We start from the raw sequence: 56192 nt of genomic DNA on the forward strand, positions 1-56192 counted from the left end.
GTCTCGACGAAAATGCCGGCGGCGGTGCGGAAGATGCGCTGCCCGGCGTACCACAGGCCGGCCTTGATGCGCTTGCTGGTCACGAGCAGAAACATGGCGAACAGGGCGCCCAGCCCGATGCCGAGCTTCACCGTGTCGAAGACCATATCGACCAGAAACGGGACGATGGCGCCCCAGAAGTACACGCCGGTGCCCACGGCGCCCGCGAGGAAAATCCAGCCGGCAACTTTCTCCGGCTTCTGCCACTTAGCCAGCCCGGCGCTGTGGTCAGTTGAAAGCATTGTGTCCATTTGGTGAAAAGGTGAGTTTGTGAAATGGTGAGTTTGGTGCCGTGATTCAGAAGTGGCGAAAGGGCGAGGAGTTGTTGAACTTCAACTCACCATTTCACCACCTCGCTATTTCACCGGCAGCGTCAGCAGAAAGCTCTGGGCGGCCTGGAAGTGGGCGTGCAGGTCGGCGGCGGCGCTGGCGTTGGCCAGCTCGTAGGAGGCCAGGGCCGTCTGGGCTTTCTGGCGCTCCTCCCCCAGCTGCTGCTGGGTGGTCTGCAGCTCCTGGCCTTTGGCCTCCAGCTGCCGCGTCAGCTCGGCCAAATCGGCCTGCAGCTTCTGCTCCTGGGCCAGCAGCTGCACGATGACGCTGGGGCGGGTGTTGGGAATCTTGATGTCGCCGAGCTTCTCGCGGTGCCGCTCCAGCACCTTGTTGCGGTCCGCTTGCAGCGTGCGCTCAAACTGGTCGGCCGAGGCCAGCAGCTCCGGCACCGAGAGGCCCGTCACGGCCGCGAAGGCGTGGAAGGCCGTCTGGTAGAGCACCGGCCCCGCCAGGCCGCTGGCGGCCATGCTGCGCACCATCTTGCAGTAGGCGGCGAAGTCTTTGCCGTTGCCGGCCAGCAGCCCGTTGATGTGGTCGGTGTGGCGCTGTTCGGGCTGGGTGGCCGCGGGCGCCGTCGGTGGGCCGAAGGCGGGCAGCGGAGCTCCGGCGGCGGGCGCCGACGCTGCCGGGCCGGCAGCCGGGGCCGCCCCCGGCAGCGGCCGGGGCTGGGGTGGCGGGGCGGCGGCGTCAGCCGGACCGTCGCTTTCAACGAAGAAGTCCTTGGCGGCTTTGGCGAGGTTGTCGAAGATGGCCATTGGAAAAGGCGGTTAGGGTAACGTCTTGCGGGACGCGGACCCTAAGCCAATCCAGGTGCCGATGAGCGGCGACCAGACCCGATTAATATTACTTCTACTTGATTATCAGTCGATAAAAGTCAAAACACCTGAATTATGCCGGACTATAAAACAGCAAACCATTCCATAATGGAAGGGTCTGGTTTGTCGAAAAGGAAGGCAAGCGCGGGCTGAACCGGCGGTCGGCGTAGCCAGGCCCGCGCTACAGCCCGAACTCCTGCAGCTTGCGGTAGAGCGTGGTCAGGCCGATACCGAGCTGCCGGGCGGCCTCGGTTTTGTTGCCCTCGGTTTCGGCCAGTACCTGCCGGATGTGCCGGGCTTCGAGGGCGCGCAGGCTGCGGTCGTCGGGGCTGAAGCCGGCCAGGCCGGCGGCCGGGGTACCGCTGGCGTGAAACTCGTCGGGCAGGTAGGCGGGGGCCAGCGGCTGATCGGCCGGGGCCAGGATGGCGGCGCGCTCCAGCACGTTCTTCAGCTCGCGCACGTTGCCGGGCCAGTCGTAGCGCTGCAGCAGGCGCAGCGTGTCCGCGTCGAGGCCGGGCAGGCGCTTGCTCATGCGGGCGGCGAAGTAGCGCAGAAAGTACTCGGCCAGCGGGGCCACGTCCTCGGGCCGGTCTTTCAAGGGCGGGACGGGGATGGTGAAAACGGAGAGGCGGTAGTACAGGTCGGGCCGAAACTGCCCGGCGGCGGCTTCCTGCTTGAGGTTGCGGTTGGTGGCCGCCACCAGCCGCACGTCCACTTTGGTGGGCTTGGTGTCGCCGAGCTTGGTGAAAGTCTGCGTTTCGAGCACCCGCAGAAACTTGGCCTGCACGGCCAGCTCCAGCTCCCCGATTTCGTCGAGGAACAGCGTCCCGCCCGAGGCTTCTTCCAGCAGGCCCTTTTTGTCGCCCAGCGCCCCGGTGAAGGCGCCCTTCCGGTAGCCGAACAGCTCCGATTCCAGCAAATCCTTCGGAAAGGCCGAGCAGTTGACGGCCACGAACGGCTTGCCCTTGCGCGGCGAGGCCTGGTGAATGGACTGGGCAAACAGCTCCTTGCCCGCGCCCGTGGGCCCTTCCAGCAGCACGGTGGCGTCGGTGGCGGCCACCTGCCGGCCCAGCGCCTTGGCCCGTTCCAGCGCCGGCGCGTGGCCGATCATCGACTCGAAGGAGTGCTGCTGGCCTACCTGCCGCTCCAGCTCCTGCACGCGGTAGCGCAGGCGGGCTTTGTCGGCGGCGCGTTCCACCAGCACCGGCAGCTGGTCGTTCGAGTCGCCCTTGGTGAGGTAATCGAAGGCGCCGTCTTTCATGGCCTGCACCCCGTCGATGATGGTGCCGTAGGCCGTCATCAGGATGACTTCGGCCAGCGGGGCCTTCTGCTTCAGGCGCGGCAGCAGCTGCACGCCGTGGGCGTCGGGCAGCTTCACGTCGCAGAGCACCACGAGCACCTGCGGGTGCTGGCCGAGCAGCTCCAGGCCCTCGGCGGCATTCACGGCCTGCAGCACGTGGTAGTCTTCCAGCTCCAGCAGGCGGGCCAGCAGCTGGCGCAGGCGGGGTTCGTCGTCGATGATGAGAATGGTGCCTTGGGGCATGGCGGCGAAGGGTGCGGCGAAAAGTGAGGGAGCGAGCCGCGGCGCAAAGGTGCCAAATTCCGCGGCTCGGCGCGGAGCCGTCGGGCAGCTCACATCATCGGGGCGCACGGCGGCGAATTGCCTGCGGCCTCGGCCGGGCAGTCCGGCAAACTTCAATCAACCCCGGATAAGCGCCACATCATCGTGGCATTGAGCTGTACGTCAGCGCGTAAGACCTTTGTCTTCGTCGCCGGCACGCTTGCCGGGCGGCTCCGCTCCTACCCTTTCTGCGCTATGAAAACCAACTTCCTTTCCTCCCTGCTGGCCCTGTTCGGCGCCGGCCTGCTGCTCGGCCCCGCGGCGGGCTGCCAGCGCCCGGCCTTCAGCGGCCCCACGCCCGCCCCGGCCGCCGACGCCGCCGTGCGCCGGCTGCAGTTCGGCTACGGCAGCCGCTACTCCGGGCACCGCACCACCTACACCCTGCAGGCCGACGGCGTGCTGCTGGCCCAGGCCGGCCTCGGGCTGCGGCCCGGCACGCCGGTAGCCGCGCTGCGGGTGGGCTCTGCCCAGGCCCGCGCCGCCCTGCGCCGCTTCGACGCGCTGCCCGCCGACAGCCTGGGCTTCGAGCAGCCCGGCCAGCACTATTACTTTCTGGAAGGCTACACCGCGGCCGGCCAGAGCGTGCACCTGGCCTGGGGCGCGGCCGATACCAGCGCCCCGCACTGCGCCCGCGTGCTCTACCGGCAGCTCAGCGGGCTGGTGCCGGCCAATCTGTAGCGCCTACTCCTCGACTCGGTCCACATCCGTCAGCTGGCCTTTGTTTTTCATGCTCTGCAAATCCAGCTGCGTGAGCGTGAACGGCTCCTTGCTGAAGTTGCCGGGCCGGTTGAGCTTGCGAATGGGGTGCGCGTCGTCCGTTTCGTAGGCATTAGCCACCACGTCCACCGTGTTGGCCTGCGCCCGCACCACTTTCAGCAGGGAGTAGTTGCGGGTGGAGTCGTCGCGCACGGTGTAGATGTCGCCCACGTGCGGCGCCGCCAGGAAGACGGCGCTGTGCTGCGCTTTGCGGATGGTGAAGATGGCGGCCCAGGCCACCCCCAGGGCCAGCAGCGCCGCCCCCGACCAATGCCACCACGGGGCCCGCGTAGCGGCTTTCCGCACCCGGACGGCCTGTTTCACCGCGTCGGCTTCCGCCGGAATCTTGCCATACTCCCAGCTGGCCTGGCACTGCTGGCACTGCACCACGGCGGGCTTGCGGTAGGGCAGCACCGGAATCCAGTACAGGTGCACGTAGCGGCTGAAAATACTCACGCGCAGCTGGTTGGCCGTGTGGCAGGCTGGGCAGGTCACCCCGGGCAGCGGCTCCGTCCGCACGTGCGAACCGTTGGTACCAAAAAAAATCATTGGCGGAAGAATAAGGCGGCCTCACAACAGCTTGCCGCTTTCAAATGTAGAGCCGCGCCGGCAGTGAGCCGCCGATTGTCCGGCAAAAAACCCGCTGCTTCCCGCACCTCACCTGCCGGCGGCAAGCCGTCGGTCAGCCACAAAAAAAGGCCCCGCAGCAAGCTGCGGGGCCTTTTTCTTATCGTTGAGGCGCGGCCTTAGCTGCGCACCACGCGCAGCTGGCGCTTGAGCCGCTCGATGCGCTGCTTGGCCTCGTCGATGCGGCCCTGGTACTCCTCGCGCAGCTGGCCGGCATTCTTCGAGCGGGCGAAGAAGTCCAGGTTGGTCTGCAGCGTGGCCACGTCGTTTTCCAGCTCGTTGATGTCGCGGCGCAGGTTCTGCTCCTTGCGGTAGAGCAGCTGCTGGGCCTCGGGGTTGGACTTCAAGCGCTGCACCTCCAGCTGGAAGCGCTGCTCGTCGCGCTCGGCGTAGCTCAGGCCCGGAATGGTGTCGATGTACTTGCTCATCAGCTCCAGGAATTTCTCCTCGGCCTGCGCCCCGCTGCCGCCCCGGCGGCCCGGCTGCGGCACCTCGCTCTGGCTCCACTCGGCCACCAGCGCCTGCAGGCCTTCCTGCGTGCCGGGGTTGTCCTCCGACAGCGTGGCAATGTGCGAGGCTACGCCGTCGAGGCGGGCGGCCTGCTCCTGCGACAGCTGCTGCTGGTGATGCTCGCGCTGGCGCGTCTCGGTCTGCTTCCGCTCGAAGAACGAGTCGCAGGCCGTGCGGAAGCGGTGCCAGATCTTGTCCGACTGCTTTTCGGGCACGCGGCCGATGTTCTTCCACTCCTTCTGCACCCGGATGACGACCTCGCGGCCTTCCTCCCAGTTCGGGTTTTCCAGCGCAGCCTCGGCCTGCTCGCACAGCGCGATTTTGGCCTTCAGGTTGCGGTTTTTCTCCTCGTCGAGAGCCTTAAAGAACTGGTTTTTGTGTTGGAAGAAGCCCTTGTAGGAAGCCCAGAACTGCTTGTTCATGGTTTCGGCCTGGCTGCGCGGCACCAGGCCGGCGGCGTCCCACTGCTCCTTCAGCGTCTGCAGCTCGTCGGTTTTGGCCCGCCACTCGTTCACGCGCTCGGTCTTGAAGTCGCCGAAGGGCAGAATCTGGGCCAGCAGCTCCTGCTTGCGCTGCAGGTTGGCGTTTTCCTGGGCCGAGCGGGCGTCCACGAAGGCGCGCTTGCGGTTGTGCACCTGCTCGGAGGCCTGCAGGAAGCGCTGCCACAGCGGCTCGCGCATTTCGTTGGGCACCGGGCCCACGCCCTTCCATTCCTCGTGCAGCTGGCGCAGCTCCGTGAGGGCCTTGTTGATGCTCGGCTGCTGCACCAGGTCCTCGGCGCGCTTGATGAGCGCCTCCTTGGCTTCCTGGTTGCGGCGGCGGTCCAGCTCCTTCATTTCGAAGAAGAGGCCGCGGTTGTTGTAGTAGATGTCGAGCAGGGCGTGGTAGCTGTTCCACAGCTCCTGCGACTGCTGCTGCGGCACCGGGCCGGTGGCTTTCCACTCGGCCTGCAGCGTTTTGATGCGGGCCGACGAATCCTTGGTTTCGGCCGACTCCACCAGTTGGCGCAGCTGCGAGAGGAGGTGCTGCTTGTGCGCCAGGTTTTTGGCGCGCTGCTCGTCTTCCTGGCGGGCGTCGCGCACGCGGGCGTCGCGGTAGTCCTGCATGGCGCGGGTCACCTCGGCGTAGTGCTCGGGGCCGCTGAAGCTGAAGTCCTCGGCGTTGTTGCCGGCTTCGGTGAAGCGCTGGCGGGCCGTGCCGCGCTCCGAGCCCACGCCCTGCTCGTACTGGCGGTGCAGGTCGAGGATCTGGCGGCGGTTCTGGCGCGCGTCGGGGCGGCGCAGCAACTCCAGCAGGTAGGCGCCCTGGGCGGTCGGGTCGAGCTTGGCAAAGTCCGGGGCCGGGGTTTCCGGCACGTAGTCCTCGTCGTCCTCGGGGTGCGGGGCAACATGCTCCGCCGCGTGGGCCGCCTCGGCGGCCGACTCATTATTGGAAGTCGGCAGGGCGGCCAGCGGGGCGGGGGCATCTTCCAGCGCCTCGGCCGAGGCCAGGGGCTGCGCGGGCAAGGTCACGGCGACGGGCTCGGTGGCCGGCGCCGGCGTCACGTCGGGCTGAATGGCCTCCACCGGCGGGTTGGTTTCCGAAGCCTGCGCCACGGCGCCGGGGCCTTCGTTGCCGTAGTGCTGCTCGGCGCGCTGCTGGGCGGCCGAGGGGGCGTCGGCCTGGCTTGCTTCGGCTTGCTGCTGCTCGGCAAAGGCCTTGTTAGCTGCCGATTGACCGTAGTCAGCTGCAGCAGGGCTCGAAGCCGCTTCGGCCGTCGGCGTGCCGGTTTCGGCGGGTACCACCGGCGTCGGCTCGGTGCCGGCCGTGCCGGGCTCGGCCGTCGGGTCGATGGCGGCCGGGGCGCTGTGGTCGGCGTGTTCGGTGATATCCTCGGCGGCTACGGCCGGGCTGGGCGCGGCGGCGGGCTGCGCCGAGGGCGAAGCGGCCGCGTCCACGTCGGGCCGGGCGGCCGCGTGGGGCACCTCGGACGCGGCGCCGGCCGGCGCTTCGGCCGGGGCCGCCGGTTGGGCCGGAGCAGTAGCGGGTTGGGGTTGCGGGTCAGCAGGGGCATCGGCAGCCGGGCCGCCTTGCTGGCGGGACTGCGCAATTTCGGCCAGCCGGCGCTCCAGGATGCTCATGGGATTATCCTGGTTCGACTCGGGGCGGTTGGGGGTTTCGTTCTCCGGTTGCATGGTTCTCTCTCGACAAACCCACCCGGCGAGCCGCAACAGCGGCGGGCCGGGCAGGCTACATAATCAGTTCAGGCGCGGGTCCAGGGGGTAGTTCGACAGCACGCGGTAGCGCCCGCCTTTCTCGCGCAAAATGGCCTGCCAAAAGGCATCGGTGGTCAAAGTAAACACTTTCCCGGCAGCATTCGGGTGGACTATCCAAGTCTTTTCCTGCACTTCGCCGGCCAGCTGGCCCGCCGTCCAGCCCGAATAGCCGACGTAGAGGCGCAAGTTGTTCTCCGTCAATTCGCCGGCGGCGATGAGGCCCAGCAGCGCTTCGAAGTCGCCGCCCCAGTACACGTCGTCGGCCAGGGGTTCGGCGCCGGGCAGGTCGGGGCGCTGATGCAGGTAGTGCAGCGTATCGGGCTGCACGGGGCCGCCCACGTGCAGCGGCAGCGTAGCGGCGGGGTGTTCGTCGCCGCCGGGCAGGCTCATCGCGTCGCCCAGGCGCACGGTGGTCGGCCGGTTGAGCATCAGCCCGAACGTGCCATCTTCCTCGTCGTGGCGGCACAGCAGCACCACCGAGCGCTCGAAGTTCGGGTCGCCCAGAAAAGGCTGCGATATCAGAAGGCTACCGCTGCGCAGGTTGGTGGCCATGACGAAGGCGAAATAAGGGTGAACGATAGGACCACTGACGCCCGCAGGCCGCGCAAAGATGCGCGAAGAATCGGGCCCGGCAAGTTGGCGGGGGCTTTACCCTTACGTTGGGCAAGGCCCCGCAGGTTCCATTCGCGGCGGCCTTCCGCGGCCAACTGCCGCCGGCAGCCGGCCCCCAACGCGCCGGGGCCCGCAAATTGCGCCTACTTTTGCGCCCGAACCTCCGCCGCCCGTCCGATGCAAGACCAACACCTCGCCGACCTGCGCAAAACCTACGCCCAGCACGCGCTGGACGAAGCCGCCGCCGACCCCGATGCCCTGCGCCAGTTTCGCCGCTGGCTCGACGAAGCCCTGCAGGCCCACGCAGACGAACCCACGGCCATGACGCTGAGCACGGTGGCGCCCGACGGGCAGCCCTCGGCCCGCATCGTGCTGCTCAAGGGCCTGCCCGACGAAGCGGGCTTCCTCTTCTTTACCAACTACGACTCGCGCAAGGGCCGGGAGCTGGCCGCCGCCCCCAAGGCCGCGCTGACGTTTTTCTGGCCGGCCCTGGAGCGGCAGGTGCGGGTGGAAGGCACGGTGGAAAAAGCCCCGGAAGCGGTGTCGACGGAGTACTTCCAGAGCCGGCCGCACGGCTCGCAGGTGGGCGCCTGGGCCTCGCCCCAAAGCCAGGTTATCGGCAGCCGCCGGGAGCTGGAACAGCGCGAGCAGGACGTGGAGCAGCGCTTCGCGGGGCAGGACCCGCTGCCGCGCCCCCCGCACTGGGGCGGCTACGTGCTGCGCCCCAGCCGCATCGAGTTCTGGCAGGGCCGCCCCTCCCGCCTGCACGACCGGCTGGAGTACGAACGAACGGACGACGGCTGGCAGCGCCGCCGGCTGGCGCCCTAAGCCTTAATTAATAATGAATAATTGGGTGGTTGGCTTGCCGACACCTGCTTGGTTCTTTCATTATTAATTATTAATTCTTCATTAGAAAATGGCCGAAATTCAACCTGTTCGCGCCTGGCGCTACAATCCGGAGCTGAGCCAGCGCATCGACGACTACGTGTCGCCGTTGTTCGATGTGGTGTCGGCGAAGCAGCGCGAGGCGCTGTACCGCAACCCGCTCAACAGCATCCACCTCTCGGTGCCCCGGCCCGGGCCCGACCCGGCCGGCGAGGCCCTGCGCCGCCTCACGGAGTGGGAGCAGTCGGGGGTGCTGCGGCAGGACGCGCTGCCGGGCATCTACGCTTATTACCAGTATTTCCGGCTGCCGGGCAGCGCGCGCGAGTACGTGCGCAAGGGCTTCATGTGCCACATCCGGGCTTACGACTGGGCCGAAAACGTGGTGCTGCGCCACGAAAACACGCTGCCCGCGGCCGTCAACGACCGGGCCGAGCTGCTGGCGCGCACCCAGTTTCAGACCAGCGCCACCCACGGCCTCTACCGCGACGACGCCCACGAGCTGGAACGTTATCTGGACGAGGCCGTCGAGGACCCGCTGTTTGAAACCGAGGACTACCAGGGCGTGCGCGACGTGCTGGCCGTGATTCAGGACGCCGGGGTGATTCAGCGGTTTCAGCAGCTGCTGGCCGGGCGGCAGGTTATCCTCGCCGACGGGCACCACCGCTACGAAGGCTCCCTGGCCTACCGGCAGGCCCGCATGGCCGCCGACGCGCAGCCCACCGGCGCCGAGCCCTGGCATTACCACCTGATGTACCTCACCAACGCGGCCTCCGACGACTTGCGCATCCTGCCCACGCACCGGCTGCTGCTGGAGCTGCCCGACGGGCTCACGGACGCGGCGTTTCTGGCCCGGCTGGAGCCGTACTTCGTCGTCACGCCCAAGGACGACGCGTTCGACCTGCCCGAAGTCATTGCCGGCAAGCCCTGGGCCTTCGGGCTGTACCTGGGCGGGCAGCCCTACAAGCTGCGCCTGCGCCCCGAGGTGCACCCGCAGCTCGACTGGGACACCACCCCGGAGGTGAAGCAGCTGGATTTGACGGTGCTGCACTACTTCGTGCTGGAGCGCGCTCTGGGCGTAGTGGGCATCGATGCGCAGCGGCAGTGGCCGGGCGTGACCTACGTGCGCAACTTCGCCGAGGGCCTGCAGCGCGTGGACTCGGGCGAAGCCCGCGCCGCGCTCATCACCAACGAGGTGACCATGGACGAGGTGGAGCGCGTGTGCCACTCCGGCGCCGTGATGCCCCCGAAATCGACCTTCTTCTACCCCAAAACCCTCGGCGGCCTGCTCTTCACCAGCATCCGCGACGACGAGCCGGTGGGGCTGCTGTGACCAGCGGTGATTTAGCGACTAAGTGGTTTAGTGAATACCGGCTTCTGCATGTACTGGAGTCGATTCACCTGTCACTTTAGCCGCCAGTCCGGTTCCTGCCCCACCATCACCAAGTCGCTAAATCACTAACTCACTCCTTGCAAATGCGCCTGATTCTCGCCTCCAACTCGCCGCGCCGCCGCCAGCTGCTGACCGACCTTGGGCTCCGCTACGAAGTGCGGCTGCAGGAAGTCGATGAAAGCTACCCGGCCCACCTACAGCGGGCCGCCGTGGCCGAGTACCTGGCCGCCCACAAGGCCAGCGCCTACCGCGCCGGCCTGCAGCCCGACGAAGTGCTGCTCACGGCCGATACCATCGTGTGCCTCGACGAGCAGGTACTCAACAAGCCGGTGGACGACGAGGACGCCGTGCGCATGCTCACCCAGCTGCAGGGCCGCGCCCACGACGTGTATACCGGCGTGTGCCTGCTCACCGGCGGGGGGCGGCAGGTGGTGTTTTCGGACCAGACGCGGGTGCATTTCCGCCCGCTCACGGAGGCCGAAATCCGCTACTACGTGCAGCATTACCGCCCGCTCGACAAAGCCGGGGCCTACGGCGCCCAGGACTGGATCGGGCTGGTGGCCGTGACCCGGCTGGAGGGCTCCTACTTCAACGTGATGGGCCTGCCGGTGCACCGCGTGTGGGAGGAGCTGCAGCGCCTCACCGACGCGCAGCTGCTGCCCGGGGCATGAGCCGGCCCGCCGCCCCGCCCGCACCGGCTTTCTTTGGGGCCCTGGCGGTGCTGCTGGTGCTGGCGGCCGGCCTCGGGCCCGGCCTGATTTTCGGCCTGAGCCGCTACGCCGACGTGGAGCACCTGCGCCACGTGCGCTACCACGACGCGACGTTTCGCTACCTGCCCATTTCGCTCACGCCCGCCGGCTACGCCCAGGCCAAGCTGGCCTGGCTCGGCCTGACGCTGCTGAGCGCGGCCGTGCTGCGCTGGCAATGGCGCCGCCGGGGCCGGCTGTACCGGGAGCTGGCCGCGCTGCACCAGGAATGGCGCGCGGCCCCGCCCCTGCTGGCGCCCTGGCGGCAGCTGCGCCCGGCGGAGCGCCGCACCGCCCGGCTGCTGTTCGGCGCGCTGCTGCTGGTGCGGGCGTACTACGTGCTGCGCTACCCGCTCTACGGCGACGAACTCGTGACGTACCTGAGCTTCGTGCGCGAAGGCGCGCTGGCGGCCATCAGCTTTTACCCCATCCCCAACAACCACGTCGGCTACAGCCTGCTCTGCTGGCTGAGCAGCCTGGTCAGCCCGAATTTCTACTGGGCCACGCGCCTGCCCACCTTGCTCATCAGCGCGGCGGGCACGACCGGGGTAGGCCTGCTGCTGCTGCGCCACACCAGCTTCCGGGTGGCGGCGCTGACGGTATTTCTTTTCGCCTTCTTTCCCTACGCGCTGTTTCAGGCGGTGGTGGGCCGCGGGTATTTTTTGCTGGCCGTAAGCGCGCAGCTGGGCCTGGTGGCGGTGCTCACGCTGCTGCAGCGCCCGGCGCGGCCGCGGCTGGCGTGGGCCCTGCTCGTGGGCAGCAGCGTCGTGGGGCTGTACGCCATGCCCTCGTACCTGCTGGTGTTCGGCAGCCTGCTGGCGGGGCTGGCCACCGGCCTGGCGCTGCAGCAGCGGCCGGCGCCGCTGTGGCCGCTCGGGCTGGCGGGCCTGGTGACGGGCGGCGGGGCCGCGCTGCTCTACGCGCCGGTGCTGCTGGTATCGGGGCCGTGGGCACTGCTGGCCAACGACTACGTGGCGCCCGGTGCCGGCTACGCGGCCGGCCTGACGGCCCTCGGGTTCGTGGCCCGCACCGAGGGGCAACTGCTCGGCACCGGGCCGCTGGGGCTGGCGCTGGCCGGGGGCCTTAGCCTGGCGGGCCTGCTGCTCGGCTACCGGCAGCGGGCGCTGCGGCCCCTGGTGCTGTCGGCGCTGGCCCTGCTGTGGCTGCCCTACCTGCCGCTGCTCGTGCGGGGCGTGTACCCGCCGGCGCGGGTGCTCTCGTACCGGGTGTTCGGCCTGTTTCTGCTGGCGGCACTGCTGCTCGAAACGGCCCTGCGCTGGCCGCCGCTGGCGGTGCTGCGCCGGCGCCCGGCGCTGGCCGTGGCCCTGCCGGTGCTGGCCTGGGCGGGCGTGGCCGTGCTGCTGCTGCTGCGCCGCGCCGACCAGGAAGCGGCCCGCAACGCGCGCGTGGCCCGCACCTACGCCTGGCTGCAGGCCCGCCACGCCCGGCGCGTGCAGGTCGAGGCGCCGCATTACCAGCTGTACCTGCAGTTTTTCAGCCAGACCAGCGGCGGCGCCCTGCGCGTCGATGCCGCGGCCGAGCCGGGGGCGCGCTACCAGTTCTACCTGCTCGACCGGGAGCAGCACCACAAATTTCGGGTGCCGCGGCCGCCCGTCTTCGAGAACGAGGATGTGCGCGTGTACGCGGGGCCGCCGGGCCGGTAGCAGGCGGCCAGATCGGCTACCGGCCGCGGGCGGGCAGGGTCTGGCCGCCCCCGGCCGCCACGACGGGCTGCTCGGCGGCGTACAGCGCGGGCAGAAACTGCTCGAAGTTGCCGACTTCCTCCACGTTGTGGCGCAGCCAGGCGTAGCCCATGCGCGCCGTGAACAGCCGGCGCTGCAGCAGCGGGTTGAGCAGGTACCGGCCCAGGGCGCTTTCGTGGCCCACCTGCATGCGCGACGTGTAGCGCGTGCCTTCCGCGGCGGCTTCAAACCAGTGCTCCAGGCAAAAAACCTCCAGGCCCAGCACGCGGCGCACCAGCCGGATGCCGGTCGAATCGAGCTTGACCACTTCCTCGGTGCTGTCGACCAGGTGCCGCGCGTCGCCGCCGAAGGCCTCCACGATGCGGAAGCGGCTGCCCACGCCGGCCCCGCCATGGGCCGCGGGGCGGGCCAGCGCCCAGTGAATGTGGTCGACGGGATGCCAGACCAGGTAGCGCGGGTACTGCCGTCCCTGGTAGGACATCGGCTCCCCGATGTGGCGAAACCACCACTCCAGCATGGCGGGCGTCACCCCGCGCACCAGCTCGTGCGCAATGGTCAGCTCGAAGGAGCCGTGGCGCAGCCGCCGAAACGTGGTTTGGGCGGAATGGAGGGGTTTCAGCGGGCCGGCCAACGGGCGGGGCGGCAACAGGGACCAGTTCATAGGTAGTGAATTGCAAAAGTGGGCAGCGGCGCCCCGGCTGCTACCGGAGCAGCCGCCTCGGGGCGCGCCGGCTCGGCGTAGGTCCGCAGCAACCGGCTTAGCGCCCGAATGGCCGAGGGCCGCGTGGCTGCCGGGCCTCGCCCACCCTGCACCCGCCAGCCAGCCCCCACCGACCAGCCGGCGGCCAGGGCAGCGGGCAGCACCACCTGACAGGAGGCCGGGGCCACCACGGGGCGCGGGGGCAGTGGATGGGTAGCGGCGAAGGGAAACAGCAGCAGAAAGGCGACCTTGTTCATGGCGGATAGGGCTGGGCAGTGGCACATCGGCGCGCCCATCAGCCGGGGCAGCGACCAGGACAAAGGACCGCCGAAAAGCCACGGGGCACAATCGCATAAATGGGCGTGTAGGCCCCACTAGAGCCACTTTTTGATGTGATGCCGCGCGCCAATCAGGACCCGCCACCCGACCGCCTCCGCCCCGCCCGGGCACCGGCGTTATGTCCATCCGCCTCGACGGCAGTTAATGCGGTCCTGGGCCCTACTTTTATGCCGCCGCCCCGTACTTGGCGGGCGCTGGCGGGCCCGGCCAATACCTGCCGGGCCCTTTTCCCCTCGCCATTCATGCTGCACAGCTTTCTGTTTGCCCCTTTCGCCGATGCTGCCGCCGAAGCGCAGTTCGATGCCCTGCACGCCGCCCTGCAGCCCCCGGCGGCCGGCGACGAGCTGCTGCTGCTGGGCAACCTGCCGCTGGAAGACGCGGGCACCCTCGATGCGGTGCTGGTGCGGCCGGCGGGCATCGTGCTGCTGCAGTTTATCGGGCGCGGCGGAGCGCTGCACATTCCGGCCCTGAACCAGGGCGCGTGGCAGCTGGCCGGACAGCCGCTGACGGGGCAGGCGGGCAGCGCCAACCCGTACGCCCAGTTTCAGCGGCAGCGGCGGGCCCTGGCGGCCTGGCTCACGGCCCAGCCCGCCCTCGGCCCCATCCGCACCGAGGCCATTGCCGGCCTGGCCCTGTTCGCGCAGCCCGTCACCTTCGGCTCCGAAGTGGAGCCGCGCCTGAACGCGCAGTCGGGCACCGATAACTTCCAGCTGCTCAGCAGCCTGCCGCACCTGCCGCGCCGGCTGCAGCGCCTGCACCTGCCGGGCGCGGCCCTGCCCGCCCCGGCTCTGCACCAGTGGCTGCAGCACCTGCAGGCCGAGTCGGGCGGCCCCGACGCCGCCGCCGACGCCAGCGCCGAGGACCAGCCCGCCGAGTTCTGGACGCAGAAAGCCCGGCAGCTCTGGCGCTGGCTGGGGGCCGAAGACATTCCGCCCGACACGGGCTACGCCGGCTATTCGCCCGACCCGGCCGCCGTCAGCGCCGCCGAAAAGCAGCGGCTGGAGCAGCTGCGCCAGCAGGTGCGCACCGAGCTCGACCAGCACACCCAAGCCCTGACGGCCCGCGAGGTGGAGCGCGAAGCCACCATTCGGCAGCTGCAGCAGCAGCTAAGCCAGGCCGCCGCCGCGGCGCCTTCCGCCGCCGAGCTGCAGGCCCGGCTGGCCGCCGAAACGCGCGACAAGGAAGCCATGCACGAGGCCCTGCAGCTGGCCCGCGCCGAGTCGGTGGCCCGCAACCGGGAGCTGGACGCCCGCATTGCCCAGCTGGGCGTGCTCATTCAGCAGCTGCAGACCCGCCCGGCGGCCCCGACAGTTAGCGCCCCGGCACCGGCCCGGCCCGCCCCGTCCCCGGTTCCGGTCCCGGCGCCCGCTGCGCCGTCGGCCGCCACGACGGCCGCCCGGCCCGTGGCCCGGCCCCGGCGCTATTCCACCTGGCAGCTGCAGCCCTGGCGGGCGGTGGCGGTGCTGGTTGTGGTGCTGGGGCTGCTGGGCGCGGGCTGGGGGCTGCGGCAGCTGTACCGCGCGCAAACCAAACCGGCCGCGCCGCGCCGGGAAGCCCAACGGCCCGGCCCCGCACCCACCGCCGACGAGCCCGCCGCCGATGCCGAGCCCACCGACACCGCGCCTTCGCCGCTGGAAGAACGCCTCAACAACCCCGTCATCGACTCCAGCGGCGCCCAGCCCGGACCGGCGGCCACGGATTCGGTGCTGGCGCCCAGCCCGGGCTACCTCGACGCCGACTCCCTGGAAAACGGGGAGTAGCGGGGCGCCAACGGACGCGCAGGCCCCCAACAACAACCGCTGCCGGCCGGCCTTGCGAAGAAGGCCAACCGGCAGCGGTTGTTGGTTACGAATGGCGGCAGTCGCCGCGGGGCCGTGCGCCGGCTCCGCGGCCGGCCGTTAGTACGGCTTGGCCTCGTGGCCCTGGGCCTCGGCCTGCGCCACGGCCCGCTCCTGCCGGCCTTCGTTCTGCTGGTTGCCACCCCGGGCCGGCTGGCCGTTGCGGGCTGCGGCCAGGCCGTCGGCCAGGCGCCGCCCCCAGTCCGGGTCGCAATTGGTGCACAGCTCCACCATTTTGTCGCTCACGCGGTGACTGGCGTCGGCCAGGGCGCCCACCATGTTGTTGATCAGGTCGTCCCGCTCCCAGTCTTCGTGCAGGCGGTACCGTTCGCCGGCCTGCTGGAAGTTGTTCTGCCGGTCGATGGTCTGGCGCATCACCCGGCCGGAGTACTGCGGCATGTGGTCGGGGGCCGTGCGCGGGGCCTCCTTCAGCCCGTTCAGGGAGCTGGGTTCGTAGTTGATGTGGTTGTTCTGGCCCGGCGCCGCATCCACGTGGTAGGCCATCTGCCCGTCGCGCTGGTTGGTGGCCACGTGCTTTTTGGGCGCGTTGATAGGTAGCTGCAGGTAGTTGGTGCCCACGCGGTAACGTTGGGTGTCGGAGTACGAGAAGGTGCGGCCCTGCAGCATCTTGTCGTCCGAGAAGTCCAGCCCGTCGACCAGCACGCCGGTCCCGAAGGCCGACTGCTCCACCTCGGCGAAGTAGTTTTCGGGGTTGCGGTTCAGCGTCATCTTGCCCACCGCCCGCCACGGAAACTGCTCCTGCGGCCAGATCTTGGTGTCGTCGAGCGGGTCGAAGTCCAGCTCCGGGTGCTCGTCATCAGACATGATCTGCACCAGCAGCTCCCACTGCGGGAAGTCGCCGCGGTCAATGGCTTCGAACAGGTCCTGGGTGGCGTGGTTGAAGTTTTTGGCCTGAATGGCCTCGGCTTCCGGGGCCGTCAGGTTTTTGATGCCCTGCAGCGGCTCCCAGTGGTACTTCACCAGCACGGCCTCGCCCTTGTCGTTGACCCACTTGTAGGTGTTCACGCCCGAGCCCTGCATCTGCCGGTAGTTGGCCGGGATGCCCCAGGGCGAAAACAGGAACGAGACCATGTGCATGGCCTCCGGGGTGTTGCAGATAAAGTCGAAAATCCGCTCCCCGCTCTGCCGGTTGGTGACCGGGTCGGGCTTCTGGGAGTGAATCAGATCCGGAAACTTCATGGCGTCCCGGATAAAGAAGACTTTCAGGTTGTTGCCCACCAAATCCCAGTTGCCGTCCTCGGTGTAGAACTTCACCGCGAAGCCGCGCGGGTCGCGCAGGGTTTCGGGCGAGTGGCCGCCGTGGCCCACGGTGCTGAAGCGCACGAACACCGGCGTCTGCTTGCCGGTGGTGTTGAAGAGCTTGGCGCGGGTGTACTTTTCGATGGGTTCGTCGCCCACCTTGCCGTAGGCTTCGAACACGCCGTGGGCGCCGGCGCCGCGGGCGTGCACCACGCGCTCGGGCACCCGTTCCCGGTCGAAGTGGCTGATTTTTTCCAGGAAGGCGTACTGTTCCAGCAGCGCCGGGCCGCGGTTGCCGAGGGTGCGCAGGTTCTGGTTGTTGGTGAGCGGGTGGCCCTGGCGGGTAGTCAGAGTCTGGGCGCCTTCGCCCTCCGCCGTGCGCTGGTCCTGGGAGGTGCCAGCGCCCGTGACGGCCGTGCCGGTGCCGTCGACGGGCGAGTGGCCGTTGCCGTCGGAATGGCCGTTATGGGCGTTGTGCGGAGAATTGGGCTGTTCTGGGGTCATGGGCGTTTGGGTTGAGGTTGTAGATGCTATACCCCCAAGATACCCATTCTGTTTTTCTTTCGGAGAATAATTCTCCGCTAGCAACGGTCTTTCACGGTAAAATAACGCGGCCCCGGCCCGGCGCAAGGCTGCGCCGGGCCGGGGCCGCAATTCCCGGGGCGAAGCCGGGGAGCCTTACAGCCGGGCCCTGGAGGCCACCGCCGCCACGCACAGGCCCATCAGCGCAATCAGCGAAAAGGAGATGCGCAGGCTGGTGGCGCCGGCCACCAGGCCGATAATCGGCGGCCCGATCAGGAAGCCAAGGAACCCGATGGTGGACACCGCCGCCAGCGCCATGCCGGCCGACATAACGGTGGAGCGGCCCGCCGCGCTATACACCAGCGGCACCACCGACGAGGTGCCGAATCCCACCAGCATAAAGCCCAGCAGCGCCGGCCCCAGCGTCGGAAACAGCACCGCAATCAGCAGCCCCACGGCCGTCAGGCAGCCGCTGAGCTGAATGACGGCCCGGGCCCCGAGGCGGGCCGTGAGCCAGTCGGCCCCGAAGCGGCCCAGGGCCATGGTGCTCATAAAGGCCGTGTAGCCGGCGCTAACCCAGGCTTTGTCGGCCTGCACCACTTTCTTGAAGTACACCCCGCTCCAGTCGAACATGGCGCCCTCGCAGATCAGCGCGCAGAAGGCAATGGCCCCGAGGCTGAGCAGGGTGCGGTCGGGCAGCACGAACAGGGGTTGCTCGGCGGTATCCTCACTGACGGAGTGGGGCAGCAGGCCGTTGAAGCTGAGCATGGCCCCGACCAGAATCAGCGCCAGGATGAGCAGGAAGTGGAATTCGGGCAGCACGCTAAACCCGTTCATGGCCGTGCCGATGGCCGCGCCGGTGAAGCCCGCCAGGCTCCACATGCCGTGAAACGAGGCCATGATGGGCTTCGGGTACAGCGCCTCCACCCCCACCGCCTGGGTGTTGATGGAAATGTTCATCAGGTTGCTGGCAAAGCCGAACACGACCAGGCAGGGCACCAGCAGCCACAAGCTGGGCGCCCAGCCCAGGCCCACCAGCGCCGAGCTGTAGATCATGGCGCCGGCCAGGGCCGTGCGGCGGCTGCCGTACTGGTGCACCAGCCAGCCGGTGAGCGGCAAGGAAGGCAGCTGCCCCAGCGGAATAGCCAGCAGCAGCAGGCCCAGGTCGCCCTCGGAGAGGCCCAGGCGCTGCTGAATGGTGGGAATGCGCGAGGCCCAGCTCGCGAAAATGAGTCCTTGAAGAAAAAACCACGCAGCCACCGCCAGGCGGTGGGTACGCGGGGTTACCTGTCCCGGCAAAGCCAACGTAATCATGAGAGTCCCGGCAAAAAGCGTTTAACCATAGCAGCCGACGGGCCGCGTGCTTCTCGGGGTGGGAAGTGGATTAGTGCAGTTCGGCAAAGTTACGGGACGCCGCGAAAAGCGTTGGGGCGCGGAGAAATACAAACGTTTGCGCTCCGCTATTTTTTTCAGGCAAACGGTTGCCGGCCTCGTTTGCGCCCGGGCTGCTTCCTGGCAGCGGGGGCATCAGCCACCGCCCAAAACGCGAACAGGCGCCCCGGGGGGCGCCTGTTCCACCTGCATCCGCCGGGCGGCGGTGGGTGTGGCGGAGGGCCGGCTGCCTCTCCGGGGCCGCTCCGTGCGGAGCAGCGCCCACCCGCGAGTTAACCATTCCTCGGGCCTCGCGGCGGATGCGGGTATGTCATTTGCGGACAGCAGTTCGGCCCGGGGGCCAAAGCGCATATGCAATAAACAACATCTTTGGATAATGTCACAATCACATGAACATGTGAAAAGCAAAACACCCGCGCAGCGCGGTACGCCGGGTGCTTCGCCGCCCGAAATCCGGGCTAGTGCCCGCGCGCCAGCAGCGCAATGCCGCCCACGATGAGCAGCAGCCCCAGCGCCTGCGGCAGCGTCAGCGCCTCGCGCAGCACCACCAGCCCCAGCACGGCCGTCAGCAGCACCGAGCCGCCCACGATTACCGGGGTGCCCACCGAGGAGGGCACGCCCCGGCTGAACACGACGAAAGTCAGGATTTCGCCCAGGCCCACGCCCAGCCCGGCCAGCGCCGCCAGCCATAGGCCCTTGCTCGTGACGGGCAGCGGCTGGCCCTGCAGCTTCAGACGCAGCAGCCACGCGGCCCCCAGCGCGGCGGCCACCAGCTGCAGCACCACCGCGCCCACGGCGGCCGGCACGTGGTCGGCGGCGAGCTTGATGAAGAAGTTGTAGAAGGCCAGCGCCAGGGCCGTGAGCAGGGCCAGTACAAGCCAGGGCATGGTTATTCGTCGTCCAGCTGCAGCCGTTCCAGCAGGTTCTGCTGCAGCGCCTGCCAGGCGGCGTAGTTGTCCGATTCGGCCCATAGTTCCTGCAGCTCCGAGCCCTTGAGCACCGCTTCCACGGCTTCAATGGCCAGCTCCTGCAAATCTTCTTGCCCGTCGGCGTCGAGCTGGGTGGTGGCGGGCAGCAACCCCACCGGTATGTCGGCGGCGGGCTTGCCGATGATGGCCGCTACCAGCTCGGCCGCGGCCAGGGCCTGGCTGGCTTCGTCGGTTTCGAGGTAGCCTTCTTCCTCGGCAGCCGTGGCCAGGGCCTCGTAGAGCACGGCCTCGTTGGGGCTTTTGCGGAAATCCTCGGCGAAGTCAGCCGCCGCGTCGTTGTCAAAGTTGTGGTAGTCCCAGGTGCCCATAGAGAAAAGTGGTCATTTGATTGAAAAGAAGCCGTGCCGGGTTGCTAGCGGCGCGGCGCATTAGCAGTAAGCTGGAGGTAGCTACGGATTCTTTTCGCTGGAGTAGTAACGCCGAGGCGTTCCGTTCTGCTGCGTCCTTGGCTGCACGACCCGCTCGACAGCTCGGTAACTGCCGATGAAGCACAGAACAGCTACTCCAACCGGGAGCATCTTACGCCACACGGCCGGCCCAGCAATGGAGGCGCGAAATACAGCCACCATGACCAGCGTAACGCCTAAGAATAATACCCCGGCTATTGCCGGCGCCAGCCCTGTAACCAGACTGAAGTGCAGCACCGGCAGCAGGAGCAGCCAGGCCACGACGAGTAGCAGGCCGTTGCCGATGTTGACCAAGCCCCGCATTGGCCTACCGAAACTTCTCCTTCAGCAGCTCAATCTCCACGGCCGGCGCAATCTTCTCGTACAGGATGTGGTAGGCGGCCGAGGTGATGGGCATGTTCACCCGCAGGTCCTTGTTGACCTCGTAGATGCTCTTGACGGCGTAGTAGCCCTCGGCCACCATGTTCATCTCCATCTGCGCCGACTTCACCGAATAGCCGCGGCCCACCATGTTGCCGAAGGTGCGGTTGCGCGAAAACTGCGAGTAGGCCGTCACCAGCAGGTCGCCCAGGTAGGCCGAGGCCGACAGGTCGCGGGGCTGGGGGTTGAGGGCGTAGAGGAAGCGGCGGATTTCCTGCACGGCGTTGGCCACCATCACCGCCTGAAAATTGTCGCCGTAGCCCAGGCCGTGCGCGATGCCGCAGGTCAGGGCAATGATGTTCTTCATCACGGCGCAGTACTCGATGCCGTCGAGGTCGGCGGCGGCGTGGGCCTTCACGTAGCGGTTGCGCAGCAGCTGGCTGAAGTCCTCGGCCAGGGCCAGGTCGGGCGAGCCGATGGTCAGGTAGCTCTGCTTTTCCAGGGCCACTTCCTCGGCGTGGCAGGGGCCGGCCACGCAGCCCATCTTCTCCCGGTGCATGCGGAAGCGCTCCGACACGTAGTCCGTCACCAGCTCGTTGCGGCCCGGAATCATGCCCTTGATGGCCGAAATGACGCGCTTGTTCTTCAAGGCGTCGCGGTCGAGCTTGTCCAGGGTTTCCTTCACGAAGGCCGCGGGCACGGCCAGCACCACCCAGTCGGCCTCCTGCACCACTTCCTCCACGTCGGTGGAGGGAAACACGCGCGTCAGGTCGAACTGCACCGAGGAGAGGTAGCGCGGGTTGTGGCGCGTGGTGCGCAGGTGCTGCACGTCGTCCTTGTGGCGCAGCCACCAGCCCACGCGGGCGCCGTTTTCGGAGAGAATTTTGGCTAGTGCGGTGGCCCAGGAGCCGCCGCCAATCATGGCAATTTTTTCCAAGGGGAATGCGGGGAAATGTAGCGCGAACTTGCAGTTCGCGTATCGTTGCTGCCACCAGGAGGCGTAATCGTCCGGTTACATCGTTCAACGACACGCGAACTGCAAGTTCGCGCTACAAGCGTACGGATGGCCGATTTTAGCTAAAAAAAGCGAGAGGCCGGCCCGAACGTTCGTTCGGGCCGGCCTCGACGCGGCGGCGCTCCGGCCGCGGCTTAGTCCTCGTTGTCGCCTTCGCCTTCCTTCAAGGCGGCGCGGTCCAGGGACTTAGCGTCCTTTACCTGCACCACGGCCCCGTCCTTCAGCGTCTTCGAGACGGCCCGGAACGGCCCGCTCACCACTTCGTCGCCGGCCTGCACGCCCGAGAGGATTTCGATGTGGTCGAAGTCGCTGATGCCGGTCTTGACGGGCGTGAGCACGGCCTTGCCGCCGCGCACCACGAACACGACCTCCTCGATGTCGCCCTTGGGCTTGGCCTCGCCGCCGTCGGCGCTGTTGCCGCCGCGGCCCCGGCCCACTTTCACGCCACCGCTTTCCGCCTTGTCGTTTTTGGCGAAGGCGCTGTCCGAGCGCGTCGTCACGGCGGCCAGGGGTACGGCCAGCGCGCCGCTCTTGCGGTCGGTAATCACGTCCACCGAGGCCGTCATGCCGGGGCGGAAGGGCACCACCGTGCGGCCGCCCACGGTGCGCACCAGCTGCCGGTACGACTCGGGCAGCAGGCGCACGCGCACCTCAAACTCGGTCACGGCTTCGGCCGTCAGCGCGTCCTTGGCCGTGTTGGCAATGCTGGTCACGATGCCGCGGAACTTGAGGTTGCGGGCCGCGTAGGCGTCCACTTCCACGTCGGCCGAGTCACCCAGGTCCACGTTGCTCACGTCGTTTTCGTTCACGTTCACGCGCACCTCCATCGAGTTCAGGTTGGCAATGCGCATGATTTCGGTGCCGGCCATCTGGGCCGTGCCGAGCACCCGCTCGCCCTTCTCCACGTTGAGCTTGGAGACGGTGCCGCTCACCGGGGCGTAGATGGTGGTTTTGTTGAGGTTCTTGCGGGCTTCGTCGAGGCCGGCCTGGGCCGAGCGCACCGAGCTTTGGGCCGCCCGGATGCTGGCGCGGGCCGAGTTGATTTCCTCCTGCGAGGCATCGTAGGCGGCTTTGGCCTGCTCGTACTCGGCCTGCGAAATCACCTTCTGCTTGAACAGGGAGGCGTTGCGGCGGTAGGTCAGCTCGGTCTGCTTGGCGTTGGCCATCAGCTGCTGCAGCCGGGCCTGCGACTGGCCCACGTTGGCCTGCTGGGTGCCCACCATGGCCGACTGCTGGTTGACCATGGCCTGGTAGTTATCGGGCCGGATGCGCAGCAGCAGCTGGCCCTTGCGCACGGAGTCGCCCTCGTGCACGTACAGCTCGGTGATTTCGCCCGACACGTCGGAGGAAATCTTCACTTCCGTTTCGGGCTGCACCTTGCCCGAGGCGCTGACCTTCTCCACGATGTTGGCCGGGGCCGCCTTGGCCGTCAGCACCTCGGTGCCGGTGGGCTTGCCAATCCAGCCCTTTTTCTTGGCCACAATGCCTCCGCCAATCACGACCACCAACAGGCCGAGCAGGATGAACAACAAGCGGTTGTTTCGCATATATCAATGTTTGGAATGTGCAGAAGGAAGGGGAAGGTGCAGAATGTGAGAAATGTGGTTGAATATGCTTCTAATGCGCTTGGCCATTGAGGTCGGCCTTGAGCACATTATTCACATTCAACCACATTCTGCACATATAAGACTTACAGATCGAGGGGTTTGCCCTGGTAGAAGTCGAGCACTTTGCGGCGGAAGAGGTACTCGTACTTGGCCTGAATCATGTTGGATTCGGCCCCGGCCAGGTTGTTTTTGGCCTGGTTGAAGTCGGTGCCGTTGAGCAGGCCGTTGTTGAAGCGGATTTCGGCGTTGCGGTAAGCCGTGGTCAGCGCCTCCACCTGCCGCTTGTTCGAGGCGTAGCGCCGCTGGGCCGCCAGCGCGTCGGCGTAAGCCTGCTGAATGGTCTGGCGCAGGGTCAGGCGCGTCTGCTCGGCGCGCAGCTCGGCCTGCTTGGTGCCGATGATGGAGCGCTGCACGTTGGTGCGCGCCTGCCAGCCGTTGAGGATGGGAATGGTCAGGTTGAAGCTCAGCTGCTTACCGATGTTGTTTTTTACCTGCGAGCCGAAGCCTTCGGGCAGCGTCTGGAAGCCCGGCTGCCGGATGCCGGCAAACACGCCCGGCACCAGCACCGGCACCCCGGTGGTGGGGTTGATCTGGTAAATAAAGCCCGAGGGCACGATAACGGAGTCGCCGGACAGCTTGCGGGCAATGCGGGCCGAGGAGTAGCCCGAAAAGATGCTGGCCCCGAACGAAAGGCGCGGGTAGTAGGCCCCGCGGGCCACTTCCACCCCGCGCAGAGCGCTTTGCACGCGCAAATCGGCAGCTTTCACCTGCGGCTGGGTGGTCTGGGCAATCTGGTAGGTGCCGTCGGCGTCGCTGTCCATGGCCGGCATTTCATCCGGGTCGGGCAGTTGGGGCACCACCAGCGTGAGCGAGTTGGTGCGGGCCTGGTCGAGGTTGAGCAGCTGGGCCACCTGCAGGCGGGCCAGGTCGCGCTGGTTCTGAGCCGTCACCACGCTCACTTCGTCGGAGGCCAGCTGGGCCTGGGCGTCGAGCAGGTTGCTTTCGGCCACGGCCCCGGCGCGCAGCAGCTTCTGGGTGCGGTCGATCTGGGATTGGTCGGTGTTGATGCGCAGCTGGCTGGCGCGCAGCAGCTCCTCGCCCAGCAAATACTGCAGATAGGCCGAGGCCACGTTCAGCGAGAGGTCGTTGCGGGCCTGGTCGATGTCGAGCAAAGCGGCCTGGTAGTCGAGGCCGTAGCGCTTGATGTTGTTGCGCACCTGAAAGCCCGAAAAGACGTTCAGGCCCGCCGTGGCCGAGAAGTTGTTGGCCCGGGTGGTCTGGCTCTGGAAAGTGTAGGTGAGCGGGTCCACGTTGGTGCCGTAGTTCCAGGTCTGCGAGGCGTTGGCGTTGGCCGTGGGCAGCTGGCTGAGCCGGGTCTGACGCAGCGTGGCCTCGCTCAGCTCGGCCTGCAGCTGCGACTGGCGCACTGTCAGGTTGTTCTGAATGGCGTACTCCACGGCCTGCTGCAGCGTGAACGGACCGGAAGGCGCGGCCTGGGGAACGGCAGCCGCGGGCGGCGCGGCGGGCGGCACCACCTGGGCCGCGGCGGGCCCAGCCAGGGCGGCGGCCACCAGCACGGCGCCGGAGCGCAGGCCGCGGGGAAGAAGCGTAGCAGTTTGTTTCATCGGGCAGGCAATTTCGGGGGGCGGATTAAGGCAGCTTGCGGCAGCGGGGCCGCCGGGCACCGGCTCGCCGGCGCGGTATCCGGACAATGATAAATAGGAAGCGGCACGGCCGCAAGCTTAATCAATACTGGGGATGTAGCGCACCTGGTGCACCCAGCGCAGGTGGCGCAGGTACTGCAGGGAGATGTCGTTCAGCGGCGAGTCCATTTCGATAAACTGCCGGGCCACCTGGTTTTTGCCCTTGCGCGACACGTTCATGGTGGCAATGTTGCAGTCGTCGTGGGCGATGATGTCGGCGATGAAGGCAATGGAGCCCTTCACGTCGTCGGCGTCGATGATGAGCGTGTGCAGCGCGGCCGAAAAGTCGCAGGGAAACCCGTCGACCTCCACGATGCGAATCACCCCGCCGCCCCGGCTCTGGCCCACCACGTCGACGGCCGTGCCGGCCCGCTCGTCGCGCAGCTGCAGGCGGATGGTGTTCGGGTGCATGGTCGAGGCGTTGCCCACGCCCTGAAACGTGTACTGCAGCCCGGCCGCCTGGGCGTGGTCGAAGGCCTCGCGGATGCGCTTGTCGTCGGTAGGATAATCCAGCAGCCCGGCCACGATGGCGCGGTCGGAGCCGTGGCCCTCGTAGGTGCGGGCGAAGGAATTGTAGAAGGTGATGGTGGCGTGGGTGGGCAGCGAACCGAGCACCCGGATGGCGGCGCGGGCAATGCGCACCACCCCGGCCGTGTGCGAGGAGCTGGGCCCGATCATCACCGGCCCAATCATATCAAAAATCGACGATTTCTCAGCCATTTTTCTGCGGGAAAGCGGGCTAAAGGTACTGCCTCACCCCACAAAACCAACGGCATATTCGACCAACCCGCCCGCCGCCCGCCGGTTCCCGGCAATCCACTATACAAAACCCGGCCCCACGCTGGCATTTTCTGTTCTTTTTCGTTCTTTGTGACTTCCCACACCCACCCACCCCCACCCCCTACCTGCTTCCTCCCTCCCCCTCCATGCCAAACCAGGAAGAGTTTTCGCCCGCGGTCCTCACCCAGCTGCGGCGCTTACAGGAGAAGTATGCCGCTGACGGTCAAGACCTGGCGGGGTACCTCGAAGGCTTGTACCACGCGGATTACGTCAACTACTGGGACTATATCGAGCTGGATACGCTGCTCTCGCTCCAACGGCCCCTCACCAAGATTCCCGACGAGCGAATCTTCATCATGTACCACCAGATTACGGAGCTGTACTTCAAGCTCTGCCTGGAAGAGTACGAACAGATCGGCAACCTGCAGCAGCCCGCCCTGGGCGAGCTGGTGCTGCGCCTGGGCCGCATCAACCGCTACTTCGAGAACCTGATCGACTCGTTCGACGTGATGGTCGACGGCATGGACCGGCAGCAGTTTCTGCAGTTCCGCATGGCGCTGATGCCGGCCTCCGGCTTTCAGTCGGTGCAGTACCGGCTGATTGAAATCAGCTCGACCGACCTGGGCAACCTCGTCGACAAGGAGCAGCAGCGCCTGCTGGGCGAGTCGGACAACCACGAGGAGCTGATGGGCTGCATCTACTGGAAAGCCGGCGCCACCCTGGAAACCGACGGCGCCAAGACGCTTACCCTGAAGCAGTTCGAGGCCAAGTACCACCAAACCCTGCTCGACCACGCCGCCCGCTTCCGCCACCGCAACGTGTGGGCCGTGGTGCAGCGCCTGCCCGAGGAGGACCGCCGCCACCCGCGCCTGCTGCGCCAGCTCAAGCAGCTCGACGTGAACGTGAACATCAACTGGCCCCTGATGCACTACAAATCGGCAGTGCGCTACCTGGAGCGCCAGGCCGGCGACGCGGTGCCCGCCACCGGCGGCACCAACTGGCGCAAGTACCTGCCCCCGAAGTTTCAGAAGCGTATTTTCTACCCCCAGCTCTGGACCGAGCAGGAATTTGAGGACTGGGGCCGCAGCTGGGTGGATAAAGTGCTGGAAGAAACGGCCGTTGCCAGCTCCCACTAATTTTTTGCACTACGCAGGCGCCCGGGCATACCACTGCCCGGGCGCTTTCGTTATATTGCACCCGATAGTAGCCGCCGCCCGCCGTTCTGCCTGCCTATGAAACGCTTGCTTATCGCCCTGCCCCTGGCCGCCTTTACGCTGACTGTTTCGCTGGCCGGCGGCACCCAAAGCGGCCCGGCCCCGCTGAACACCCTGCCCCGCTACGGCGGCGCCAGCAAATCCAAGGCCCTGCGCAAGCTCGACCAGGAGTTCATCAACCAGTCCTTGAAGCAGTACCGGCAGGACCGCCGCGCGGCCTCCGAAAGCTCGGTATCGGAAGGCTGGAGCCACTTCTACGCCAGCGACGTAGCCACCAGCATCAAGCGCTTCAACCAGGCCTGGCTGCTCGATTCGACCAACGCCAACGTGTATTACGGCTTCAGCGCCTGCCTTACCGAGCAGGGCGAAGCGGCGGCAGCGCACCGCTACTTCCAACTCGCCCAGCGCTACGACGTGCAGAACCAGGGCGCCAACAAGTACTACGAGCGGCTGACCTTGTACTACCAGAGCCGCAAGCAGACGGCCTCCCGCAGCGCCGGGGCGGTGTAGCCGGGCTTTTCTTTAGGGCTTTTCCTGATGTTTACGCGGCCGGGGCTTCTTGTAAGCCTCGGCCGTTTTTTGATCTGACCGCTGCCCATACCAATCTGCTGCCGAGTTGCGTTGGCGTTCCGTATGCATTGCTTTTTCCCGTTAGTGCGGGCCTGCTTCGTTATGCTTGGCGTGTTCCCGTTCGCGGGTCTGGCCCAGGCCACCCGCGCCGTAACAATCAAGCGGGAGCAACCTGAATATTTCACCGAAAGCTACTCGGTGCTGCTGACCGACAGCCGCACCCGGCACGGCGCCTACGCCAAAAACGTCCTGCTCAACCGGGCGGTGGTGCGCGGCTACTACCACAACGGGCAAAAGGATAGCGTCTGGACCTTTTACTACGCCCCCAGCGGACAGGTCCAGTCGCGCGGACGCTACCGGGCGGGCCAGAAAGCCGGCATCTGGGAATACCGGCAACCGGACGGTGCGCTGGCTTACCACTACGACCACACCCGCAACGCGCTGGATATGCCTTCGGCTTTGCTTGCTGCTGACACCGTAACCCGGGTGGTGGAGCAGAACGGCCAGCGGCAGCGGCGCCCCCGGATTCGGCCCGCGCTGTTTGTCGGCGGTGATGAAACGCGCTGGCTCGGCGGTGACGGCCGGGTACGGTTTCCCAATGCCGCCCTGAAGCGCCAGGCCAGTGGCTTGGTCCTAATTGAATTCATCATCGACGAACAGGGCAACGCGACGGGTTTTCGCGTCGCCCAAGGCCAGGACCCCGCCCTCGATCAGGAGGCGCTACGCGTTACCCGGCACGTGTTCGATAACCAGTGGCTACCAGCAACGGAAGCAGGTAAACCGGTGCGGCTGGTTTACAAGGTGCCGTTTACGTTCCGCATCAACTAAAGGGTGGCTTCAGCCGCGGCTCCCGCCCGCGGAACCATTCGCCGTATCTTTGCCGTCTGACATCTACCCCTACCGGCTTGCGGGCCCAACTCCCCGCCGCTCTTTCTGATGCAAAAACGCGAAGTTGAAATCGTCCTCTCGCCCGCCGAGGCGTACGACGAGCTGGCCCGCTACCGGGCCCTGCTGGATGCTGCCGGCCTGAAGCCCGGCGAAGCTGATTTTGTTCACCTGCTGCGCCGCAGCATTGATGCGCGCGGGCGCAACGTGGGCGTGCGGCTGCGGGCCGACGTGTACCAGACGCCCCCGCCCCGGGAGCTGTTCGGGCCCTGGGTGCAGTACCAGGACGTGAGTCGGGCGCCGAAGCGCGTCGTTATCGTGGGCGCCGGGCCGGCGGGTTTGTTTGCGGCCCTGCGCTGCATCGAGCTGGGCCTGAAGCCCATCGTGCTGGAACGCGGCAAGGACGTGCGCACCCGCCGCCGCGACCTGGCCGCGCTCAATAAGGAGCACGTCGTCAACCCCGACTCCAACTACTGCTTCGGCGAGGGCGGCGCGGGCACTTACTCCGACGGCAAGCTCTACACCCGTTCCAAGAAGCGCGGCGACGTGCAACGGGTGCTGCGCCTGCTGGTGCAGCACGGCGCCACCCCGGAAATTCTGGTCGACGCGCACCCGCACATCGGCACCAACAAGCTGCCCTACGTGGTGCAGGCCCTGCGCCAGAGCATCCTCGACCACGGCGGCGAAGTGCTGTTCGATACCCGCGTGGATGACTTGATTCTCGCCGACGGCCGCATCCGCGGCGTGGTGACCGGGCAGGGCCAGGAAATCCTCGGCGACGCGGTGATTCTGGCCACCGGCCACTCGGCGCGGGATATGTACGAGCTGCTGCTGCGCCGCAAGGTGCGCATCGAGGCCAAGCCCTTTGCCCTGGGCGTGCGCGTGGAGCATCAGCAAAGCCTGATCGATCAGGCTCAGTACCACCGCGCCGACCGCGGGCAGCTGCCGGCCGCTTCGTACGCGCTGGTGCAGCAGTCGGACGGGCCCGGGGGGCAGCGCGGGGTGTTTTCGTTCTGCATGTGCCCGGGCGGCTTCATCGTGCCGGCGGCCACGGCGCCGGGCGAGGTGGTAGTCAATGGCATGAGCCCCTCGCGCCGCGACTCGCGCTTTGCCAACTCGGGCATCGTGGTGGCCATCGAGCCGGCGGACATGAACCTGAAGCGCGACGGCGTGCTGGCCGGCCTGCGCCTGCAGCAGGAAATCGAGCAGCGGGCCTGCCAGCTGGCGGGCGGCACCCAGCTGGCTCCGGCCCAGCTGCTGGGCGACTTCGTGCAGAGCAAGACGTCGCGCAGCCTGCTCGAAACCTCCTACCAACCCGGCCTGGTGTCGGTGGCCATGGACGAGGTGCTGGGAGCCGGCCTGGCCGACCGGCTGCGGCAGGGCTTCCGGGCTTTCGGGCGCAAGATTCCGGGCTTCACGACCAACAACGCGCAGATTGTGGGCGTGGAAAGCCGCACCTCCGCCCCGGTGCGCATCCCGCGCGACGCGGCCACGCTGGAGCACCCGGAGGTGCGCGGGCTGTTTCCGTGCGGCGAGGGCGCGGGCTTCGCGGGCGGCATCGTGTCGGCGGCCATGGACGGCGAGCGGTGCGCCGAGGCGGCCCTGGCTTCGCTGTAAGTCTCGGCGGCAGCTTCCGGTCGGTGCTTTTCGTATAGCCGCACTACCAAATCCTTTCTTCCACCCTGACCGGGCGCGGGCGCCGCGCTCCTCTCCTATGGCTAACAAGAAAACCGTCGTCATCGGCGCTTCCGATAATCCGGCCCGCTACTCGTTTCAGGCCGTCAACCGGCTGAAAAGCTACGGGCACGAAGTGGTGCCGGTGGGCATCCGCAAGGGCCAGGTGGCCGGGCTCGATATTCACGTCGACAAGCCCGAAGTGAACAGCGTGGATACTGTGACGCTGTACGTGGGGCCGCAAAACCAGCCCGCCTGGTACGATTACATCCTGGATCTGAAGCCCAAGCGCATCATCTTCAACCCCGGCACCGAGAACTACGAGCTGGAGCGCCGGGCCCGCGAGCAGGGCATTCAAACCATCGAAGCCTGCACGCTGGTGATGCTGTCGGTGGGCAATTACTAAGGCTGGCTGTATGGCGGCTATCAGGGCGTCATGTTACGACAAGCTACCCAAAGCCCGCGCCCCGCAGAACGTCATGCTGAGCTTGTCGAAGCATCTATCCCGCTTCGTTGAATTGTATCTGACGAAGCGGTGGAGATGCTTCGACTGCGCTCAGCATGACGGCCTTTTTTGCCCCGGATGGCTTCCGGATAGGCACCAAACAGATCAGTCCGTCGGCCGCCAAGAAAAAAGCCTCCGTGCGCTTGGCACGGAGGCTTTTTTCTTGGCGGCGCGGCGTTACTCCGCGTTGCCGTACATGTTGGATTCGCCGCCGTCGATGGCAATGGTCTGGCCGCTGACGTAGGAGGCGTCGTCGCTGAGCAGGAAGGCCACCAGCTTGGCTACCTCTTCGGGCTGGCCCAGGCGCCGGGTGGGGTTGTGGCTGGCGTACTGGGCTTCGGCCTGCTTGGGGTCGGCGGGGTTGACCTGCTTAAAGGCCTCGGCCACCATGGGCGTGAGAATGGCGCCGGGGGCAATGGCGTTGGTGGTGATGCCGTAGCGGCCGTATTCCAGGGCCGCGTTCTTGGTCATGCCCGACACGGCGTGTTTGCTGGCCACGTAGGGCATCTGGTTGAGCACCCCGCGGATGCCGCCCACCGAGGCCACGTTGACAATGCGGCCGTACTGCTGCTTTTGCATCACGGGCAGCACGTAGCGCAGGCCGTAGTACACGCCCATCAGGTTGATGTCGATGACCTTTTTGAACACCGCAAGGTCGTACTCGGTGATGGGCGCCTGCTTGCCCTCGATGCCAGCGTTGTTGTAAAACGCGTCGATGCGGCCGAAGCGCTCCACGGTTTTGTCGACGTAGTTGCGCACGGCGGCTTCATCGGATACGTCGGCGACGATGGTCAGCACCTCGGCTTCGGCAAACGCCTGCCCGATGGCCTGCTGCGCCTCCCGCAGGCTCTGCTCGTTGTAGTCGACCAAGGCCAGGCGGGCGCCCTGGCGGGCCAATTCCTGGGCGGCGGCCAGGCCGAGGCCCATGGCCGCACCCGTTATCAGCACGACTTTTCCTTGCATGTTGCTCATGGTATTCTAAATCAATGTTGGTACATATAATACCGCTGGCAGCGGCATTTGTTCGGAAAACCAGCATTGTACCTTGAACGCCCGTGCGCATTCATTGGCCCGAAACCAGCCTGTCAGGCGCGGAGGGGCGCCTGATCCAAGCCGCGGTTGCACCTTGCGAAAAATTTTTCCAGCCGGCGGGCAACCCCATTCCCGGCTTCTCCATCTAGCGCTTCAAACACCCCGCTCCTGCCCTACTCCTACTTTCTGAGCCGTGAACGAAGTCGAACTCATCAGTGCCTGCCGGCAAGGTAGCGTCCGGGCGCAGAAGCAGCTCTATGAGCGCTTCGCCGGGCTGATGCTGACGGTGTGCCTGCGCTACCTGCGCCAGCGCGCCGACGCCGAGGAGGCCATGCTCACGGGTTTCGTGAAGGTGTTCCGGGCCCTGGAACAGTACCGCCACGAAGGCTCGTTTGAGGGCTGGATCCGGCGCATCATGGTCAACGAAGCCCTCGGGCAGCTGCGCAAGAAAGAGCCGCTGCACCTCGCCATCGACGACATGGTGACCGACGTGCCCTCGACCCAGGCCACGGCCGAAAGCGACATGGCGGCGGCCGACCTGATGCAGCTGCTGAGCGAGCTGCCGGCCGGCTACCGCACGGTGTTCAACCTGTACGCCATCGAAGGCTACACCCACCCCGAAATCGGCGAGATGCTGGGCATTTCGGAGGGCACCAGCAAGTCCCAGCTCAGCAAGGCCCGCGCCATGCTGCAGCGCCGCCTCGAAGCCGCCTCGGCTTCGGCTATTCCATCCACCTCAACCTCGACGCACCATGCAACCGGAAGATATTGATAAGCTGTTTCGCGCCAAGCTCGAGCAGCACGCCACCCCGCCCCCACCCTCCTTGTGGTACGACCTGCAGGAGCAGCTGGAGCCCGAAGAGAAAAAACGCCGCGGCGGCTTCTGGATGGCCATAGCCGCGGCCATCACCCTGCTGCTGGTAGCCGGTGGCAGCTGGCTGGTGTGGCAGCATCAGCCGCTGGGCCCCGGCAACGCGGGCCCGCTGGCTTCGGGCACCACCACCGGCGGCCCCGGCCAGCCGCGCCCCGCCGAAGCCCCCGCCACCACGACCCCGACGGCCCCGAGCACGCCCGCTGACGCTGATTTTGGCGTCGACAGCACGGTGCGGATGCCCCTCGACCCGGCCACCATTGCCGCCCGCCCCGCTGCGGCCCCGACGGCTGAGGAAGCCGCGAAAAATTCTGCGAATCCGGCCGCAACTCAGGCAACGGTGACTCCCCGCCCCGCATCTACCCATCAACAGCAGCAACTACTGGCCCGCACCGAGCGCGCTGCAGCGCCCCGGACGTCGGACCGGCCGGAAAAACCGGTTTTCCAGCCCACCGACGAGCATTCAGTAGCTGATGTACGCCAAGCCGTAGCCGCGCAGCCGGCCCCCGCGCAAACCACCGCTTCCTTGACGCCAGCCGCCCCAGCCGGGGCCCCGAGCTTGCCGGCCGGCGCCATCGAAGTGGAAGTGCGCCAGCACCCGGAACAAGCCGTGGCCCTGGCCCCGGCCGCCGCCGCCGAAGCCCCGGGCCGGACGCGGCCCAGCGTGCGGGGCGTGCTGCGCCAGATGCGGCGCGTGGCCCAGGGCGAAAAGCCCAACCTGGCTGAAGTCGGGCTGCCCACCAACCCCGCCCTTACCCTGCAGGCCCGCGTGGCCGGCCACACCCTCACCAAGACTATTTCGCTCTAATTGCCCGCGCCGCCCCGGCGCCCCGCTTCTTCCCTCTCCCCTGACTTTCTGCTTCCTCCTACTATGAAACCTGCTTCCTTCTTCGCTGCACTTTCCGGCCTGCTGCTTTCCAGCTCCTTCGCCTCGGCCGGCAGCCTGGCCCGCGTGCCCGGCAACGACGACACCATCATGGTGAAACTGCCCAACCAGGTGTCGATGACCATTGTGGCCCGCAACAAGCAGCAGCTGCGCGAGCTGAAAAACTACAAGCTCGACTCGCTGATGACCCTGCTCGACGCCTACATCAGCCAGGCCGAAGCGGCCGGGCGCAAGGGCAGCAACGGGCAGGTGACGATGGAGTTCTACCCCGCCAAGGACAAGCCCGGCAGCACCGCCGCCCCCGAGCAGGTGCGCGTGACGGTGCGCGGCTCCAAGCCCAACGCCGACCGCGTGGAGGTGTTCATGAACAAGAAGCTGGGCGTGACGGTGGAAAACAGCGAAGACGCCAACGGCGGCGACAACGTGAAAGTGAGCATCAACAGCGACGCCAAGTCCGACTCGGTGAAGCACGCCAAGCGTGAGGCCCGGCGCAACAAGCTCACCGGCACCGACTTCGGCGTGGACCTGGGCCTGAACGCGCTGGTCAACAAGAAAGCCTATGCCCCCGGCGGCACCGAGCAGCCCTACGACCTGCGCACCTGGGGCTCCCGCTACGTGGCGCTGAACTGGAAATTCTGGGCCCGCACCGGCCGCAACAGCCCGCTGTACTTCCACCTCGGCCCGGAAGTGGCCTTCAACAACTACATGCTGGAGGGCAACCGCTACTTCGCCGCCAACACCACGGCGGGCCGCACCGACATCCTGAAGGACGACGCGCGGAACCTGCAGAAGAGCAAGCTGGCCGTGACCACGCTGAACCTGCCGGTGGGCTTCACCCTCAAGTTCCGCGACAAGGACCACGACGAAATCTTCCGCCTCGGCGCGGGCGGCTTCGTGGGCTACCGCATCGGCGCGCACACCAAGATCAAGTACGAGCAGGAAGGCCGCACCCACAAGGACAAGGACCGCGGCAGCTACAACCTGGAGGACTTCCAGTACGGCCTCTCCGGCAACATCGGCGTGAAAGGCTTCGACCTCTTCGCCAAGTACAATCTGAACGACGTGTTCAAGGCCGACCGCGGCCCCAAGGCCCAGACCGTCAGCTTCGGCATCACCTTTAGCGACATTTAGGCCGCTACGCCACCTGAGGAGCTGGGAGTCAGGAGCCAGGAGTTAGAGTTGGATGACCTCCAACATTCTAGCTTCTGGCTCCTGACTCCTTTTTTCAGCTATTCCGAAAGAAGTTATCCAGCAATATCGCCGCCGATATGGCCACGTTCAGGCTTTCGGCCTGGCCGCGGCCGGGAATGTGCAGGCGCTGGGTGAGGCAGGCTTCCACCGGCGGGGTGAGGCCGTGCGACTCGCTGCCCATGACCAGCACGCCGGCGGGGCGCAGCTGCAGGCGGTGCACGTTGTCGCCGTGCAGGTCGGCGCCGTAGACGGGCAGCTCCGCGGGCAGCTCCTGCAGCCAGGTGGGCAGGTCGCGCTGCCACACGGGCACGCGGGTGAACGAGCCCATGGTGGCCGCCACGGTTTTGGGGTTCCAGGCGTCGGCGCAGGTATCAGACAACACCACGCCCGCGAGGCCGTACCAATCGGCCAGGCGAATGAGCGTGCCCACGTTGCCGGGGTCGCGCACCTGGTCGAGGGCCAGCAGCAGCTGGCCGGGCTGCGGATGCAGGGGCCGCTCGGCGGGGGTGCGTACTACGGCGAGGCCCGCGTCGTTGGTTTGCAGCGTGCCCAGGCGCGTGAGCTCCTCGCCCGACACCACGTCGACGGGCACGCCCGGGGGCAGGCGCAGGCCGGGCTGGGCGGCAAATTCGGCCGTGAGCAGCAGCCGTTCGGGCTGCAGTTCGGAACTTAGCAGCTCGCGCAGGCTTTTGGCGCCTTCCACCAGGAAGGCGCCGAGGCGCTGGCGGTATTTTTTCTGGTGCAATTGCTGCACGTACTTGACAACGGCTTTCGAAACCATTTTTCAGTGATACGACCTTTCGGCTGGGCGCCGCGGCGCGGAGTTACTTGGGTGGCAGGAATGGCGGTGGCGGCTCAGCTGGCCGCGGGCTGCTCGCCCTTGCACCTGCTGGGCCCGAAGCAGCGCCTGCTCAGCACCGTGCGCATTGAGGGCGTGCGGCAGCTGGAAAAAGAGCAGCTCGACGCCTTGCTGCGCCAGCGCCCCAACCGGCGCTTTCCGGTTCCGCAGCTCGCAATTTACAACCTCGGCTACACCTTCTACCATCCGGAGCGGCTGCGGGCCAAGCTGGACACCACCCAGCACGAGTACGCGGCGCGCATTGCCGCCGCCGGTACCGACTCGGTGGCGGTGGGCAAGCTGCTGCAGAAGCGCGAGCGGCGCATCCAGCGCCTGCAGCGCAAGCTCGACAAGGGCAACGCCATCATGCGCATCGGCGAGCCGCCGGTGATTTACGACTCGACCCTGACGGCCCTGACCACCGAGCAGATGGGCATCTACCTGCGCAGCAAGGGCTTTTTCCGCACCCGCGTGGCGTATACCGACAATCCGCCGGAGCCGCTGGGCTACTTCTCGCGCTTGTTCGGCCGGGCCGACTCGGTGAAAGCCCCGGCGCCGGGCACGCCGCGCAGCCGCCGCGTGACGGTGGAGTACCAGGTGCACGAGGGGCCGCGCTTCCTCGTCAAGCAGCTGCGCTACGACATTCCCGACACGGCCGTGGCCCGGCTCGTTCGCGGCGACACCACCCAGCAGCTGCTGCACGTGGGCCAGCCCTACGACGAGGCCCTCATCGGGCAGGAGCGCGCCCGGCTGGAAGCCCTGCTCAAAAACCACGGCTACTACGACTTCCAGGCCCGCTACATTACCCTGGAGGCCGACACGAGCTTTGCACCCACCACCGTGCGCCTGCTGGTGCAGGTGGCCAACCCGGACGGCGCCGCCCGCCACCAGGTGTACCGGGTGCGCCGGGTGAGCTTCGTGGCCGATGCGGGCGTGAACCGCTTCGGGCTGCAGCGCGACACGGTGCGGCGCAACGGCATCGACTACCTGGCCTACAACCACCGCTTCAGCACCCGCATCCTGGACCGCAAGCTGCTGGTGCGCCCCGGCGAGCAGTACAGCCTGACCAACACCATCCAGACCCAGCGCCAGCTGGCTTCCCTCGACGTGTTTCGCTACGCGTCCATCAACTACCAGAAGCCGCCGCTGACCGATTCGCTGCAGGGCGTGCTCGACGCGACGGTGAGCACCACCCCGCAGAAACGGGCGCAGTACTCTTCGGAAATCGGCGGTACCTACGTGGCAACCCTGCCCGGGCCGTTCGGCAACTTCCGGGTGCGCGTCCGCAATGTGTTCGGCGGGGCCGAGGTGCTCGACCTGGGCCTGCGCGCGGGCCTGGAAGGGCAGTTTCCGCTGGCCGGCACCACCAGCAGCCGGCCCGATCAGCCCCAGCTCACCACCCAGCTCGGGGCCAACGTCAACCTGATTCTGCCGCAGTTTCTGGTGCCCTGGCGCTCCAACCGCTACTTCACCACTTACAGCCCGCGCACGCGCCTGACGGCCAGCGCCACCTACGTCGGCCGCCCGGAATACAAGCGCACCAACCTGGAGGCGTCGTACGACTACATCTGGGAGCGAAACGCCTACCACCAGTTTATTTTCACGCCGCTCGACGTGAGCCTGGTGTTTACCAAGCGCTTCGACGACGGGTTTCGCGCGAAACTCGACTCGCTGCCCAACGGCGCGGCGCTGCTGCGCTCGTTTCAGTCGGTGCTGGTGCCGAGCATCAACGCCACCTCGCTCTACAACGACAACGACTTCACCCAGACGCGCGACGCGCGCTACCTGCGCCTGTTTGCCGAACTGGGTGGCCCGTTCCGCGGCCTCTACACCGTCGACGGCGACTCCACCGACCACGACGTGGGCAAGAGCAACATCGCGGTCTACGATTTCATCCGCCTCAGTGCCGATTACCGCCGCTACCACAAGCTTAGTGCCCACCAGTTCTTGGTATGGCGCCTCAACGGCGGCTTGGCCACGGCCCTGACCAATACCCGGCTGAACGGGCGCGCCGGTCAGCCGTCGGCGTTTATCATTCCCTACGACCGGTACGTGTTTGCCGGCGGCGGCTCCAGCGTGCGGGCCTGGTACCCGCGGCGCCTGGGCACCGGCGGCTACATCCCGCGCGACAAGGACGGCAACCCCACCGACGCGGAAACCTTCGAGCAGCCCGGCGAAGTGCTGCTGGAAGGCAGCGTGGAGTACCGCTTTCCGCTCTACGACTTCATCAACGGGGCCGTCTTCACCGATTTTGGCAACGTGTGGGCCTTGCGCGGCGGCGCCGGGCGCCCGGGCTCCACCTTCGAGCTCAACCGCTTCTACCGCGAATTCGCCGTCGGCTCGGGCCTGGGCCTGCGCTTCGACTTCACGTTCCTGATCGTGCGCCTCGACTTCGCCGCCAAGGCCTACAACCCCGTGGTGGCGCAGGGCAGCAAGTTTGTGCTGCCCAACGTGAGCGTATTCAACCTCAACAAGCGCACCGGCTCCGACGCCAACCCGGTGCGCCTGAACATCGGCATCGGGTACCCGTTTTGAGTAGTGAAATGGCGAGATGGAGAACTGGTGAGTTCAGGCTCACGCGGCATTCAGGCCAAACCCAGGCAAACAAACGGCCCCGGCAACTGGTGTTGCCGGGGCCGTTTGTGCGTTTCCTACGGTCAGAATGCCAAACTCACCATTTCACTATGTCACCACCTCACCTAATACCCCAGCAGCTCCTGCAGGGCGGCGAGGGTTTTGTCGGCGTTGGGGAGCATCTGCTTTTCCAGCTCCACGTTCAGGGCAATGGCGGGCAGGTTGGCGGCGCCGAGGGTGAAGACGGGCGCGTCGAGCTGCTGGAAGCAGTGGCGCTGAATGCGGCCGGCCAGGCTTTCGGCGAAGCTGTTCATCAGGGGCTCCTCCGTGAGCACCAGCACCTTGCCGTGGCGCAGCGTGGCGGCCTGCACGGCTTCCCAGTCGAGCGGGTTCAGGGTGCGCAAATCCAGGATTTCCACCTGCCCGGGCAGCTGCCGGCTGGCGGCTTTGGCCCAGTACACGCCCATGCCGTAGGTGACGACCACGCAGGTGTCGCCCTGGGCCAGCTTCTCGGCCGCGGCCTGCTGCACCACGTTGGCTTTGCCCAGCGGAATAACGTAGCCGGCGGCGGGCTCCACGGTTTTGGCGTCCTCGGTGCCGGGCACCTTGCTCCAGTACAGGCCCTTGTGCTCCAGCATCACCACCGGGTTCGGGTCGAGGAAGGCGGCGCGCATCAGGCCCTTCATGTCGGCCGCATTGGAGGGGTACACCACCTTGATGCCGCGGATGGTGAGCAGGGTGCTTTCGATGGAGCCGGAGTGATAGGGCCCGCCCCCGCCGTAGGCCCCGATGGGCACCCGGATCAGGCTCTGCACCGGAAACTTGCCCATCGAGAGGTAGCAGGATTTCGACAGCTCCTCCACCAGCTGGTTGAGGGCCGGCCAGATGTAGTCGGCAAACTGAATTTCCACAATCGGCTTGGCCCCCACGGCCGACATGCCGGCCGTCGAGCCCACGATGTAGGCTTCCTGAATGGGCGTGTTGAACACGCGGGCGTCGCTGTACTTCTTGGCCAGCAGGGCCGCCTCGCGGAACACGCCGCCCAGCTCCCCGCCCACGTCCTGGCCGTAGAACAGGGCCTCCGGAAACTCGCGCAGGATGTCGTCGACCGCGTGCAGGGCCGCGTCCACCATGATGGCCTTGTCGGCCCCGGCGGGGCTTCGCTCGCCGGCTTCTTCCGTCACCGCGGGCGGGGCGAATTCGTGGTCGGCGAAGGTGGCCGGGTCGGGGTTGGGCGCAGCCAGGGCGCGCTGGTAATCTTCCTGCACGGTGGCCTGGGCGGCGGCGGCGGCGTAGCCCAGCTCGCCCTCCGAGAAGCCCTCGGTGAGCAGCTGCTGGTGAAAGCGCGGCAGCGGGTCGTTCTGCTGGTGCTCCGAGAGGTTGTCGCCGCGGTACCACTCGCGGCGCACGCCGCTGGTGTGGTGGCCCAGCAAGGGGCATTTGGCGTGCACCAGCACCGGCCCGCGGCGCTGCCGCACGTATTCGGTGGCGGCCTGCATGGTGGCGTAGCTGTCGACGAAGTCGGCCCCGTCGCACTGCAGGCGGTGCAGGCCCTTGAAGCCGGCGGCAAACTCGTAGGCGTTCATGGAGCGCATTTCGCGGCCAGTGGCCGAAATGCCCCACTCGTTGTCCTGCACCAGGTAAATCATCGGCAGCTGGTGCAGCGCGGCCATCTGCAGGGCCTCGGCCACCTCGCCCTCGGTCATGGCCCCGTCGCCGATGGAACAAAGCACGACAGGCTGCTCGGCCGCGGTCGGCAGTTGCTGCTGGCTTTCCAAATACTTCACCGCGTGGGCCATGCCCGTCGCCGGAATGGCCTGCATGCCGGTGGCCGAGCTTTGGTGCGGAATGACCGGGATGCCCGGGCGGCGCAGCGAGGGGTGCGAGTAGTAGGTGCGCCCGCCCGAAAACGGGTCGTCGCGCTTGGCCATCAGCTGCAGCATCAGCTCGTAGGGCTGCAGGCCCAGGCCGAGCATGAACGCGTCGTCGCGGTAGTAGAGGGCGCAGTAGTCGGTTTCGCGCAGCTGAAAGGCCGCCGCCAGCTGAATGGCCTCGTGGCCACGGGCCGTGGCGTGCACGTACTTGGCCGTCACGGCTTTGTGTTCTTCGTAAAGGCGGGCCATTTCGGCCGAGGTCTGCATCAGGCGGTAGGCCCGCAGCAGGGTGGCGCGGTCGGGGTGCGCGGCGCCGGCGGCAACGTCGGTTTCGGGAGCGTCCAGGGCGGAGGTGGTTTGCATGCTGGAAAACAAGCGGTGGCGAAGGCCCGAAATTACGGTATCGAACGCAGATGCGCGGGGCCGGGACCAAACACCTGTTAGTTTTTTCCGCCCCCGGGCCGCAGACGCCGTTTTTGGCCCGCCGGGCGGGGCGCCGCCGGTCCCGCCTGCGGCTGCGCTACCGCATTGCCGGATATGTTCGACCTCACGGCCTGCGCCCGCGTCATTGCCGATTTCGTCAACTGCTACCCCACGGTCAGATGCTGGCGCTGGCGTTATTATGACCGGGGTGACGCTGGTGGCCGCGGCCGTTCACCAGGACCTTCCGAAGGGCTACGTGTACTTCGCCAGAGGGCCTTTTCGCGGCTGGTAGAGCTGCTGCACAGGCGCCTGCGCAAGCGGGCCGCCCCGGTGCTGCCGCGCGACCTGCACCGGCGCGACCAGGCCCGCCCCGACGCGCCAACGCCGAAAATCTGCCACCTTTGCGGCTGACAACAAACACCCGGCGGGGCTGATTTTCGTCAGTCCGGCGCGCGGCGGCGGCCCGTTGCTTTGCGGCGTCATCCTCCCCAAACATCCCGCCGACGCATGAACGCCCCGCTGTTTTCCTCCGCCTTAGCTCCCCTCATGACGACCGATACCGCCCCGACGCTGACGCCCTTCCGCCACACCGTGGAGCAGTGGATGCGCCACTTCCAACAGTGGCTCTCCACCGAGCTGGAAACCACCGACGGCGCGGCTACCTTCCAGCCCGACGTGTGGCAGCACCACTCGGGCGGCGGCGGCGAGTCGCGCGTGATTCAAAACGGCCGCATTCTGGAGAAAGGCGGCGTGAACTTCTCGGCCGTGCAGGGCCAGATGAGCGAGCAGGCCGCCCGCGTGCTGCTCATGCCCGACCCGAACTACTTCGCCACCGGCGTGTCGGTGGTGCAGCACCCGCGCAGCCCCCTGGTGCCCATCTCGCACATGAACGTGCGCTACTTCGAGGCCGGCAACGGCGAGGCCTGGTTTGGCGGCGGGCTGGACCTGACCCCGATTTACGTCGACGTGCGGCAGGCGCGCTGGTTTCACGAGCAGATTCACGCCGTGTGCGCGCAGCACGACGCCAGCTACTACGAGCGGTTCAAAACCTGGGCCGACGACTACTTCTACCTGCCCCACCGCCAGGAAACCCGCGGCGTGGGCGGCATTTTCTTTGACCGCCTCACCGTGGGCAAGGACGGCGACCGGGACCAGCTCTTCGCCTTCGTCCAGGCCGTGGGCGAGGTGTACGGCCGCAGCTACTGCGAGCTGATGCGCCGCAACGCCGACCGGCCCTACGGTGCCCAGGAAGTGCAGTGGCAGATGCTGCGCCGGGCCCGCTACGCCGAATTCAACCTGGCCTTCGACCGCGGCACGCGCTTCGGGCTGGAAACCGGCGGGCGCACCGAAAGCATCCTGATGAGCTTGCCCCCGCGCTGCGAGTGGCACTACAACCAGCAGCCCGAGCCGGGCTCCCGGGAGGACGAAACCCAACAGTGGCTGAAAAAGGGCGTAAATTGGCTGGCCCATTCGCCCACTTCGCTTGATTGACCACCTGCAGGCACTGGACCGCTGGCTGCTGGTGTCGGCCAATAACGCCGCCACCCCCGGCCTCGACCGGCTCATGATTTTCTTTTCCGACCGCCTCGTGTGGTTTCCGGCATACTTTGTCATCGTCGTGGCCCTGTGCTACTACGTTGGCCGGCGCGCCACCCTGCTGCTGCCCCTGCTGGGCCTGAGCGTGGCCCTGGCCGACAGCATCAGCAGCCGCTTTTTCAAGCCCTACTTCGCCCGCCTGCGCCCCTGCCACGACCCGGACCTCTCGGCCACGCTGAACCTGGCCAACGGCTGCGGCGGGCAGTTTGGCTTCATTTCCTCGCACGCGGCCAACGCCTTCGCCCTGGCCGTGTTCCTGTGCCTGGCCCTGCCGCCACGCTTTCGCGCCGCCAAAGCCCTGCTGCTCGCCTGGGCCGCGCTGGTCAGCTTCAGCCGCATCTACCTGGCCGCCCACTACCCCTCCGACGTGCTGGCCGGCGCCACGCTGGGCAGCCTGCTGGCCTGGGGCTGCCACCGGCTGTACCGCAAAGGCACCCAGCGCTGGTACCCCGCCCCACCGACGGCGTGAGTTGGCAGTTGGCAGTTGGCAGTTGGCAGTTGGCAGTTGGCAGTTGGCAGTTGGCAGTTGGCAGTTGGCGTACACGAAAAAGCCCTTCGGCGTTGGCTGAAGGGCTTTTCTTATGAAAGGCGGGGCTTAGCGAGCGGGTTTGCGGTTGCCGGTGTGGCCGTCGCCCCGGTCGCCCTGGCCGGGGCGGCTGGTGATGCGGGAGTTGTGTCGGTCGTCCTGCGAGAGGGAACGGTGAATATCCACCTCACTGGTAAACTGACCTTTATCGTTGCGGCGCACGTAGCGCTTGTCGCCGGGCGTAGGCTCGATTAATTCGCGTTTCGACATGACGGTGAAGGAGTTGGTACTCCGTCCCTCCTACGCAGCCGGTCGCGAAAAGTGCCAACGGCGGAGCTTAGCGGGCCGGCTCCGTCACGCCGATGATGACGCCGAAGTCCCCGTCCGTCTGCCGCCAGCCCTGCGCCGGCAGGTACGTGCGCGACACGAAGCCGTCGAGGTACAAGGCCTGGCGGCAGCCCAGGTGCTGGAAGTAGCGGGCGAAGTCGTAGAAGCTGATGGGCTGCTTCGACATGGCAAACACGACGCGGCCGTCGGGCAACACGCCCACGCCGTTGCGCACGTTCAGGTTTGTCGAGCCGGCCCGAAACGCCGGGTGCAATTGCCCGTCGATGACCAGCATGGGCCCCGACTGCGTGGCGTAGCGGATGCGGCCGGCGGCGCGGAAGTCCTGCGTGCGACAGATGGCGGCCCGGCCGGCGGCGGTCAGGTAGAACACGCCGTTGGGCCGCAGGTAGAAGTTACCGGTGCCCGCGGCCGTGTCCAACGGCACAAGGGTTTTACCGGCCTGAATGAAAAGGCCCACCGGCACGTTGCCGGCGCGGTACATGCCGCCGTTGGTGGCAAATACGAGCTTCTGCCCCTGCCCGGCCAGCCAGCCGTTCAAGCGCCCCAGGCTGCGCAGGGGCTGCTGGTGCTCGTCGCGCCAGTACAGGGCCAGCGGCTGGCGGCGCGGGTCCACGCGGTACGTGACGAAGGGAGCTTCATGCGCCGCCGGCGCTTGCCGCGGCGGCTCTGACTGGCAGGCTACGGCTGCCCAGCATAAAAGTAACCAGCTGACCATCGGGCAGGTAGGTCTCCGCAGTTGCTTCGGGTCTGACACTATCGTTTTGCGCAAGCGCCGCATTGGGGGTCATTGCTTTATCCACACTACGCCGCGCCGCCGAAAGGCCAGTAGGCCCTGGCCTTTTTTCACCCACACGGCTTCCACCCCGGCTGTTGCCGTGTCCAGCACCGTCAGCTCCAGCACATCGGCGACGGGGGTCGTCAGCAGCATCACCGTAGCCCGGCGACGCACGGTAAACCGCTGGGGCAAATAGTCGCTCACGTATCCCTCCAGGGTGGAGTCGCGGCTACCAAACGAGCTGTAGCCGCGTTCAGTGGAGGCTAGCCGGTTTACGCCGTAGTACACGCTGCCGCCGTTTTCATCGGGCCCAGCCAACCCTTCGTAATCCACATTGCACTGAAAAAGAGTATTCAGCGCCGCGCAGGTATAATCGGTTTGCAGTTCGGTGTAGCAGGCGCACATGTGGCACCAACGCTTTTCAGCAGCGGCCCGGTCGTACTCGGTTCGCACGAGCTGCACGCTCCCGCCCTGGGCGTTAACGTAGGTGTAACCGGGCTGCAGATCGGCAAACCAGTGCCAGCCCATCAGCGGGTGGTCGAGCTGGAACTCCGCGCACTCGATGCGCTGACAACCTGCCATAAGGCTGGCCACGCTTACCACAAGCACCCCCAGGCGACTCGTTGAAAACCTCAAGCTCATCGGATCATCGTTGCTCCACTTTTACATGAGCAACGCCCTCCCTCCGTAGTTGCACCGCGGCGGCGTTCATTTGCCCACAGTGGAGCCGGGCGCCTTACCGCCTCAGCAGCTTGGCCACGTACTTGCCCACGATGTCAAACTCCAGGTTCACCCGGTCGCCGGGCTGCAGGTGCCGGAAGGTGGTGTGCTCGTGGGTGTACGGGATGATGGCCACCGAGAAGCCGTCGTCGGTGCTGTTGAAGCAGGTCAAACTCACGCCGTTGACGCAGATGGACCCTTTCTCCACCGTCACGCGGCCGGGGCCGGTGGCGTGGCGGAAGCGGTACAGCCAGGAGCCGTTCTGGTCCTGCACCGACTCGCACTCGGCCGTCAGATCCACGTGGCCCTGCACGATGTGACCGTCGAAGCGGCCGCCTGCGGCCAGGCAGCGCTCCAGGTTCACCTGCCGGCCCTCGGCCCAGCTGCCGAGGTTGGTTTTCTGCAGCGTCTCATCAATAGCCGTGACGGTGTGCGTGCCGGCCGCCGCGTCCAGCGCCACCACGGTCAGGCACACCCCGTCGTGGGCCACGCTCTGGTCGATCTGCAGCTCACTGAAAAAGGGCGAAGCGACGGTAAAATGGCGGTTGCTGCCTTCGGTGCGCACCGCGGTGATGGTGCCGAGTGCTTCGATGATGCCGGTGAACATGGTGCTTTGCACAATTAGTAATTAAGAATTAGTAATTAACAATTGGCCGTTTGGCGCTGTTCGCCCCAGTGGTCAATCATCCAATTTTTAATTCTTAATTATTCATTATTAATTACTTGCCCCTGCCTTCCACGATGATTTTCAGCGTGTAGAGCATCACCCGGAAGTCCATGGCCAGCGACATGTTTTCGATGTAGAGGATGTCGTACTTCAGACGCTGCACCATCTGTTCCACGGTTTCGGCGTAGCCGTACTTCACCTGGCCCAGCGAGGTAATGCCCGGGCGCACGCGGTGCAGGTGGCGGTAGTGGGGCGCGACTTTGGTAATCTGGTCGATGAAGAACTGCCGCTCGGGACGCGGCCCCACCAGGCTCATGTCGCCCTTGATGACGTTCCAGAACTGCGGCAGCTCGTCGAGGCGCACCTTGCGCATGAAGCGGCCCCAGGGCGTAATGCGCGGGTCGTTCTTGCTCGACAGCGCCGGCCCCAGCCGCTCCGCATCCACGTACATCGAGCGGAACTTGTAGATTTTGAAGGGCTTGCCGTGAATGCCGATGCGCTCCTGGGCGAAGAAAATCGGGCCCTGCGACGAGAGGCGCACCATCACGGCGGTGAAGGCGTACACCGGCCAGGCCAGCAGCAGAAACAGGGCCGAGCCGGCCACGTCGATGATGCGCTTGACCACCTCCTGCCACACCGGCAGCAAATCGTGCTTGATTTCGATGAGCGGGGTGCCGAACAGGTGGTTGACCTTCACCGAGCCCAGCAGAATCTGGTACACGTCGGGCAGCACGCTCACGCGGGCGGGCGTGCCTTCCAGCTGGGCCAGCACCTGCTGAATCATGCGGTGCTCGGAGGGCTCCAGCGCCACCACCACCTGCTCGATGTGCAGGGCCCGGATCAGGGCCGGCAGCCGCTCGTAGCTGCCGCGGCGGGGCAGTTCGAGGGCCAGCTGCGGGTCGACGGCGTCGCCCACCGGCACGAAACCGATGATGTTCAGGCCCAGGTGGGAGTTGGAGCGGTCCAGCTCGCGGAAGGTTTCCAGCGCCAGCGGGCTGGAGCCCACCAGCAGGGAGTTGAAGGAAATGACGCGGCGGCGCACCAGGCGCTGAATGCTGGTAATGGCCCAGGTGCGCAGCACGGCCGTGATGCTGAAGTGCAGCAGGAAGTAGGCCGATATCGTCTTGTAGTAGAGGCGGTAGTTGCTCACGCCCTGGTCGTCGAGCAGCAGGGCGAAGAAGATGACCACCGCGCCCAGAAACGAGATGCGCGCCAGTCGGATAATCTCGCCCACCCGGGACTTGCGAAAAATATCGCGGTACTCGCCGATGAGCGCGTACAGGGCCACCCAGAAGGCGGCAATCATCAGGGCCGAGCCCGTGAGGGTGAATAGCTGGTCGCCGGTAAAGCGGTAGCCGGCGTTGATTTCGCTCAGCAGGTACTTGCGCAGCAGGTAAAAGCAACCCCAGGCCAGCAGACCCGCTCCAAAATCGGCGGCCAGCAGCTTAAATTTTTGCAGGGAGCGAATCAACGCGGCAGAAATGAAAATCGTAGGGAACCGAACCTCGACCGGCGGCACCAATAGCGCGCCGCCGTAGCTTTGCGGGAGGAAACCACCGCCCGCCGCGCGCAAAGGTAGGGCGGTTTTGTCCGCCGTACGCCATGCCCGCCTTCCCCGCTTTCCCCGCCGACGCCGCTCCCGACTCCTACCGCCACCGCGGCCAGCGCCGCGCCCTGGTGACGGAGCTGAGCCGCAAGGGCATCCGCGACGAGCGGGTGCTCGGGGCCATCGGGCAGGTGCCGCGCCACCTGTTCTTCAACCCGGCCTTCGAGTCGCACGCCTACCACGACAAGGCCTTTCCCATCGGCGAGGGCCAGACGATTTCGCAGCCCTACACGGTGGCCTACCAGACCGAGCTGCTGCAGGTGCAGCCGGGGCAGCGCGTATTGGAAGTGGGCACCGGCTCGGGCTACCAGTGCGCGGTGCTCCTCACGCTCGGGGCCGAAGTGTATACCATCGAGTACAACCGGGTGCTGTTTGAGCGCACCCGGCAGCGGCTGGGGCAGCTGGGCTACCGCGGCGCCCACCTGTTCTGCGGCGACGGCTCGGTGGGCCTGCCCGCCCACGCCCCCTTCGACCGCATTCTGGTGACGGCCGCCGCCCCGGCCCTGCCCCGCCCCCTGCTCGAGCAGCTGCGGGTGGGCGGCCTGCTGGTGGTGCCCGTGGGCTCGGAGCAGACGCAGCGCATGGTGCGCGTCGCGCGCGAATCGGCCGCGGGCTTTGCCCGCGAGGACTTCGCGGAGTTTCGGTTTGTGCCGCTGCTGGGGGCGGCGGGCTGGGGCAGCTAAGGGGCCCCGACGGGTCCGAATCCGCTCATTTGTGCTTATCTTGGGCAACCCTTCGGTCCCTCACCCGGTCTGTGGGGCGGCGGGCTTGACTGGCGCGTCTACCACCCTTTCTTCACCCTAATTTCCTTCATGTTACGCAAAGCTTTACCCGCCCTGTGGCTGGCTGCTGCGGCCGTGTTTGGCACGGCCTCCGAGGCTGTGGCCCAGCGCCGCGAGCATCCGGAACACACCTACGGCTTCCGCTGCGCCCACGACAGCGTGCGGCAGGCCGAGTTTCAGCGCCTCCCCGGCATGGAACAGGACTACAAGAACTTCCTGCGCCGCGTGGCCTCGATGACGCCGGCCGAGCAGGCCCGCATCAACGCCGCCCCCGACGTGGTGATACCGGTGGTGTTTCACGTGGTGCACAACGGCGGGGCCAGCAACATCTCCGACGCCCAGGTGCTGGACGCGCTGCGCATCATCAACCGCGACTTCAACAAGGAAAACCCCGACACGATTAGCATCGACCCGCGCTTCGTGGGACTGGCCTCGCGCCCGGGCTTCCAGTTTCGCCTGGCCCAGAAAGACCCCAACGGCAACTGCACCACCGGCATCACGCACACCTACTCCACGGAAACGCTGGTGGGTGACGCCAACCTGAAGAACGTCATCCGCTGGGACGTGAGCCGCTACCTGAACATCTGGGTATCGGAGCGCGCCAACGGCGCCGGCGGCTACGCCATCCTGCCCTGCGGCGGCGGCTCCACCCTCGACGGCATCGTGATTACCAACACGCAGTTCGGCAGCATCGGCCGCTCCTGCCGCACCAATTTCTGCGTCCGCTCGCTCACCCACGAGCTGGGCCACTACTTCGGCCTGCCCCACACCTGGGGCGGCTCGAACACGCCGGGCCTGCCCTCCAACTGCGGCATCGACGACGGCATTGCCGACACGCCGAACACGGTGGGCGCCAACCAGGACTGCAACCTGAACCAGGCTACCTGCGGCCCGGTGGCCAACACCGAAAACTACATGGACTATGCCACCTGCGCCAAGATGTTCACCATCGGGCAGCGGGCGGTGATGCGCGCCTCGCTGCAGCTGGCCTGCCGCGCCTCGCTGATTACGCCCGCCAACCTGGTGGCCACCGGCACCAACGACGGCTACCAGGCCCCGGCCTGCCCGCCGGTCGCCGCCTTTGGCGTCGACAACACCGTTATCTGCCCCGGCGGCCGCGTCGAGTTCGTCGACGGCTCGTACGGCAACCTGGGCACGGTGAGCTACGCCTGGAGCTTCCCCGGCGGCACGCCCAGCAGCTCCACCGTTCAGAACCCGACCGTGACCTACGCCGCGCCCGGCACCTACTCGGCCACGCTGACCATCACCGGCCCGAACGGCACGAGCACCGTGACCCAGCAGAGCGTGCGCGTGCTCGGCACCAACGCGGCTTTCCCCGCACCCTACGCCCAGACTTTCGAGGACAACACCTGGCTGGTGAACCCCACCGACGCCGACCGCAACTGGCGCAACGAAGGCGGTGCGGAGCGCTGGACGCGCGTAACGCCGGCCAACGGCCCGAGCCTGCCCGGCTCCTCGGCCCTGCGCCTGCGCCCGGTCAACATCAACCCCGGCACCAGCACCACCCTCTACTCGCCCCTCTTCAACCTGACGGCCGTGGGCGGCGTGAACGACTACCAGGTAGCGTTTGACTACGCCTACGCCCGCCTGACTGCGAATTCCAACGACGTGCTGCGGGTGGCCTTCAGCGCCGACTGCGGCGTGTCGTGGACCAGCAACCTGACCATTTCCACCAACCAGCTGGTGAGCAACACCGGCGCCCAGCCGGTAACGGGCACCTTCGTACCCACGGCATCGGAATGGCGCACGCGGACTATTTCCGTCCCGGCGGCGCTGCAGGGCGCGTCGCGCCTGCTGGTGCGCATCGAGCAGGTAGCCGGGGGCGGCAACAGCCTCTTCCTGGACAACTTCCGCGTTGCCTCGCCGACGGCCACGCACACCCGCGACATGAACACCCGCAGCTTCAGCGTGATGCCCAACCCGCTCACCCACGAAACGGCCGTGCAGTTCACCCTGGATCAGCCCGAAACGGCCCAGGTGCAGGTGCAGGACTTGCTGGGCCGCACCGTGCTGAGCCTGCCGGCCCAACGCTTCGGCGCCGGCCAGCAGCAGATTGCGCTGGGCACCGAGGGCAAGCGCCTGAGCCCGGGCGTGTACCTGGTGCAGCTGACCGTGGGCCAGCAGCGCCTGACCTCGCGCGTGCTGGTGCAATAGCCCCGCGCCCCGCGCCCGAACCCCGCAACCGCCCCCGTGCCGAAAGGTGCGGGGGCGGTTCATTTTGGGGCCGGGGCGGCGACGGGGCGGCCGGGGCGCTATCTTTGCGGCCGAATTTTCCGTTTTTCCTGCTATGCGCAAACAGAAGCCCGTCAGCGAGTCCTTCGTGCGAATGACCGAATTGGTGCTGCCCAACGATACCAACACGCTCAACAACCTGATGGGCGGCCGGATGATGCACCTGATGGACGTGGCCGCCGCCATTTCGGCCCAGCGCCACTCCAACCGCATCGTCGTCACGGCCTCCGTCGACAACGTTTCCTTCCGCGAGGGCATCAAGCTCGGCAGCGTGGTCACGCTCGAAGCCAAGGTCACGCGCGCGTTCAGCTCATCGATGGAAGTGCACATCGACGTGTGGGCCGAAGACATTCCGTCGGGCACCAAGATCAAGTCCAACGAAGCCTTCTTCACCTTCGTGGCCGTCGACCAGTCGGGCCGCCCCATCGACGTGCCCGAGGCCGTGCCCGAAACGCCCGAGGAAGTAACCCACTACGACGGGGCCCTGCGCCGCCGGCAGTTGCGCCTGGTGCTGGCCGGCCGCCTCAAGCCCCAGGACGCGACCGAGCTGAAAGCCCTCTTCGAGCTGGAATAGCCCGCGGATTCCTGCCCGCCGTTGGGTATCTTCGGTGGCCGACGCCATCCAGTCTCGCCTAGCCCCCTTTCGCCCGTGGACGACGCCACCCTCGCCTTTTACCAGCAGCTCTACGCGGGCACGCCGCTTTACGTGGTGCCCGAGCCCGGGGCCGCCCTTCCCGCCGCGCCGGCCGCCCCGGCGGCGGCTCCTGCAGCAACTTCTGTGACAGCGGCCGCCCCTACGCCGCCGGTTGCTGCCCCTGGCCCCGTAGCAGCGCCCAGGCTGCCGGCCGCGGCCGCCCCGCCAGCGCCCGAAGCGGCCCCGGCCGCCCCCGGCCGTTTGCCTTCGTTGGCGGATTTGCGCGCCGCCCGGCTGGCGGTGGCTCCGCCGCCCCCGGGACCTGCTCCGGCTCCGCTCCCGCCGCCCGTGGCCGCCCCCATGCCCGTGCCGGCTGCACCGCCCGCGGCCCCCGTGCGCCAGCCCACCCCGTTCGATACGCTGGGCAGCAACGCCAACGGCCTGGTGCTGCTGGTGCGCCTCGATGACCCGGAACGGCTGCCGCGCATTCAGCGCAACGTGTTTCTGAACAACATGCTCAAAGCCATTCAGCGGGTGATGGAGGAGTGCGTCGTGGTGAACGTCCGCTCCCCCTACCCGGTGAGCCTGGAGGACCTGCGGGCCCGCGGCCTGGCGGTGCGCGAGGTTATCGGCTTCGGCAAAAACCTGCTCGACGTGGCCACCAAGCGCACCGAGCCCTACGAGCCGGTGCGCATCGGCGACGTGGCCTACCTGCCCGCCGCCGAAGTGGAAATCATCGAGTACGACAACGGCCGCAAGAAACAGCTCTGGCAGGCCTTGCAGCGGATGTTCCTGGGGTAGTTGTCAGTTGTCAGTTGTCAGTTGTCAGTTGTCAGTTGTCAGTATGTACTGGGCGGCGGCTTGGGAGTTACGAAAAAGGCCTACGGCTTGCGCCGCGGGCCTTTTTTGGTGGGCGTCGGTCTGACAACCGACAACTACCAACTGACAACTTACTTCAGCACCGTGGCCAGCTTGGCCGACAGGGCTTCGCCGCGCAGGTTTTTGGCGATGATGCGGCCCTGCGGATCGAGCAGGAAGTTCATCGGGATGGACTGCACGCCGTAGGCCTGTCCGGCGGCCGACTGCCAGCCCTTCAGGTCCGAAACGTGGGTCCAGGTGAGGCCATCGGCCTGAATGGCCTTTTCCCACTTGCCCTTGTCCTGGTCGAGCGACACGCCGTAGACGGTGAATTTCTTGTTCTTGTACTGCTCGTAGGTCTTGACCACGTTGGGGTTTTCCTGGCGGCAGGGGCCGCACCACGAAGCCCAGAAGTCGAGCAGCACGTACTGGCCGCGCAACGAACTGAGCGACACTACCTTGCCCGCGGGGTTGGTCAGCTGTATATCGGGCGCCACGGTGCCGATGGCGGTTTTGCGCAGCGGCTCCAGCGTCTGCACCAGGGCCTTGGTGTAGCGCGAGTCGGGCTGGGCCTTCCTGAGCTGGGTAGCCACCGAGTCGGCGAACGTGAAGTTCTCGTCGGCGTTGAAAATCTGCGGCGTGCCCAGGGCAAAGGCCGATACGACCGAGGTCGGGTTGCGGCGGATCAGGCTCTTGAGCGCGCCGGTGTTTCGGGCCTGGGTGGTCATAAAGCGGGCTTCCAGCACCTTCATCGAGTCCTGGCGGCCGGCCTGAGCATTGGCCTGGTACCGCTCCATGATGCCCTGCAGCTGCCCGCTGCTGCGCTGCATCTGGCGGGTGAGCTGCTGCATCAGCTCCGAGTCCTTGGAGCCCTTCACCGAGTAGTCGGCGGCCAGCTTTTGGGCATCGCCGCTGAGCTGCAGCTTGGTTTTGTTGTCGAGCACCAACCACACTTCCTGCTTGGCGCCTTCCAGCTTCAGCTGGTAGAGGGCGGGCTCCGAGGCGGTGCCCTTCAGCGTGAAGCGGCCCTGCGCGTCGGTGGTGGTCGATTCGCGGGCCACGAACTGGTTGTCGGTCAGCTCGGCCAAGGACACCTTGGTGCCGGCCGTGGCGTTGCGCAGTTGCCCGCTGATTTCGTAGCCGGCCTGGGCAGCGGCGGCGGTGGTCGACGACGAGGCGTCGGAGCAGGCGGTGGAGGAAAGGCTCAGCAGCGAGGCCACCAGAAGCAGGCTGGTCATAGGGTATTTCATGAAATCAGAAGTCGACGGCGGCGCGCCGGCAGACGCACCGAAGGCAGAACGACGCAAGTTGCCGATTTATGGTGATTTGTGCACCAAGGCCCGTCGCTCCAGCTCGGCTACAGCGGTGGGGCGGCGTTTGGTTCCCGGCCGCGGGGGCTCAGTTCAGCAGCGCGGCCACTTTCTTTTCCAGCTCCCGGCCGCGCAGGTTTTTGGCGATGATGCGGCCCTCGGGGTCGATGAGCACGGCCGCCGGAATAGCCCGCACCCCGTAGAGCTGCCCGGCGGCCGACTGCCAGCCCTTCAGGTCCGACACCTGCGGCCAACTCAGCCCGTCGGCCTGAATGGCCTTCACCCACTTGTCGCGCTCCTGGTCGAGGGAGACGCCGTAGATTTCGAAGCCCTTGGCCTTGTAGGCGTTGTAGAGCCGCACCACGTTGGGGTTTTCCTGGCGGCAGGGGCCGCACCACGAGGCCCAGAAGTCAATCATCACGTACTTGCCGCGCAGGCTGCTCAGGCTCACCACCTTGCCGTCGACGCCGGCCAGCTGAATGTCGGGCGCCGGGGCGCCCACGGCGGTGGCGCGCAGGCGGGCCTGGTTGGCCAGCAGGGCCTTGGTGTAGCGCGACACCGGCTCCAGCTTCTGGTACACGGCCGTCACGGAATCGAGAAATTCGGCCTGGGCTTCTTCGCCGATCAGCTGCAGGGCGGCAAACGGCGCCAGGTAAGTGGGCCGGCGGGCCAGCCCCCGGGCCGCCGCCGCCTGAGCCGCTTCCAGCTCCCGGCGCTCCTGGTTGAGCGCCGTGCGGGTGGCCGCGTCCCGGGTGGCGTTGTAGCGCTGCATCAGCGCCTGCATTTTCTGCACGTTGGCCAGCCGGGCCTGCTCGTAGGTCATCAGGGCCTCGGCCTCGGGGGTGCCGCCCACCCGGCCGGTGCTGGCCAGCCGCTCGGCGTCGCCGCTAACCTCCACGCGGGCGCCCGGGGCCAGCGGCACGGCCAGCAGCTCGCGCTTCTCCGGCACGGCCACGTAGTACACGGCCGCCTCGCTCACTTTGCCGCGCACCGTGAAGCGCCCCTTGCCATCGACGCTGCCCGAGCCGAGCACGGCCGCCGGCTCGGCCTGGGTATCGACGATAAACACCCGGCTGCCGGTCGGCAGGCCCTGCAGCGTGCCGCTCACCTCGAAGCGCGGGTCGGCTTTCGCGGGCTTTTCGGGTTTCTGGGCCAGCGCGGGCGCGGTCAGCAGGGCAGTCAGGACCAGCAGCGGGTACACGGGCTTGTTCATCGGCTAGCGGTGGTGGATTGAGCCGAAAGATACGCGCCGCGCGTCAGCGTTGCACCAGGGCCGGGCGGGGCCGCTTAGTCGAGGGGAATGTACTCCGCTATTTTCTGGCCCAGGGCCCAGCCCTGCAGGCCTCGGGCCAGGATGCGGCCGTCGGGGCCGATGAGCACGAGCACCGGCTGCTCTTGGAGCCGGGCGTAGTTCACGTAGCTGCGGTAGATTTCGCTTTGCCCGCCGGGCTGGGCGTCGAGCAGGCTCAGCCCGGGCAGGGCGGCCTGCCGCAGGGTCCACAGCCACTCGGGCCGGGTGCCGCCTTCGGCAATGTTGACGCAGCGCAGCCCCCGGCTGCCAAACTGCGCGTGCAGGGTCCGGATCTGCGCAAACGCCCCGTTGTCGGGCCGTTCGTAGTCGGGCTGCCACAGCGCCAGCAGCACGTACTGACCGCGCCAGTCGGCCAGGCGGTGCAGCCGGCCGGCCGAATCGGGCAGCACCACCGCCGGGGCCGGCTGGCCCACGGCGGTGCGCCGCACGGGCTGCAGCCACAAGCGCAGCTGCCGGGTGGCGCGGGCGGCGGGCAGGTACTGGTCGGCCAGCCGGCCCACCGAGTCGGCCAGCGGGTGCCACTGCGGTTCGGGCAGCACCAGGGTAGCCAGCTGCGCGGCCACGAACGAGAAGCGCCCGGGGCCCTGGCGGGCGGGGCCGGCTTGGCGCGGCAGGCGCGGCCGCTGCGCCTGCGGGGCGGCAAACCACGCCAGGTAGCGGCGCAGGGCCAGCGCGGCGCAGCGGGGAGTGGCCCGTTCCCCCGCGTCCCATACAGTTACCTCCCCGTACGAATTGTTGACTTCCGCGAACTGGTAGCACCCCACGAACAGCTGCCACCAGTACGCGTCCGGGGAGCCGGTTACTTCGGTCACCGTCTGGCCGGTCTGCTGCAGCGCCGCGCTGTTGCGCAGCCGCAGCTGCTGGCCGTTGGCCAACGGAACACTGGCAATGGGCTCGGGCAGCTGGTCGGCGGCGTCGGCCATGGTGCCCTCCAGCGCGTAAAAATCCGGCTGCGGCAGCTGCCCGCGCAGCGTAAAGCGACCGGACGGCCGCAGCCGGGCCGAGTCGAGCTGCACCTCGCCCCGCACCGAATCGTAGGCACTGAGGTACACCTGGCTGCCCGGCCGAAAGCCGCTCAGCTGCCCGCGCAGCTGGTAGCCAGCGCGAGCCGGGTGCCCGGGCCAGCGGCCACAGGCCGGCAGCAACAGGCCCAGCAGGCCCAATACGGCCAGGTGTTTCGCGGTTCGCATGGTGCTTCCAACGCCCGAAGGCGGGGCTTGGTATGGGTGGGTGGGGCTCGTTGCGCCGGCGGCGCCAAACCAAAAGCCCCGGCTGCGCGCGGCAGCCGGGGCTTTTTCTCTGTTCCGAAGGCTCGGTGTTAGGCCTGCTCCAGCTTGTCGCGCAGCAGCTGGTTGGAGAGCTTGGGGTCGGCCTTGCCCTTGGTGAGCTTCATCAGGTCGCCCATGAACATGCCCAGCAGGTTTTTCTTGCCGGCGCGGTACTCGGCCACCTTGGCCGGGTTGGCGTCGATGACCTGCTGCACCAGGGCCTCCAGCTCGCCGGAATCGGCCTGCTGCAGCAGCCCCAGCTGGTCGGCCGCTTCCGCCGCCGACTGCCCCGGGTGCTCCAGCAGGTGCGGGTACAGCTGCTTGGAGGCTACCGAGTGGTTGAGGTGGCCCGCGTCGATGAGGCCGATGATGTCGGCCAGGTGCTGAGCCGTGAGCGGGAATTCGGCGATGGTGAGGGCGCGCTCGTTCAAAAACGACTTCACCGGGCCCGACATCCAGTTGGCGGCGGCCTTGGCGTTCGGGGTCCGGCGCGTCAGCTCGTCGAAGAACAGGGCAATTTCCTTCTCGGCCGTGAGCACGTTCGCGTCGTAGTCGGAGAGGCCCAGCTCGCCGGTGAAGCGGGCGTAGAGCTGCTGCGGCAGGGCCGGCAGCTCGCTCTGCACCCGGTGCAGCCAGGCGTCGTCGACGATGACCGGGGGCAGGTCCGGCTCCGGGAAGTACCGGTAGTCGTTCATCGTTTCCTTGGTGCGCTGGGCCTGGGTGGTGCCGGTGGTGGCGTCGAAGCCGCGGGTCTGGCTGATGACTTCCTCCCCGGCTTCCAGCAGGGCAATCTGCCGCTCGATTTCGTGCTCGATGGCGCGCTGCACGTTGCGGAAGGAGTTCATGTTCTTCACCTCCACCTTGGTGCCGAACTTTGCGGCCCCGCGCAGCATCACCGAAATGTTGGCGTCGCAGCGCAGCGAGCCTTCCTCCATATTGCCGTCGCAGATGTCGAGGTACTGCACCAGCTTCTTGATTTCCGAGAGGTAGGCGTAGGCTTCGTCGGCGTCGCGGATGTCAGGCTCCGACACGATTTCAATGAGCGGCACCCCGGCGCGGTTCAAATCGACCAGCGTCTCGGTTTCCCCGGCCAGGTGCATCGACTTGCCCGCGTCCTCCTCCATGTGGATGCGGGTGATGCCCACGGGCTTCACCGTGCCGTCGGCCAGGCGAATGTCGACGTGGCCCTTGGTGCAGAGCGGGGTTTTGTCCTGGGTTATCTGGTAGCCCTTGGGCAGGTCGGGGTAGAAGTAGTTTTTGCGCGCAAACAGGTTGTCGCGCGTAATCTGGCAGTTGGTGGCCAGGCCCATCTTGATGGCGTACTCCACGGCCGTGCGGTTCACGCGCGGCAAAGTGCCGGGGTGTCCCAGGGTGATGACGGAAAGGTTGGAGTTGGGCAGGGCGCCGTACTCATTTTCATCCGCGGAGTACATTTTGCTGCGCGTGAGCAGCTGCGCGTGCACTTCCAGCCCGATGACGGGCTGGTATTTGGCTTTGATCGTGTCGTCCATAAGGGGAATAAGCGACGGGCACCGCAGCGGCGCGGCCGTCGAAGCTGCAAGTTAGAAACCCCCGCGCTTTTTTTACGCGCGCCGGGCCGGTTTGGGCCCGGCGGGGCGTAGCCGGGAAGTAGCGCGAACCGCAGATCGACGTAGTCAAGCGCTGCTTCCCGGCTATGCCCCGGCGGTGTGCCACTTGCCTATTCGTCTTTGGCTGCCGTGCGCCGCGCGGGGTAGTAGAAAAAGTCCCCCTCCAGCACGCTGCTCACCGGCTGGTCTTCGGCGGTGGCCGGGGCCAGG

General features: G+C 67.0%; 51 protein-coding genes (2 of these 51 running past the window's edge). 22 read left to right on the forward strand and 29 right to left on the reverse strand.

The genetic code is table 11. The features are described from left to right. The 3 genes from DLM85_RS04405 to DLM85_RS04415 form a co-directional block, all read right to left on the reverse strand. Positions 1-290 carry the start of a PspA/IM30 family protein gene (locus DLM85_RS04405; RefSeq protein WP_111476834.1) on the reverse strand. The gene continues 697 nt to the left of window position 1, outside the view, so 290 of the gene's 987 nt are visible here — the first part of the coding sequence; it begins with the start codon at positions 288-290; its stop codon lies beyond the left edge, outside the window. 105 nt (positions 291-395) lie between these two features. Then, positions 396-1124 (reverse strand): hypothetical protein, encoded by a 729-nt coding sequence (locus tag DLM85_RS04410; RefSeq protein WP_111476835.1) that lies wholly within the window; start codon positions 1122-1124, stop codon positions 396-398. Between the two features lie 241 nt (positions 1125-1365). Further along, entirely contained in the window at positions 1366-2727 is a 1362-nt protein-coding gene (locus tag DLM85_RS04415) for a sigma-54-dependent transcriptional regulator (protein WP_111476836.1), read from the reverse strand. Positions 2728-3000: 273 nt separating this feature from the next. Here DLM85_RS04415 and DLM85_RS04420 point away from each other — a divergent pair, with 273 nt between their 5' ends. Beyond that, entirely contained in the window at positions 3001-3483 is a 483-nt protein-coding gene (locus DLM85_RS04420) for a hypothetical protein (protein ID WP_111476837.1), read from the forward strand. Between the two features lie 3 nt (positions 3484-3486). Here DLM85_RS04420 and DLM85_RS04425 read toward each other — a convergent pair whose 3' ends face one another. From DLM85_RS04425 to DLM85_RS04435, 3 genes are all read right to left on the reverse strand, one after another. After that, entirely contained in the window at positions 3487-4110 is a 624-nt protein-coding gene (locus tag DLM85_RS04425; RefSeq protein WP_111476838.1) for a hypothetical protein, read from the reverse strand. A 197-nt stretch (positions 4111-4307) separates the two neighbouring features. Next, positions 4308-6872: a DUF349 domain-containing protein gene (locus tag DLM85_RS04430; RefSeq protein ID WP_111476839.1), complete on the reverse strand. Its 2565-nt coding sequence runs from the start codon at positions 6870-6872 to the stop codon at positions 4308-4310. 63 nt (positions 6873-6935) lie between these two features. Beyond that, positions 6936-7505, reverse strand: coding sequence for a YqgE/AlgH family protein (locus DLM85_RS04435; protein ID WP_111476840.1), 570 nt, complete (start codon positions 7503-7505; stop codon positions 6936-6938). A gap of 237 nt (positions 7506-7742) precedes the next feature. Between DLM85_RS04435 and pdxH the strand changes: the two genes are divergently transcribed. The 4 genes from pdxH (at position 7743) to DLM85_RS04455 (ending at position 12250) form a co-directional block, all read left to right on the forward strand. After that, complete coding sequence (gene pdxH, locus DLM85_RS04440; protein WP_111476841.1) at positions 7743-8393, forward strand: pyridoxamine 5'-phosphate oxidase; 651 nt, start codon at positions 7743-7745, stop codon at positions 8391-8393. An 88-nt stretch (positions 8394-8481) separates the two neighbouring features. Beyond that, entirely contained in the window at positions 8482-9780 is a 1299-nt protein-coding gene (locus DLM85_RS04445) for a DUF1015 domain-containing protein (protein WP_111476842.1), read from the forward strand. Positions 9781-9923: 143 nt separating this feature from the next. Then, positions 9924-10511: a Maf family nucleotide pyrophosphatase gene (locus tag DLM85_RS04450; protein WP_111476843.1), complete on the forward strand. Its 588-nt coding sequence runs from the start codon at positions 9924-9926 to the stop codon at positions 10509-10511. Continuing rightward, entirely contained in the window at positions 10508-12250 is a 1743-nt protein-coding gene (locus DLM85_RS04455; protein WP_111476844.1) for a hypothetical protein, read from the forward strand. The genes DLM85_RS04450 and DLM85_RS04455 overlap by 4 nt, the downstream gene beginning before the upstream one ends. Positions 12251-12266: 16 nt before the next feature. Here DLM85_RS04455 and DLM85_RS04460 read toward each other — a convergent pair whose 3' ends face one another. Continuing rightward, positions 12267-12950, reverse strand: coding sequence for a DAPG hydrolase family protein (locus DLM85_RS04460; RefSeq protein WP_165822002.1), 684 nt, complete (start codon positions 12948-12950; stop codon positions 12267-12269). Beyond that, the gene (locus DLM85_RS04465; protein ID WP_111476845.1) at positions 12947-13246 is read right to left on the reverse strand and encodes a hypothetical protein; all 300 of its coding nucleotides are present in this window, start codon (positions 13244-13246) and stop codon (positions 12947-12949) included. Before DLM85_RS04465 ends, DLM85_RS04460 begins: the two co-directional genes overlap by 4 nt. 324 nt (positions 13247-13570) lie before the next feature. Here DLM85_RS04465 and DLM85_RS04470 point away from each other — a divergent pair, with 324 nt between their 5' ends. Next, positions 13571-15088, forward strand: coding sequence for a hypothetical protein (locus DLM85_RS04470; protein ID WP_111476846.1), 1518 nt, complete (start codon positions 13571-13573; stop codon positions 15086-15088). Positions 15089-15226: 138 nt separating this feature from the next. On the opposite strand, the gene DLM85_RS04475 is transcribed toward DLM85_RS04470, so the two are convergent. The 8 genes from DLM85_RS04475 to sdaAB all read right to left on the reverse strand — a co-directional run bounded on the left by DLM85_RS04475 (position 15227) and on the right by sdaAB (position 25141). Continuing rightward, entirely contained in the window at positions 15227-16930 is a 1704-nt protein-coding gene (locus DLM85_RS04475) for a catalase (RefSeq protein WP_111476847.1), read from the reverse strand. A 174-nt stretch (positions 16931-17104) separates the two neighbouring features. Continuing rightward, positions 17105-18262, reverse strand: a complete 1158-nt coding sequence (locus DLM85_RS04480; protein ID WP_111476848.1) for an MFS transporter — start codon at positions 18260-18262, stop codon at positions 17105-17107. Between the two features lie 536 nt (positions 18263-18798). Then, positions 18799-19227 carry an EamA family transporter gene (locus tag DLM85_RS04485; protein ID WP_111476849.1) on the reverse strand — a complete coding sequence of 143 codons (429 nt, stop codon included), beginning with the start codon at positions 19225-19227 and terminating at the stop codon, positions 18799-18801. A gap of 2 nt (positions 19228-19229) precedes the next feature. Next, positions 19230-19637, reverse strand: a complete 408-nt coding sequence (locus DLM85_RS04490; protein WP_111476850.1) for a DUF4259 domain-containing protein — start codon at positions 19635-19637, stop codon at positions 19230-19232. 406 nt (positions 19638-20043) lie between these two features. Then, positions 20044-21033, reverse strand: a complete 990-nt coding sequence (locus DLM85_RS04500; RefSeq protein ID WP_243635860.1) for an NAD(P)H-dependent glycerol-3-phosphate dehydrogenase — start codon at positions 21031-21033, stop codon at positions 20044-20046. Between the two features lie 212 nt (positions 21034-21245). Next, positions 21246-22658, reverse strand: a complete 1413-nt coding sequence (locus DLM85_RS04505; RefSeq protein ID WP_111476852.1) for an efflux RND transporter periplasmic adaptor subunit — start codon at positions 22656-22658, stop codon at positions 21246-21248. A gap of 143 nt (positions 22659-22801) precedes the next feature. Next, complete coding sequence (locus tag DLM85_RS04510; RefSeq protein WP_111476853.1) at positions 22802-24343, reverse strand: TolC family protein; 1542 nt, start codon at positions 24341-24343, stop codon at positions 22802-22804. 117 nt (positions 24344-24460) lie between these two features. Next, complete coding sequence (sdaAB, locus tag DLM85_RS04515) at positions 24461-25141, reverse strand: L-serine ammonia-lyase, iron-sulfur-dependent subunit beta (RefSeq protein ID WP_111476854.1); 681 nt, start codon at positions 25139-25141, stop codon at positions 24461-24463. A 206-nt stretch (positions 25142-25347) separates the two neighbouring features. On the opposite strand from sdaAB, the gene DLM85_RS04520 reads away from it, so the two are divergent. The 5 genes from DLM85_RS04520 (at position 25348) to DLM85_RS04540 (ending at position 29950) form a co-directional block, all read left to right on the forward strand. Continuing rightward, positions 25348-26337 (forward strand): tryptophan 2,3-dioxygenase family protein, encoded by a 990-nt coding sequence (locus DLM85_RS04520; RefSeq protein WP_111476855.1) that lies wholly within the window; start codon positions 25348-25350, stop codon positions 26335-26337. Between the two features lie 96 nt (positions 26338-26433). Beyond that, on the forward strand, positions 26434-26925 hold the full coding sequence (locus DLM85_RS04525) for a hypothetical protein (protein ID WP_111476856.1): 492 nt from the start codon (positions 26434-26436) through the stop codon (positions 26923-26925). A gap of 162 nt (positions 26926-27087) precedes the next feature. After that, a complete protein-coding gene (locus DLM85_RS04530) occupies positions 27088-27813 on the forward strand; it encodes an energy transducer TonB (protein ID WP_165822003.1) in 726 nt (241 codons plus the stop codon). A gap of 108 nt (positions 27814-27921) precedes the next feature. Beyond that, the gene (locus tag DLM85_RS04535) at positions 27922-29487 is read left to right on the forward strand and encodes an NAD(P)/FAD-dependent oxidoreductase (RefSeq protein ID WP_111476858.1); all 1566 of its coding nucleotides are present in this window, start codon (positions 27922-27924) and stop codon (positions 29485-29487) included. 97 nt (positions 29488-29584) lie between these two features. Continuing rightward, entirely contained in the window at positions 29585-29950 is a 366-nt protein-coding gene (locus DLM85_RS04540; RefSeq protein WP_111476859.1) for a CoA-binding protein, read from the forward strand. Between the two features lie 276 nt (positions 29951-30226). On the opposite strand, the gene DLM85_RS04545 is transcribed toward DLM85_RS04540, so the two are convergent. Next, positions 30227-31021 (reverse strand): glucose 1-dehydrogenase, encoded by a 795-nt coding sequence (locus DLM85_RS04545; RefSeq protein WP_111476860.1) that lies wholly within the window; start codon positions 31019-31021, stop codon positions 30227-30229. A gap of 253 nt (positions 31022-31274) precedes the next feature. On the opposite strand from DLM85_RS04545, the gene DLM85_RS04550 reads away from it, so the two are divergent. From DLM85_RS04550 to DLM85_RS04560, 3 genes are all read left to right on the forward strand, one after another. Then, positions 31275-31853 carry an RNA polymerase sigma factor gene (locus DLM85_RS04550; RefSeq protein WP_111476861.1) on the forward strand — a complete coding sequence of 193 codons (579 nt, stop codon included), beginning with the start codon at positions 31275-31277 and terminating at the stop codon, positions 31851-31853. After that, positions 31834-32760: a FecR family protein gene (locus DLM85_RS04555; RefSeq protein WP_111476862.1), complete on the forward strand. Its 927-nt coding sequence runs from the start codon at positions 31834-31836 to the stop codon at positions 32758-32760. The genes DLM85_RS04550 and DLM85_RS04555 overlap by 20 nt, the downstream gene beginning before the upstream one ends. A gap of 63 nt (positions 32761-32823) precedes the next feature. After that, entirely contained in the window at positions 32824-33969 is a 1146-nt protein-coding gene (locus DLM85_RS04560; protein ID WP_111476863.1) for an outer membrane beta-barrel protein, read from the forward strand. A gap of 94 nt (positions 33970-34063) precedes the next feature. On the opposite strand, the gene DLM85_RS04565 is transcribed toward DLM85_RS04560, so the two are convergent. Then, positions 34064-34810, reverse strand: a complete 747-nt coding sequence (locus DLM85_RS04565) for a TrmH family RNA methyltransferase (protein WP_111476864.1) — start codon at positions 34808-34810, stop codon at positions 34064-34066. Between the two features lie 60 nt (positions 34811-34870). Here DLM85_RS04565 and tamL point away from each other — a divergent pair, with 60 nt between their 5' ends. Continuing rightward, positions 34871-37402: a translocation and assembly module lipoprotein TamL gene (gene tamL, locus DLM85_RS04570; protein WP_111476865.1), complete on the forward strand. Its 2532-nt coding sequence runs from the start codon at positions 34871-34873 to the stop codon at positions 37400-37402. 164 nt (positions 37403-37566) lie between these two features. Here the strand turns inward: tamL and DLM85_RS04575 are convergent, their stop codons facing one another. Further along, positions 37567-39678, reverse strand: a complete 2112-nt coding sequence (locus DLM85_RS04575; protein ID WP_111477500.1) for an alpha-ketoacid dehydrogenase subunit alpha/beta — start codon at positions 39676-39678, stop codon at positions 37567-37569. Positions 39679-39852: 174 nt separating this feature from the next. On the opposite strand from DLM85_RS04575, the gene DLM85_RS24940 reads away from it, so the two are divergent. From DLM85_RS24940 to DLM85_RS04585, 3 genes are all read left to right on the forward strand, one after another. Further along, the gene (locus tag DLM85_RS24940) at positions 39853-40149 is read left to right on the forward strand and encodes a hypothetical protein (protein WP_133256900.1); all 297 of its coding nucleotides are present in this window, start codon (positions 39853-39855) and stop codon (positions 40147-40149) included. A gap of 135 nt (positions 40150-40284) precedes the next feature. Further along, on the forward strand, positions 40285-41229 hold the full coding sequence (gene hemF, locus DLM85_RS04580) for an oxygen-dependent coproporphyrinogen oxidase (protein WP_111477501.1): 945 nt from the start codon (positions 40285-40287) through the stop codon (positions 41227-41229). Further along, entirely contained in the window at positions 41222-41803 is a 582-nt protein-coding gene (locus DLM85_RS04585; protein ID WP_111476866.1) for a phosphatase PAP2 family protein, read from the forward strand. Before hemF ends, DLM85_RS04585 begins: the two co-directional genes overlap by 8 nt. A gap of 126 nt (positions 41804-41929) precedes the next feature. Here DLM85_RS04585 and DLM85_RS04590 read toward each other — a convergent pair whose 3' ends face one another. The 5 genes from DLM85_RS04590 to DLM85_RS04610 form a co-directional block, all read right to left on the reverse strand. Next, positions 41930-42130: a hypothetical protein gene (locus tag DLM85_RS04590; protein WP_111476867.1), complete on the reverse strand. Its 201-nt coding sequence runs from the start codon at positions 42128-42130 to the stop codon at positions 41930-41932. A gap of 67 nt (positions 42131-42197) precedes the next feature. Further along, complete coding sequence (locus DLM85_RS04595; protein WP_243635861.1) at positions 42198-42821, reverse strand: phosphodiester glycosidase family protein; 624 nt, start codon at positions 42819-42821, stop codon at positions 42198-42200. A 171-nt stretch (positions 42822-42992) separates the two neighbouring features. Beyond that, the gene (locus DLM85_RS04600) at positions 42993-43565 is read right to left on the reverse strand and encodes a hypothetical protein (RefSeq protein ID WP_133256901.1); all 573 of its coding nucleotides are present in this window, start codon (positions 43563-43565) and stop codon (positions 42993-42995) included. 154 nt (positions 43566-43719) lie between these two features. Then, positions 43720-44310 (reverse strand): riboflavin synthase, encoded by a 591-nt coding sequence (locus DLM85_RS04605; protein WP_111476870.1) that lies wholly within the window; start codon positions 44308-44310, stop codon positions 43720-43722. A gap of 112 nt (positions 44311-44422) precedes the next feature. Then, on the reverse strand, positions 44423-45841 hold the full coding sequence (locus DLM85_RS04610) for a sugar transferase (RefSeq protein ID WP_111476871.1): 1419 nt from the start codon (positions 45839-45841) through the stop codon (positions 44423-44425). Between the two features lie 131 nt (positions 45842-45972). Between DLM85_RS04610 and DLM85_RS04615 the strand changes: the two genes are divergently transcribed. The 4 genes from DLM85_RS04615 to DLM85_RS04630 all read left to right on the forward strand — a co-directional run bounded on the left by DLM85_RS04615 (position 45973) and on the right by DLM85_RS04630 (position 50446). Continuing rightward, positions 45973-46659: a protein-L-isoaspartate(D-aspartate) O-methyltransferase gene (locus DLM85_RS04615; protein WP_111476872.1), complete on the forward strand. Its 687-nt coding sequence runs from the start codon at positions 45973-45975 to the stop codon at positions 46657-46659. A 129-nt stretch (positions 46660-46788) separates the two neighbouring features. Further along, positions 46789-48933 (forward strand): M43 family zinc metalloprotease, encoded by a 2145-nt coding sequence (locus DLM85_RS04620; protein WP_111476873.1) that lies wholly within the window; start codon positions 46789-46791, stop codon positions 48931-48933. Between the two features lie 133 nt (positions 48934-49066). After that, positions 49067-49585 carry an acyl-CoA thioesterase gene (locus DLM85_RS04625; protein WP_111476874.1) on the forward strand — a complete coding sequence of 173 codons (519 nt, stop codon included), beginning with the start codon at positions 49067-49069 and terminating at the stop codon, positions 49583-49585. A gap of 408 nt (positions 49586-49993) precedes the next feature. Beyond that, positions 49994-50446, forward strand: a complete 453-nt coding sequence (locus DLM85_RS04630; protein WP_133256902.1) for a hypothetical protein — start codon at positions 49994-49996, stop codon at positions 50444-50446. A gap of 149 nt (positions 50447-50595) precedes the next feature. Here DLM85_RS04630 and DLM85_RS04635 read toward each other — a convergent pair whose 3' ends face one another. The 5 genes from DLM85_RS04635 to DLM85_RS04655 form a co-directional block, all read right to left on the reverse strand. After that, positions 50596-51753 carry a TlpA disulfide reductase family protein gene (locus DLM85_RS04635; protein ID WP_111476876.1) on the reverse strand — a complete coding sequence of 386 codons (1158 nt, stop codon included), beginning with the start codon at positions 51751-51753 and terminating at the stop codon, positions 50596-50598. 148 nt (positions 51754-51901) lie between these two features. Then, positions 51902-53026, reverse strand: coding sequence for a TlpA disulfide reductase family protein (locus tag DLM85_RS04640; RefSeq protein ID WP_111476877.1), 1125 nt, complete (start codon positions 53024-53026; stop codon positions 51902-51904). A 74-nt stretch (positions 53027-53100) separates the two neighbouring features. Further along, positions 53101-54315 carry a redoxin domain-containing protein gene (locus DLM85_RS04645; RefSeq protein WP_111476878.1) on the reverse strand — a complete coding sequence of 405 codons (1215 nt, stop codon included), beginning with the start codon at positions 54313-54315 and terminating at the stop codon, positions 53101-53103. 128 nt (positions 54316-54443) lie between these two features. Further along, positions 54444-55904 carry an Asp-tRNA(Asn)/Glu-tRNA(Gln) amidotransferase subunit GatB gene (gene gatB / locus DLM85_RS04650; protein ID WP_111476879.1) on the reverse strand — a complete coding sequence of 487 codons (1461 nt, stop codon included), beginning with the start codon at positions 55902-55904 and terminating at the stop codon, positions 54444-54446. A gap of 188 nt (positions 55905-56092) precedes the next feature. Then, positions 56093-56192 carry the final stretch of an energy transducer TonB family protein gene (locus tag DLM85_RS04655; RefSeq protein ID WP_111476880.1) on the reverse strand. The gene runs 749 nt beyond the window's last position, so only the last 100 of its 849 coding nucleotides appear in the window; its start codon lies beyond the right edge, outside the window — the gene reads right to left on this strand; the stop codon is at positions 56093-56095.

This window comes from Hymenobacter edaphi, assembly GCF_003258365.1.
In the GTDB taxonomy this organism is placed as follows: domain Bacteria; phylum Bacteroidota; class Bacteroidia; order Cytophagales; family Hymenobacteraceae; genus Solirubrum; species Solirubrum edaphi.

Bases quoted from the DNA above. Each gene is read 5' to 3' on its own strand.
- DLM85_RS04435 (WP_111476840.1), bottom strand. From the start codon at position 7,505: ATGGCCACCAACCTGCGCAGCGGTAGCCTTCTGATATCGCAGCCTTTT.
- DLM85_RS04480 (WP_111476848.1), bottom strand. From the start codon at position 18,262: ATGATTACGTTGGCTTTGCCGGGACAGGTAACCCCGCGTACCCACCGC.
- DLM85_RS04535 (WP_111476858.1), top strand. From the start codon at position 27,922: ATGCAAAAACGCGAAGTTGAAATCGTCCTCTCGCCCGCCGAGGCGTAC.
- DLM85_RS04475 (WP_111476847.1), bottom strand. From the start codon at position 16,930: ATGACCCCAGAACAGCCCAATTCTCCGCACAACGCCCATAACGGCCAT.
- DLM85_RS04615 (WP_111476872.1), top strand. From the start codon at position 45,973: ATGCCCGCCTTCCCCGCTTTCCCCGCCGACGCCGCTCCCGACTCCTAC.
- DLM85_RS04540 (WP_111476859.1), top strand. From the start codon at position 29,585: ATGGCTAACAAGAAAACCGTCGTCATCGGCGCTTCCGATAATCCGGCC.
- pdxH (WP_111476841.1), top strand. From the start codon at position 7,743: ATGCAAGACCAACACCTCGCCGACCTGCGCAAAACCTACGCCCAGCAC.
- DLM85_RS04525 (WP_111476856.1), top strand. From the start codon at position 26,434: ATGAAACGCTTGCTTATCGCCCTGCCCCTGGCCGCCTTTACGCTGACT.
- DLM85_RS04575 (WP_111477500.1), bottom strand. From the start codon at position 39,678: ATGCAAACCACCTCCGCCCTGGACGCTCCCGAAACCGACGTTGCCGCC.
- DLM85_RS24940 (WP_133256900.1), top strand. From the start codon at position 39,853: ATGTTCGACCTCACGGCCTGCGCCCGCGTCATTGCCGATTTCGTCAAC.
- DLM85_RS04425 (WP_111476838.1), bottom strand. From the start codon at position 4,110: ATGATTTTTTTTGGTACCAACGGTTCGCACGTGCGGACGGAGCCGCTG.
- DLM85_RS04605 (WP_111476870.1), bottom strand. From the start codon at position 44,310: ATGTTCACCGGCATCATCGAAGCACTCGGCACCATCACCGCGGTGCGC.
- DLM85_RS04560 (WP_111476863.1), top strand. From the start codon at position 32,824: ATGAAACCTGCTTCCTTCTTCGCTGCACTTTCCGGCCTGCTGCTTTCC.
- DLM85_RS04620 (WP_111476873.1), top strand. From the start codon at position 46,789: ATGTTACGCAAAGCTTTACCCGCCCTGTGGCTGGCTGCTGCGGCCGTG.
- DLM85_RS04510 (WP_111476853.1), bottom strand. From the start codon at position 24,343: ATGAAACAAACTGCTACGCTTCTTCCCCGCGGCCTGCGCTCCGGCGCC.
- DLM85_RS04545 (WP_111476860.1), bottom strand. From the start codon at position 31,021: ATGAGCAACATGCAAGGAAAAGTCGTGCTGATAACGGGTGCGGCCATG.
- DLM85_RS04530 (WP_165822003.1), top strand. From the start codon at position 27,088: ATGCTTGGCGTGTTCCCGTTCGCGGGTCTGGCCCAGGCCACCCGCGCC.
- DLM85_RS04445 (WP_111476842.1), top strand. From the start codon at position 8,482: ATGGCCGAAATTCAACCTGTTCGCGCCTGGCGCTACAATCCGGAGCTG.
- DLM85_RS04420 (WP_111476837.1), top strand. From the start codon at position 3,001: ATGAAAACCAACTTCCTTTCCTCCCTGCTGGCCCTGTTCGGCGCCGGC.
- DLM85_RS04415 (WP_111476836.1), bottom strand. From the start codon at position 2,727: ATGCCCCAAGGCACCATTCTCATCATCGACGACGAACCCCGCCTGCGC.
- DLM85_RS04410 (WP_111476835.1), bottom strand. From the start codon at position 1,124: ATGGCCATCTTCGACAACCTCGCCAAAGCCGCCAAGGACTTCTTCGTT.
- gatB (WP_111476879.1), bottom strand. From the start codon at position 55,904: ATGGACGACACGATCAAAGCCAAATACCAGCCCGTCATCGGGCTGGAA.
- DLM85_RS04430 (WP_111476839.1), bottom strand. From the start codon at position 6,872: ATGCAACCGGAGAACGAAACCCCCAACCGCCCCGAGTCGAACCAGGAT.
- DLM85_RS04450 (WP_111476843.1), top strand. From the start codon at position 9,924: ATGCGCCTGATTCTCGCCTCCAACTCGCCGCGCCGCCGCCAGCTGCTG.
- DLM85_RS04565 (WP_111476864.1), bottom strand. From the start codon at position 34,810: ATGGTTTCGAAAGCCGTTGTCAAGTACGTGCAGCAATTGCACCAGAAA.
- tamL (WP_111476865.1), top strand. From the start codon at position 34,871: ATGGCGGTGGCGGCTCAGCTGGCCGCGGGCTGCTCGCCCTTGCACCTG.
- DLM85_RS04625 (WP_111476874.1), top strand. From the start codon at position 49,067: ATGCGCAAACAGAAGCCCGTCAGCGAGTCCTTCGTGCGAATGACCGAA.
- DLM85_RS04490 (WP_111476850.1), bottom strand. From the start codon at position 19,637: ATGGGCACCTGGGACTACCACAACTTTGACAACGACGCGGCGGCTGAC.
- sdaAB (WP_111476854.1), bottom strand. From the start codon at position 25,141: ATGGCTGAGAAATCGTCGATTTTTGATATGATTGGGCCGGTGATGATC.
- DLM85_RS04555 (WP_111476862.1), top strand. From the start codon at position 31,834: ATGCAACCGGAAGATATTGATAAGCTGTTTCGCGCCAAGCTCGAGCAG.
- DLM85_RS04485 (WP_111476849.1), bottom strand. From the start codon at position 19,227: ATGCCCTGGCTTGTACTGGCCCTGCTCACGGCCCTGGCGCTGGCCTTC.
- DLM85_RS04590 (WP_111476867.1), bottom strand. From the start codon at position 42,130: ATGTCGAAACGCGAATTAATCGAGCCTACGCCCGGCGACAAGCGCTAC.
- DLM85_RS04460 (WP_165822002.1), bottom strand. From the start codon at position 12,950: ATGAACTGGTCCCTGTTGCCGCCCCGCCCGTTGGCCGGCCCGCTGAAA.
- DLM85_RS04470 (WP_111476846.1), top strand. From the start codon at position 13,571: ATGCTGCACAGCTTTCTGTTTGCCCCTTTCGCCGATGCTGCCGCCGAA.
- DLM85_RS04465 (WP_111476845.1), bottom strand. From the start codon at position 13,246: ATGAACAAGGTCGCCTTTCTGCTGCTGTTTCCCTTCGCCGCTACCCAT.
- DLM85_RS04640 (WP_111476877.1), bottom strand. From the start codon at position 53,026: ATGAACAAGCCCGTGTACCCGCTGCTGGTCCTGACTGCCCTGCTGACC.
- DLM85_RS04505 (WP_111476852.1), bottom strand. From the start codon at position 22,658: ATGCGAAACAACCGCTTGTTGTTCATCCTGCTCGGCCTGTTGGTGGTC.
- DLM85_RS04645 (WP_111476878.1), bottom strand. From the start codon at position 54,315: ATGCGAACCGCGAAACACCTGGCCGTATTGGGCCTGCTGGGCCTGTTG.
- DLM85_RS04635 (WP_111476876.1), bottom strand. From the start codon at position 51,753: ATGAAATACCCTATGACCAGCCTGCTTCTGGTGGCCTCGCTGCTGAGC.
- DLM85_RS04520 (WP_111476855.1), top strand. From the start codon at position 25,348: ATGCCAAACCAGGAAGAGTTTTCGCCCGCGGTCCTCACCCAGCTGCGG.
- DLM85_RS04455 (WP_111476844.1), top strand. From the start codon at position 10,508: ATGAGCCGGCCCGCCGCCCCGCCCGCACCGGCTTTCTTTGGGGCCCTG.
- DLM85_RS04600 (WP_133256901.1), bottom strand. From the start codon at position 43,565: ATGGCAGGTTGTCAGCGCATCGAGTGCGCGGAGTTCCAGCTCGACCAC.
- hemF (WP_111477501.1), top strand. From the start codon at position 40,285: ATGACGACCGATACCGCCCCGACGCTGACGCCCTTCCGCCACACCGTG.